At 57.0% G+C, this 57,671-nt stretch carries 38 protein-coding genes (1 of these 38 only partly in view); 15 read left to right on the top strand and 23 right to left on the bottom strand.

Annotated features, from left to right (window positions below):
* Positions 1-312: 312 nt before the first annotated feature.
* On the top strand, positions 313-591 hold the full coding sequence (locus P0111_10600; GenBank protein MDF0644472.1) for a type II toxin-antitoxin system Phd/YefM family antitoxin: 279 nt from the start codon (positions 313-315) through the stop codon (positions 589-591).
* Positions 588-884 carry a type II toxin-antitoxin system RelE/ParE family toxin gene (locus P0111_10595; GenBank protein ID MDF0644471.1) on the top strand — a complete coding sequence of 99 codons (297 nt, stop codon included), beginning with the start codon at positions 588-590 and terminating at the stop codon, positions 882-884. The genes P0111_10600 and P0111_10595 overlap by 4 nt, the downstream gene beginning before the upstream one ends.
* 1,403 nt (positions 885-2,287) lie before the next feature.
* Here P0111_10595 and P0111_10590 read toward each other — a convergent pair.
* Positions 2,288-2,446: a hypothetical protein gene (locus tag P0111_10590; protein MDF0644470.1), complete on the bottom strand. Its 159-nt coding sequence runs from the start codon at positions 2,444-2,446 to the stop codon at positions 2,288-2,290.
* 1,080 nt (positions 2,447-3,526) lie between these two features.
* Between P0111_10590 and P0111_10585 the strand changes: the two genes are divergently transcribed.
* The 11 genes from P0111_10585 (at position 3,527) to P0111_10535 (ending at position 25,952) form a co-directional block, all read left to right on the top strand.
* On the top strand, positions 3,527-5,878 hold the full coding sequence (locus P0111_10585; protein ID MDF0644469.1) for a hypothetical protein: 2,352 nt from the start codon (positions 3,527-3,529) through the stop codon (positions 5,876-5,878).
* Between the two features lie 8 nt (positions 5,879-5,886).
* Positions 5,887-8,553, top strand: coding sequence for a thiol-activated cytolysin family protein (locus tag P0111_10580; GenBank protein ID MDF0644468.1), 2,667 nt, complete (start codon positions 5,887-5,889; stop codon positions 8,551-8,553).
* A gap of 159 nt (positions 8,554-8,712) precedes the next feature.
* Positions 8,713-10,890, top strand: coding sequence for a hypothetical protein (locus P0111_10575; GenBank protein MDF0644467.1), 2,178 nt, complete (start codon positions 8,713-8,715; stop codon positions 10,888-10,890).
* Between the two features lie 68 nt (positions 10,891-10,958).
* The gene (locus P0111_10570) at positions 10,959-12,881 is read left to right on the top strand and encodes a tail fiber domain-containing protein (protein ID MDF0644466.1); all 1,923 of its coding nucleotides are present in this window, start codon (positions 10,959-10,961) and stop codon (positions 12,879-12,881) included.
* A 12-nt stretch (positions 12,882-12,893) separates the two neighbouring features.
* A complete protein-coding gene (locus tag P0111_10565) occupies positions 12,894-14,783 on the top strand; it encodes a hypothetical protein (GenBank protein ID MDF0644465.1) in 1,890 nt (629 codons plus the stop codon).
* A gap of 81 nt (positions 14,784-14,864) precedes the next feature.
* A complete protein-coding gene (locus P0111_10560; GenBank protein ID MDF0644464.1) occupies positions 14,865-16,463 on the top strand; it encodes a hypothetical protein in 1,599 nt (532 codons plus the stop codon).
* Between the two features lie 201 nt (positions 16,464-16,664).
* The gene (locus P0111_10555; GenBank protein MDF0644463.1) at positions 16,665-18,137 is read left to right on the top strand and encodes a caspase family protein; all 1,473 of its coding nucleotides are present in this window, start codon (positions 16,665-16,667) and stop codon (positions 18,135-18,137) included.
* 53 nt (positions 18,138-18,190) lie between these two features.
* Complete coding sequence (locus P0111_10550; protein MDF0644462.1) at positions 18,191-19,849, top strand: hypothetical protein; 1,659 nt, start codon at positions 18,191-18,193, stop codon at positions 19,847-19,849.
* A gap of 180 nt (positions 19,850-20,029) precedes the next feature.
* Positions 20,030-20,815, top strand: coding sequence for a hypothetical protein (locus P0111_10545; protein MDF0644461.1), 786 nt, complete (start codon positions 20,030-20,032; stop codon positions 20,813-20,815).
* Entirely contained in the window at positions 20,812-23,724 is a 2,913-nt protein-coding gene (locus tag P0111_10540) for a CHAT domain-containing protein (GenBank protein MDF0644460.1), read from the top strand. Before P0111_10545 ends, P0111_10540 begins: the two co-directional genes overlap by 4 nt.
* 746 nt (positions 23,725-24,470) lie before the next feature.
* Positions 24,471-25,952: a hypothetical protein gene (locus tag P0111_10535; protein ID MDF0644459.1), complete on the top strand. Its 1,482-nt coding sequence runs from the start codon at positions 24,471-24,473 to the stop codon at positions 25,950-25,952.
* Positions 25,953-26,654: 702 nt separating this feature from the next.
* Here P0111_10535 and P0111_10530 read toward each other — a convergent pair.
* From P0111_10530 to P0111_10495, 8 genes are all read right to left on the bottom strand, one after another.
* Positions 26,655-26,798 carry a hypothetical protein gene (locus P0111_10530; GenBank protein MDF0644458.1) on the bottom strand — a complete coding sequence of 48 codons (144 nt, stop codon included), beginning with the start codon at positions 26,796-26,798 and terminating at the stop codon, positions 26,655-26,657.
* A gap of 219 nt (positions 26,799-27,017) precedes the next feature.
* Entirely contained in the window at positions 27,018-28,055 is a 1,038-nt protein-coding gene (locus P0111_10525) for a hypothetical protein (protein ID MDF0644457.1), read from the bottom strand.
* 39 nt (positions 28,056-28,094) lie between these two features.
* Positions 28,095-29,564 (bottom strand): trypsin-like serine protease, encoded by a 1,470-nt coding sequence (locus P0111_10520; protein MDF0644456.1) that lies wholly within the window; start codon positions 29,562-29,564, stop codon positions 28,095-28,097.
* 262 nt (positions 29,565-29,826) lie between these two features.
* Complete coding sequence (locus P0111_10515; GenBank protein ID MDF0644455.1) at positions 29,827-30,903, bottom strand: hypothetical protein; 1,077 nt, start codon at positions 30,901-30,903, stop codon at positions 29,827-29,829.
* Positions 30,904-31,141: 238 nt separating this feature from the next.
* Complete coding sequence (locus P0111_10510) at positions 31,142-33,799, bottom strand: hypothetical protein (GenBank protein ID MDF0644454.1); 2,658 nt, start codon at positions 33,797-33,799, stop codon at positions 31,142-31,144.
* Between the two features lie 506 nt (positions 33,800-34,305).
* Positions 34,306-35,301 (bottom strand): hypothetical protein, encoded by a 996-nt coding sequence (locus tag P0111_10505; protein MDF0644453.1) that lies wholly within the window; start codon positions 35,299-35,301, stop codon positions 34,306-34,308.
* Between the two features lie 152 nt (positions 35,302-35,453).
* Positions 35,454-38,948, bottom strand: a complete 3,495-nt coding sequence (locus P0111_10500; protein ID MDF0644452.1) for a hypothetical protein — start codon at positions 38,946-38,948, stop codon at positions 35,454-35,456.
* A 179-nt stretch (positions 38,949-39,127) separates the two neighbouring features.
* Complete coding sequence (locus P0111_10495) at positions 39,128-40,252, bottom strand: hypothetical protein (GenBank protein ID MDF0644451.1); 1,125 nt, start codon at positions 40,250-40,252, stop codon at positions 39,128-39,130.
* Between the two features lie 436 nt (positions 40,253-40,688).
* Here P0111_10495 and P0111_10490 point away from each other — a divergent pair, with 436 nt between their 5' ends.
* Both P0111_10490 and P0111_10485 read left to right on the top strand, forming a co-directional pair.
* The gene (locus P0111_10490; GenBank protein ID MDF0644450.1) at positions 40,689-40,916 is read left to right on the top strand and encodes a DUF433 domain-containing protein; all 228 of its coding nucleotides are present in this window, start codon (positions 40,689-40,691) and stop codon (positions 40,914-40,916) included.
* Positions 40,917-40,918: 2 nt separating this feature from the next.
* Positions 40,919-41,245, top strand: coding sequence for a DUF5615 family PIN-like protein (locus tag P0111_10485; protein ID MDF0644449.1), 327 nt, complete (start codon positions 40,919-40,921; stop codon positions 41,243-41,245).
* Positions 41,246-41,255: 10 nt separating this feature from the next.
* Here the strand turns inward: P0111_10485 and P0111_10480 are convergent, their stop codons facing one another.
* The 14 genes from P0111_10480 to P0111_10415 all read right to left on the bottom strand — a co-directional run.
* The gene (locus tag P0111_10480; protein ID MDF0644448.1) at positions 41,256-41,972 is read right to left on the bottom strand and encodes a DsbA family protein; all 717 of its coding nucleotides are present in this window, start codon (positions 41,970-41,972) and stop codon (positions 41,256-41,258) included.
* 86 nt (positions 41,973-42,058) lie between these two features.
* On the bottom strand, positions 42,059-42,394 hold the full coding sequence (locus tag P0111_10475; protein ID MDF0644447.1) for a hypothetical protein: 336 nt from the start codon (positions 42,392-42,394) through the stop codon (positions 42,059-42,061).
* A 2,039-nt stretch (positions 42,395-44,433) separates the two neighbouring features.
* Positions 44,434-45,684, bottom strand: coding sequence for a hypothetical protein (locus tag P0111_10470; protein MDF0644446.1), 1,251 nt, complete (start codon positions 45,682-45,684; stop codon positions 44,434-44,436).
* Positions 45,685-45,778: 94 nt separating this feature from the next.
* Entirely contained in the window at positions 45,779-46,147 is a 369-nt protein-coding gene (locus P0111_10465) for a hypothetical protein (protein MDF0644445.1), read from the bottom strand.
* Positions 46,148-47,372: 1,225 nt separating this feature from the next.
* Positions 47,373-48,143, bottom strand: coding sequence for a DsbA family protein (locus P0111_10460; protein ID MDF0644444.1), 771 nt, complete (start codon positions 48,141-48,143; stop codon positions 47,373-47,375).
* A complete protein-coding gene (locus P0111_10455; GenBank protein MDF0644443.1) occupies positions 48,140-48,475 on the bottom strand; it encodes a hypothetical protein in 336 nt (111 codons plus the stop codon). Before P0111_10455 ends, P0111_10460 begins: the two co-directional genes overlap by 4 nt.
* A gap of 491 nt (positions 48,476-48,966) precedes the next feature.
* Positions 48,967-49,434 carry a hypothetical protein gene (locus tag P0111_10450; GenBank protein MDF0644442.1) on the bottom strand — a complete coding sequence of 156 codons (468 nt, stop codon included), beginning with the start codon at positions 49,432-49,434 and terminating at the stop codon, positions 48,967-48,969.
* 15 nt (positions 49,435-49,449) lie between these two features.
* Entirely contained in the window at positions 49,450-50,040 is a 591-nt protein-coding gene (locus P0111_10445) for a hypothetical protein (protein ID MDF0644441.1), read from the bottom strand.
* A 511-nt stretch (positions 50,041-50,551) separates the two neighbouring features.
* Positions 50,552-51,667: a hypothetical protein gene (locus P0111_10440; GenBank protein ID MDF0644440.1), complete on the bottom strand. Its 1,116-nt coding sequence runs from the start codon at positions 51,665-51,667 to the stop codon at positions 50,552-50,554.
* A 211-nt stretch (positions 51,668-51,878) separates the two neighbouring features.
* Positions 51,879-52,886: a hypothetical protein gene (locus P0111_10435; protein ID MDF0644439.1), complete on the bottom strand. Its 1,008-nt coding sequence runs from the start codon at positions 52,884-52,886 to the stop codon at positions 51,879-51,881.
* Between the two features lie 121 nt (positions 52,887-53,007).
* Positions 53,008-54,048: a hypothetical protein gene (locus P0111_10430; protein MDF0644438.1), complete on the bottom strand. Its 1,041-nt coding sequence runs from the start codon at positions 54,046-54,048 to the stop codon at positions 53,008-53,010.
* A gap of 183 nt (positions 54,049-54,231) precedes the next feature.
* Positions 54,232-54,861, bottom strand: a complete 630-nt coding sequence (locus P0111_10425; protein ID MDF0644437.1) for a hypothetical protein — start codon at positions 54,859-54,861, stop codon at positions 54,232-54,234.
* 745 nt (positions 54,862-55,606) lie between these two features.
* Complete coding sequence (locus P0111_10420; protein MDF0644436.1) at positions 55,607-57,091, bottom strand: carboxypeptidase-like regulatory domain-containing protein; 1,485 nt, start codon at positions 57,089-57,091, stop codon at positions 55,607-55,609.
* A gap of 76 nt (positions 57,092-57,167) precedes the next feature.
* Positions 57,168-57,671: the final stretch of a hypothetical protein gene (locus P0111_10415; GenBank protein ID MDF0644435.1), read on the bottom strand. 975 nt of this gene lie beyond the right edge of the window; the window shows 504 of its 1,479 coding nt (coding positions 976-1,479); the start codon falls outside the window, past its right edge — the gene reads right to left on this strand; the stop codon is at positions 57,168-57,170.

The raw sequence follows: 57,671 nt of genomic DNA, 5'->3' as shown, positions 1-57,671 counted from the left end.
CGCAGTAGAATGGCATTACTCGGACAGACTCCTTGCTCAACATCACCGCCGGTCACGATTCGTCAGTAGCCTCCGGCCGTCAGCCCACACATTGCGCCTTCTCACGATAGCCGATAGAACGGCCACTTAACCAGCTATGTAGCAGTGGATCAGTTGCCATTAGAAGTACTGAATTTTGTCATTCCCGCGGAAGCGGGAATCTAGTCGGGGCCTTCTCCTCTGCATTGAGCCTTGATCGAGGAGTGGATGCCCGCCTTCTCGGGCATGACGCAAGAGGACACTGAGCCACCATCAGCTATGTGAGGAGGTCGTATGGCGCAGGTCGATCAGTTTATGTCGGTCACGGAGGCAAAAAACAAGCTGCTCGATCTCATCAGGAATATCAAACAGCGGGATCAGGTGGTGGCCATTACGCGAGATGGTGTGCCCACAGCCGTGCTGCTCAGCATGGATCAGTTCGAGGGACTCACGGAGACCATCGAAATCCTCAGCGATGCCAGATCGCTGCGGTCGTTGAAGCGCTCCTTGAAACAAGCCGATGCCGGCAAGTGGATCTCGCATGACGCCCTGTTCGGTCGAGACAAGTCGTGAGACGGTATCATGCCCGCTATACCCCCGATGTCGCCTCGCGCATTCGAAAGCTCCATCCTCAGATCAAGACAGCTATCCGTCAGGGCATTCGCGGGTTGCTGGAATCACCGCTAGCGGGACATCCGCTCCACTTTGACCTCGACGGATTTCGATCGTTTCGAGTGCGAAACTATCGCAGCATCTATCGAGTCAATGATGACGCGGGAGCGCTTGAGATTGTCTTTGTGGGAGCGCGCCGGACCGTCTACGAGGAGTTGCAGGCGCTGCTCCGAAAGCAGAATCATAGGGAATAGTTCGTGACTCGCGCTCTGCGGCGCCGGCTGCGTGGTGAAGTACATGCCGAGGCAGCCGATCTGTTTCTCATAATAAGCCATCAGGAGTACAGATCGACTAGCCCACATTATTCACGAGCGCTTCCACTGCAACCGCCGATACGCCGCTGCGACAGGCCGGCATGCGTCTTCGCGGCATGCCGTGGGGCGGGCTCGCCCCTCGCGACCTCAACGTACTGCTGTGAGTACGCTTCGGCCTCTCGGCGCTCCGCGCACCCGTCTCGCGTGGCGTCTTGGCGGTTTCGTGACGAACCGTCGTGAATAATGTGGGCTAGGGTGTGACGATGTGAAGGCCGCGGAACCTTCCCTCGATGCCCTGAGATTCGAGTAGGTTGCCGCTACCAACTTCGTTGACACCGCCTGAACTCCTTCCATCCTTCAGTTCCCGAAGAGATTCGGGCTTCCCGTCAGAATCGTGCCGTTAAAGAGCGGAAACCGATCGAGAGTCGACGAAATCTCGAATGCAGGCTAGAGATCAGCCCGAACAGGAGGTGCTATGTCGCAGCCTTTTTTGAGAAGAACAAGAACTTCTTCTACAAGGAGGTGTCGTCTATCCGTCCGCCTCTATTTAACGTGTACTCCGTCGCCGTGGTCGGTCAAAAGGTTCAAGCATGAGCAGATTTATTGTTCCGACCATCGCATGAACCTTACACAAGCTCCTCCTGACTCACTGTACAGAGAATCATCCCTAACCAAGGAGGAGTCCCATGTGGATCTTCATACTGGCCCTCGCATCATTGACAGGCATGTCGGTGTTCGGACTACTCCGCGCGATTTGGGATATCAGGTGAAAACCATGTGCCTAGGTGAAGAGCGAGCGATCCGTATGGGATATCCCGCCGGATGACGCAGGACTTGAGAAGGAAGAGAGTGCGGTTGCTTCTGTTCCCGGGAATAGCTTTTCGGTGTGATAGTGATTCATGGGTGCCTCTGAAAGGATCCATGCTGAATCATATTTGAGCCACCTCTCTATCGCGATAATACGATTATTCCTCAAAAACCAGCTGGTCAAATGGCAGTTTCATTGGTGTCCGTGTTACGCCTTCGACCTCTCTAGCGTTGCATGTAGTTTGCACTAGCGCCGTGCAGATTCCTTCACGTTCTTCAGTTCCCCTCCAGCATTCGTGAAGCATGACAGCTGCTGGGGGATGACAGATCTCCGCACCTTTTCTTGAAATGAGATGAACCTTGCTGAGGCACTCGACGACCTAGGTACAGAAAGAGTGCTGTCTCCCGCTAGAAATGTTCCGTGTTCTCCGGAGTAGCTGATGATCCTTCGAACTCGCCTCGCCTCGTTGACGTTCCTGCTGTTCATTCCTGTATCAGCCGGAGCAGTTCTTTCGAGTGGCGAGTATTCCAAGGTGTCACTTGAGACCTCCATTTACTTCATCGCTTCTGACGGGAGCGATGCCAAGGTCGAGCCCGGTCTTTATCGCATCGAACAGGACGATGAGCAACACCTTCGTCTCATTCCCGCTGACGATCATCCGCCGATAGTCGTACAAGCGATCTCGCAACGACACGAACAAGAAGTCCTAGGACCTGTTGCCCTTTCGGTGGTGGGAACGGAAAACTCGCACCACATCGTCTTGGTTTTGCCGAACGGCACGTGGCTAGACGCCGTGGGTTCGCGCAGCGGGGTTCGAAGTCGGGCGGCTGAGCCAATTCCGTTGAAACTCGAGCGAATGACAGGTGCTCTCGGACAACAGGCTCAGGGGAGAACCTTTTCCAAACAGAGCGTAGCTTCCTCGCAAAACGAGCCGCCGCCTTCCAATCAAGGCGTGCAGACAACTCAGCAAGTGATCAACGCCTGTATCGATCGAGCCAGCGGCATCGTGAGAATTCTCACCGAGCCACGAAGCCGCTGCAGAGACAACGAAATTCCCGTCGCATGGAATATGGTCGGTCCACCAGGACCTCCCGGCGGCCCACCTGGCCCTCCAGGACCCAAAGGGCCACAGGGGGTGCCAGGTCCACCAGGTGGACCGCCTGGCCCTCCGGGGCCTCCTGGTCCACCTGGTCCGGCGAATGGTCCACCTGGTCCTCCAGGCCCTCAAGGTTTGCTCGGCCCTTCAGGACCTCCCGGTCTGCAGGGACCACCAGGTGTCGCTGGTCCTCAGGGACCACCTGGAATGGCTGTGGGCGCAAAGACGATCCTCACTGGACAGTCAGCGACCTGCGCGTCGCAGTCAGCCGCCTGTTTTATGGGGCCGGGCACCGGGACTTCGGCTGTGCTGGAGCCGGTCGAAATACCGATGGGATCTTCTGGAAGAATCGTCAGTCTGCGAGCGATCGGAACCACGATGCTGACCAGCCCAGGACAAGGACAACAGGTAGAGCGCATCATCGTAACAGTCCTGGTTAACGGTAACCCAGTCCTCAATTGCGATAGCCAGGGTCGAAGCTTTTCCGTATTTCCCGGTGGAGGGTACCCCAAGAGACCCTTCTGTCATGTCGATATTCCACAGCCCCTGATCGTCAACAAAGGAGATCGTGTGGGACTTGTACGAGAGCCCAATACCGCCAATGTCACGTGGTCGATGATTGTCGAACCGTAGCCTGGTTTATGACAAGCACAGTAGTCGTTAAGGGGGAGGGGACGCATGTGTAGCCGGTGGGTGTGGATCTTTCTGGTGATGGGATGTCTCACTGCGATGGAACAGTCGGTTCAGGCAGAAACTCCAGGAGCATCCGTGTCGTTGCAAAATGGAGCGAGGTTCTCTTCACCGGATGGAAGCTTGGTCGCTGTCTCCGCAGGAACATATCGCCTCGAAACAACCGATGGCAATCAATTGCGCTTACTTGCAGATGGCCAGAGTGAGCCACTCTTGTTGAAGGCCGTTCCGATTTCCTTCGATATCAAAATTGATCGACCAACTGCGCTTTTCATTCCCGACGAGCCTGACGTATCCCACCTCGTGCTCGCCTTACCAGGTGGAAAGGGTTATGACGCTCGGACTTGGACTGGCGAGATTCGTCCTCGCAATGTCAAAGAGGAAGGGATTTCACGCGAGAAACTCAATGCCGCGCTTGCCGCATTAGTCACAGCTGCCTCGTCTCAAAGCGCTGAATCCGGCGAAGAGATCGAAAGCCGCGGAGGCCTCCTACCGCTTACGCTGTCGAAGATGAGTATGTCTGCCGATTTGAGCGTCACCTGGAGCCTGTCTGTCGCCGGAGGAGGATATGGTCAACCCTCCAAGTTCTGGACTTATGAAGTAGAGGTTAAGAATGCCGGGAGAGATACCGCCTATGATGTCGTTGTCGAGCTCAGCATGTTTGATACCAACCGTTCTGCCGATATCTCATCACGGATTCCAAATTCTACTGTGTCTGTACAGTGCGGAGGTATACAACACAGCACTGCAGATCATAAGTTCTGTAAAGCCTCAAGCCTTAGTGTGAACCAGACCTTTTTCATCACCTTCAAAACCAGCACTTTCGGAACCAACGCAAGGCCTGATCCGCCGCTTTTTGTTCAGGTGATGAGTGCCATTCCGGATCCCGTTCTCGCCAACAACTGGGTTACCAACATAGCGCCAGGGGATATGGCGCTCTACCCCTCTGCCGATCTGGTGGTAGGCCTATTGGGTCAAATCGACCCAGTCGGTCAGCTTCAAATTTACGAACTGAGCGTCACTAACAAGGGAAAAGACTTAGCTTACAATATTGTGTTGGCATACGCATTCACGGATGGCAAGCCAGGAACAAGCATCATCAGGATTGATCCACATGGTGCGGAGTGTGCTTCGAGAGACGTAGCACCAGGACTGCCAATTATCAGCTGCACTGTCGTCGACCTAGGAGTTGGTACGACAGCTGGCGCGACCGTCGCCTTGAGCAATCCTGGGAATGTGTCCCGCAGCAGCACAGCCCAAGTCACCAGCGCTGTTCCGGACAATAATCAGGTGAACAACACGGTGAGGATCACAATTGCGCAAGGCAATTTACCTCAGCACTCTACAACTGCTCCAAAGGTGACAGGAAGCACCCCCTCATCAGCACCAACACTGACGTCGCCATCCGGCATGGTCTTGTCGCCGGCTTCTCCCAGTGCCACTCCCATGATACTGCAACCAAAAGGACCTGCCCCGGGACAGCAAGCGACATCACCTCCAGTTGTACCGATGCTAAGCGGAAAATACCGAGTCGTCATCAACGGCCTTCGCGTCATTCACGAGACGAAGGATGACATGTTCCAGTTCGATGGAAAGCGGGATGAAGTTTATGTGGCTGCATTCGTCCGGCGTCAGAGTGTCCCGTCCCTAGGCACTGATTTTGTCACGACCACCTCCCAACTACTCGACCACGGATTTGTGAGAAGCAAGGTTCACGGCGATATCAATGGCTTTCAGGATCATCGGGTGCTGGCTGGGACTGCCAGTGAACTTGGCGGCCTACGCACGAGTGATACGATTCCCCTGAATCGCGATCCTGCTCTCCCGTCAGCTCGTCCACCCTCGACCACCACATTTCCTCTCCATGTTTGGGAAGGAACACTGAATGATACCGATGCGCTCGTCATCCACCCCACACTTTGGGAGTGGGATGGTCTCACCGGCGTGTATAACCACTGGAGCGTCGAGATGGGAAACAAATATGTGGGGCAAGCAGTCGTGAAGAAAGCCACCAGTAATCCTTTGTACACAGAGTATGGCCAGTACATCCCCTATCTTCCCGTAGGAACCCCATTACTTGGAGGGCAGGGGCGCCCCATGTTGATCGATAACATATCGGGCCACGATCATCCAATTGGAATGGCCGCACAAGGTAACGGGAGGTTCACGGTGCCCGATCAATTTATCGTCTTGACCCGCGCGAAGCTAGAAGCGCTCTTCGCATCACCCTCGGTCATTGGTGGAGTACCGCCGGTCGTCATCCCTGTCCAGTTTGTCGACTACGGAGCTGGGCTGGAAGGCAACTATACGATGTATCTGCGGGTGGACAAGGTGCCGTGAGCCACGTCATGGCACAAGGACGTCAGAAACATGTGGAGGTCGCGATGGACCTGAAGCAAATTGTCGGGCTAGCTCTTCTCCTCGGATTATTCACCATAGACTCAACGGCTGCCCAGGAATCAGGTGGAGCCGATGAACAAGGAACAGTTCGGCAGTTCTCACAACAGGCTGAACAGGTGGCAGAGGCACCAACCGCGGATTCCGTGGAAGGGGAAGTCGGAACACGTGGCGTTGGAGCAACAACGACCGTAGTGATGGGCAGCGTGCCTCCAGCAGGTCACTCAAAAGCGACCGTCACAGTACCGAGGTCAGACAAGCTGGTGGGGGGCGGGGCGTTCGCCGATTGGAAGGGGGCAGGCAGCTTGCTGACCTCCAGTGCGCCAACTGGGATGACCGGTTGGGAGGCGACTGCCAAAGATCACGGCATGGCGGACCCCTCAGCGCTGACGGCCTATGCCATTCTCCTCCTGGATACCGCAAACATGTGGGAAGTCACGATTCGTGAAGCGACCAGCTCAGTGAGCGCGCACCCGATCGTCTCGGTGACGACGCCGATGGGATACGTGATGGCAAGTGGGGGATGCCGGGTGAATTGGAAAACCGCTCCAACATCGCCCGGAAATCTGCTTACAGCCTCATTCCCCTCATCGAATACAACCTGGGAATGCCGCGCCAAGGACCACTCCTTTCCCAACCCTGCTTCAGTTACGGCCTATGTGATGGCGATTCGACCGCGAGGTTCCTCTCCGCTTCCACAGATTCAGATCGATCAAGCCACAAGCGCCGCAGGGCCAAGTCCAACAGTGCAGGTCCGCCCGTCGCGGCCAGGCTACACGGTCACGGGCGGCGGTGCTCAAACCATCGTCTCTCCAACCGGGGGTGGACAACTTCTGACACAATCTGCACCGCTTCTTGGCCCAGGAAATACGACTCCAATTGGTTGGATGGCACGGTCTAAGGATCACCTCGTTTCAAGCCCAGGGACAGTGATCGCCTATGTCATCAGCCTCAATCTAAATATGACGGCATCGGGTGGAGGAATGGCGCAAGCATCACCGGCTCAGCCACTGGTGCTTCAACCGCTGGCGACAGTACCAGGGACGACTGGAGCAATGACGCAGGCACAAGCCATTAAGGCGTATGTCGATGTGCTCCCTCGTCTGGCGTTGGTCCAGAGCAGGCCCTCTACGCTATCGCCGATACCCAGGGAGGGTGTTCAGGGAACATGGCGAGTTGGCGGAACCTATGTGAATCAAAGATCCGAACTGGCGCTTCTGAAAAGCCCTTCGACCGTGATGTGGCCCGGAGCGCTGGTGCAAGGCGCCTCAATTGCCGGGAACAATTTTGCTCTCATTGATCTTGCACGATCCCCTGGCAGGATCGCCCTGAAGGGGAATTTCATCGGGGGAACGGCCGCACCGAGGTGGAGGGACCTGCCACGAATCAGCGGGAGCGATGTCGATCAGGCGCGCGACTCCATCCTTCGCGCCATCGCTCCCACAGATGCCGCATCGGATATTTTCCTCGAGACCCAATTTGCCGGCACCATGGAAGAAGCGATGGTGAAGTTGGGAGTGGCCTATCAGGGAGTTGCGTTCAATGCCTCATTCAAGGCGAGCTTCAATCAAAGCTTGAACGAGCACACGCTGGTCGCGAAGTTCACTCAGAAGTTTTATGACGTGGTGTTTGAAAGAGATCCCACAAGCGTCTCGCCATTCTTCGGACCTACCGTCACGTTGACAGACGTGAAAGGGTACACGTCGCCCCAGAACCCTCCTGTCTACATCAGTCAAGTCACGTATGGTCGTGTCTTGTTGGTCACATTCACGTCGAGGCTCAGCGAACGAGACATGAAGGCTGCTGTGGAAGGTGCTTATGCCGGATTTTCCGGCAATGCAGAAGCGAGATATAAAGAGACGCTATCCCAGATGTCCATGACCGTTTTGTCGATTGGTAATACAGGCGAAGCTATTCGTCAAACCATCCAAGCCCAAACGCCGGATCAGGCCTTCAACGCCTTGCGCAATCTCGTGACGAGCGGAGGAAGGTTCAGCCTTGCAAACCCAGGCGCACCCATCGCGTTCACGATGAATTATGTGGGTTCAGTGGTGGGACAAGGTGCTGGTGCCGCGGTGATTGCGCAAATGGTGACCGATCTCAGCCCAGAGGTCATCGAAGCCAAGGCAATTCCTATCTGCAGAACGTTCCCTGTCTGGGATGGGCCTGGAGGAGGGCCAGTCAACACGCACATGATGGCAAACTGGGGAGACACCGTCCTTATCACAGCCTCGGGAAGAAACTACTCAGGTGTAGCTGGTGATTTCGGCTACGATCCGACAGGTTGGTACAAATGGGATGCACCCGGCGACGGGGGCATAAATTATCCCCTAACCGACCGATCGCCTTTCGCGCTCATCGCCAAGTTTGGCGGAGAGAACAACATGGGAATTGACAGAACAAAGCAAACATATACAGAACGTCCAGGAATTTCCGTCAGCTCCTGGTTCTATGTCGGTCTCCAGCAGGAGCGGATTGCTGGATATATCGATCCTCAAACGAAGCAAGGGACACCAGGCACTGGTGAGATTTGGCTCGGGACCAATGACAACAATCCCTACAATGGGTCCGCGGACGTAAAGTTTTCAGTGCAGGTGTGCGTTTCTCGACGGCTCTAGTCCGGAGCCACGATTAACCACGTTGGTGTGGACTCATTATGGCCAGACAATCAACGAAAACAGCATAGCAATTCAGGCGTGACCTGACAGGTCAGCCCCACATTCGGAATTCTGCGTATTCACGGAGGAAGCCCAATGCGATATCGGACGATGCCGATCATGAAGCACAAGAAGTGTACTTGGGTTGTGGCCGTGATTGTTGTACTTCTGACGACAGTGGCCATGAAATCGTCAATCTTCGCCAATGATGGCATTTCCACAGAACAAGCATCGCAACAGACCGGTCAGGAGGAAATCCAGACGGCCGAGCAACCCAGTGCTCCCTCTGCGACTGAAGGTGAAATCGAAACTCGTGGCGGAGTTCCGCTGCAACAACGACCATCCGGACCGATGCAGATGGTGATTCCCTGGGCAATTCCTCCACAAATGCACATCGTTCCACCGCCACCACCGTTGACATGGCAACAACTCTGGGATCGTACATGGCAAGCAACACTTAGTCATTACAGAATCCAGGCAGCTCCTACGGTGTTGCATGATCCAGTTTGCAAAGGAGAGCTTGGATTCCATCTTCTCATACGAGACACCATCACCGCCATGACGTTAAGAGAGTATGGTGATGCGCTGAGGTTTATGGGGGTTTTCCACTCTAAATTGATGTGTTTGTCGCGAGAAGGGGTGCGCGGTATCGAATATGCCCTCAGTTCATTTGCAACCCAAGCTATTTGGGAACTTTCTCCATCTCAAACAATTATCGCGGTCCACGGAGTGATGAACCTTGGGATGTTGACTTTCGATCAATTGCAATACACACAGAGAAGTTGGTGGATGCCTACGTTGGTATTTCACGCATATCCACTGGGACCCATCATGGCAAGATATCCCCGGCAGGAACTGGGTTTTTGGGTATTCGACGAAGAAAGCAATCGGCTAACACGTACCAATTCCTTTAATGATATAGATCGCTTGATTGGTTCCATGCAGCGTCCAGAGACCTTTGGAGACTTCAAGTGTTCGCTGATGCAAATGTCTAAGAACGCCTTCATGTGCCCTCAAGATGGTCAGGGTAGCGGCGGCAAAGGGGGCCAGCCAGGAAAAGGAGGCTTGCCTGGAATTTCCGCACCTTCGAGCGCAGTATCTTGTGTCTTGGCGGCTGCTAATGACGCAGGGATGCGCGGGCAAATGCAGTGCCTCCAGCGAGCCGTCACTGGCGTCAAAGTGAGCCCCTTTACTACTCCTTCTGAATTGCTCAATCCTGCTCCCTCTTCAAGCGGAATCCGCGACAAATTATGCGCCCTCAGCGACAACGAGGGGGATGGCACGAACACCACAGGAAATGAGGAAAAGAAACCGGGAGGAATTAAACAAACCATCCAGAGTATTAAAAATAAGGCGAGTGAAACGGCTCAGGATCTACAAAAAAAATGGGCGGAAGTGAAGGAATTCGTCGAGACGGCGGTTGAGAAGGCCAAAGAATTTAAGGATGCTTTCAAACGTTTACCGCCAGGCATCCGAGAACTTTCACAGCTCGCGAGTGAAGAGGGAGCCAATGCAGAGGCTGGGCTTAAGAACACTTTTGATGAAGTTCAACGCAAGGGAGACTTGCAAGATACTCCAAACTTACAAAAAGGAATAGAAAAATATTACGATGACAGACAAAACAAGAAGCCAACTGATCCAGGTTCCTATAAGCGGCGTACCGTGGAGGATTTTGGTGGAAGATCGGGTGGAACAGGCTGCGGGTCGGGATCAAATGCAGCCGCGCGCGCGCGGTCATTGTACCAATGCTTCGCTGGTAAGGATCCGAGGAGCCCTGGTTCTGGAGGAGTCAGAGCCAACCCTCCGGATCCATGCGCCGGCGAATCCACGCCTGAGGCCTACATGGCTTGTAAGAAAAGCAGCAACAGGGTGGTTGGTATTGGGCAAGGACCTCAACCCATTGATCCGACGATCGCCAGGATCGAGCCAGATGTTAATCCAGGCACTCCAGGACCTTTGTCAGTGCAGCAGACCAAGATGCCGGCTGCCATGGCCTGTGCCGTTCAAGGTGGTGACATGCCTCGAATGAGCATGAATGACTCGCAGTGTGCTGCCATGCGTTGTGTCGAAGGCGCAGTGTGTCCGTGTAACCGCACTGCTTCACTCGGCGCCAACCAAATGCAACCCCGCCAGCCTCGCCCGGGAGTCATTGATTGCGCACCGACAGGGGAGGGTGGCCCAGGGTTAGGCCCATGCGAACAGAAGCCGACCGCACCAGGTACTGTTCCTATACCGCCCGGAGGTGGTGGTCCAACACCCGGACAAGGACCTGGCGGGGGACCGCCTGGCGTAAAGTGAAAGATTTGATAAGTACAAGGTCATCGAGAGGGAGGCCGTTCATGTCAATGCTGCGATGGCGAGGTGTCATGACCTTGTGGATGATCAGTATCGTCACAGTTGCTTATGCAGTTGGCGCTCCTCCCACCATACAAACGGACACGGCCGTTCACTTTTCTGCGTTAGATGGAAATGATGTCATCATCGAGCAAGGTACCTATCGTGTCGAAGCCATTAAGGATGGGTTGAAACTGATTCCAACTGTTGGGAATGACAAAGAAGCTATTCTGATCCAGGCCACTTCAATGGCCCACAAGGAACGGATAGAAAGTCCTCAAGCTTCTTTGAAAGTGGTCGGTGAAGATGAGATGACAATTACTCTTCTCATGTCCGAAGGACAGGGAATGGAGGCGACGGGTTCGCGCAGCGGAGTGCATGCACGCGCTGCCGGCGTCATCTTACCTCCAGGTGGCTGTTGTAACACTGCATTGGGAGAGAACGCCCTGCTGTTTCAGGATAACCGGTTGAACACCGCTGTCGGATATTTCGCTCTTAAGGCGAATTCATCAGGAAACCACAATACCGCTAATGGCGCACTTGCTCTGAATACGAACACCATTGGATTTTCAAATGTCGCCGTAGGATATCAGAGCCTCTTTCAAAATCTCAGCGGGAACGACAATACCGCCGTCGGAACAGGATCACTCGGAAGTAATGACTCCGGTAAGGAGAACACAGCGATTGGAAGCCAAGCGCTCTTGAAAAACAAGGGAGGCAACTACAACACTGCTGTGGGTACTAAGTCGCTCATGGAAAATGTAACGGGCAATTTTAATGCGGCCGTCGGAATAGAAGCTCTCAAAGCGAACACGATCGGCGAATGGAATACGGCCGTAGGGACCCAGAGTTTGTTTTCGAACACTATCGGAAGGAATAACACCGCTACCGGAACGCAATCGCTATTTCGCAACACAACCGGTAATCACAACACTGCGAATGGTGTACAGGCCCTCCATTTCAATTCAACCGGTTCGCGCAACACTGCGATGGGCCATGCGGCACTGTTGAACAATATCGATGGTATTTCCAACACTGCGATCGGCTATGGAGCGCTTGAGAACAACACGAGTGCGATGAACAACACGGCTGTCGGAGCTTGGGCATTACGCGAGAACAAGGGGACCAGCAACACGGCAATTGGAGAGTCTGCTCTACAGCGCAATGTTGCGGGTTCGATGAACACGGCAGTTGGATCCGGCGTGCTTTCAATAAATGAGGGTAATGCCAATACAGGAGTTGGTTATCACACTCTCACACGCAATCAGGCAGGAGGAGGCAATTCCGCTTTAGGGAATGGAGCGCTCTTTGCGAACTTTTCAGGCCGTAATAACACCGCCATCGGTCATGGCGCAGGAGCCAATCAAACGACCGGCAGCAATAACATATCCGTAGGATTTGGAGCAGGTGCGAATCAAACTACGGGCAGCGATAACATCTACATTAGTCATCCGGGCATTCAAAGTCCTATAGAATCCGGAACAATAAGAATTGGCACATCCGGTCCTCACACGAGAGCCTTTCTTGCGGGAGTTACAGGGGTCCCGCTGAGCGGTAGCACAGTGGTGGTGAACGGACAGGGTCAGCTCGGCATTCAAGGCTCGTCGCTTCGTTACAAAGAAAACATTCAAGATATGGCTGAGACAAGCCAAGACGTTCACAAGCTCCGTCCTGTGTCATTTCGCTACAAGTCTGCAGAGGGCGAACCAGCTAATCCTCGTGGTTTTGGACTAATTGCCGAAGAAGTGGCGACAATCTATCCCGAACTGGTCACCTATTCTGCCGGCGGCGAGGTGGAATCCGTGCAGTATCTCCAACTCATCGCGCTGTTGCTGAATGAGTTGCAGCGGCAACACAAGACAATCGAAGCGCAACAAGCTCACATGCAGTCTCAAGACCAACATATGCATCAACTTCTTCAGCGGATGGACGTCTTGGAAGCAAAGGAACGATAGGACAGATTGAAGATGATTTGCAAAGCCACCATGCAAATCTTGTTCGGCATGAACATATTGTTCTTTCTTTTCGGCGGTGACATCGCGTTTAGCGCCACCTCAAGTATCCAGGAAGTGTTCGTGGAGAGCGATTATCCAACGGTGCGGCTGCAAGACGGAACTGTGTTTCAACTCGGGCGGTTGAGCGAAGCCAATTCTAGGGCGGCTCTTACGAGCGTACCGGACAGCGCTGAACTCACAACGAGATCAGTGGATGTCGCGATTATCCCACCACCACAAGTGGATCTACGCCAATTTCAAACAGGAATCCGAAGCCAGACGGGCGACACCTGTACTGTGTTTGCCATGACCGCCGCAATTGAGGCGGCCTACAAGCGGAAATATGGCCTGACCCTCGATCTGTCAGAGCGATATCTCAATCATGTCCAAAAGTCGCATTGGATTGATTTCAATGCGTTACTACCGGCACGGGAGATTCAACCCGAGACCAACAGCGGCGGGAGTCTTATGTGGCATGCGTTGGTTCTAACGCGCTACGGTCTCTCTCAGGAACGCACGTTATCCTTTACGCCGGATTGGGCATACTCAGCGAAACTCGATGATCCCACGGTTCATCAACGGATTGTGGATGATCACAACCTAAGTCCTGAGGTATTTCCTCAAGCAGCGCTTGCCGACGCCCGCTTTGTTCCGACCGAGTTTAGGATTGCGATCGGTGTGGATCTCTCTAAACCCGAGTGGTTCAAGACTCAACTCGCCTTGAAGCGTGAAGTTGCATTCGTCATGAAGTGCTGTCCGATGACCGACCCGGTCCCCTCGAATGAGATTTGGGATCCTCCATCGGCTGTCTCCACGACTACAACGCATGCCATGCTGATGGTGGGGTACTCCGATCAGGATCGCGCCTTCCTGGTCAAGAATTCATGGGGACGGCAACCAGATGGCGAAGCACTGCCAGGTGGGTATGACCTGGATCGGGATGGATTGCTGAAGCTCAGTTATGACTGGGTTACACGCGGCCTGGTTCTAGAGGCTCTCAGCATTGTAGGTGTCGCCGATCCCGGCCGTCCATTCGCTTCTCGCGAAAACCCCCAGTTGTTCCTGGGACGCTGGAATATGGTCCATGACGGGTGGTCCGGAGTTCTGGACATCTACCGGTTGCCGCGTAATGCCGCCCGTCCGGGCGATGAAGATATCAGAATCGGCACATATTGGGGACCCGATGGGCTTCCGCGACGAGTGAACGGAACGATCGCACAGAACCGCGTGGAATTCTGTATCGATTGGCACAATCCGAACCAGTCAGGCAGGGTGTCGCCTAACGGGAGCGTTGTCAGTGTGCAGCCCTTTTGTCAGTCAGGGACTGCGCTACAGTTTACCGGGTATTTGTTCACGTCCGATCCGGGATTCGTGGCCGGCACTCTACAAGACCGGCGTGATGGCAAGACGTACGCATTTTACTCGACCAAGTACGCCATGCTGTCTGGAATTGGGGCCGCCGGTCCCCTAAGCGGACATAGCTATCTCGGCACATGGATCGTAAGCCGGGATGGAACCCTGGCAGAGTTTATCTTTACAACATTTAACCCCAAGAGCGGAGAAATTGAAGGTATCTATAAGCCAAGCACGACAGTCGATGCCCCACGCATTCCAATAAAGGGAATCGTCGATCGACAAACTAGCCGACTGTCTCTCAACGTTCAGATGCCCTCTGCTGCCTCGTTGTCTTTTACAGGATTCCTGCACAGTAAGGAATCGGGCGTCATGTCAGGGCAGATGACGTGGGGCGGTATCGCGACCGGATTTGTGGCGCGACGAACAGGCGAGAGTCCCAAGATGCTTCCGCGCCTTGATGAACCGAGAAAGGAGCCTCAGCGGAGGAAATCAAATCCATTGCACTGAGGCGTGTCCTGAACCCATGACTGGAAGCATGCTCGGAGCCAACTTATCACAGGTATCAAGTTCGGGAACAGGAGCTTGCCGATGAGAAGGAAGCTGAATTGTCTGCAGTTGGTGCTTGTAGGATTCTCGGTCGGCATAACCACAATGACGTATGGCCTAGCCGCTTGGGCCGATGGTCATCCACAGGGTGAGGTCGAAACCCGCGGCCTACCCTCGATGGTGCAGAAGGCTCAACCGAATACTGCGCGGGCGATGCAGGAGCCGACGTGGCCGCAAAAGTTCGATGTGCGTGGCCCCGAAACCGACGGCTTTGGTTTCGCAGTGACCCAGCCAGGCCAGATTGTCGTCGACGTGCAGGCGCAAGGGCCACCAATCACCGTCACCCTACGAGGGCCGGGCCTGCCTCCCCGTACTCAAACGGGAGCCGGCCGCGTACAAGTGACTCATCAGGCCACGCCGCAGGACGTGTCCAAAGGGATCTTCTGGGGCATCAGCATTGGTTTACAACAGCCGGGGCCGAATCAGGCTATGGGTCAGGTGAGCGTGCAGCATCCGCCGGCAGATCCGGCCAAGGTCCAGGCAGCCGCAGTTGCACAGCAGCAAGCCGCTCAGCAACACGCGGCTCAACGCCAGGCCGAGTTGCAGCAAGCCGGCGCCCAAGCGGCTGCACAGATGGAAGCGGCGTTCCAACAGCGCAAGACGCAGTTCGAGCAGCAACGCCAACAGCGCCATGCCGCGCTGATGGCACAGGCGCAACCCCAGATCGATCGGCTTCGGCTGAAAGGTCCCAGCCAGGTGAGGACCCGAGGCGGCGAGGGGAGTGATGCCGAATCCGCTGCGGGGATTACTGAAGAGGACCACGACATCGAGTCGCGCGGGCTCAGCAAGACCCGCCCCACTGGACCTATGGTCCAGGCCCAGCCGAGCGAACCGACTCTGAACAAAATGTCGGAGCCCCAAGCGCAAAATACCTCGCCCCAGTTGCAAGGTACAAGCGCTGCTCTCACATACATGCCCGATCCAGTCATCTTGTGGCTCAGTCCGGCGAAAGGTCAACCGGGCGATCCGATTATGATCAATGGAAGAGATTTCGGGGAGGCGGGAGGGGAAGTGCATTTTACGATTGGGCCCGGCAAAGATTTGATTTCGTCAGACGTCATTTGGCGCAACGATCAGATTTATTCGACGGTGCCTGAGGCAACCGGTGTACTTGGGTTCACAGGTAGTCTCTACCTCATCCGCAGGTCAGATCGGAAAGGAAGCAATTTGTTTCCGTTCAAGTTTGAGCCAGGCATCGAATTGCGCAGTTATCAGATACCTCCGGGTTTTGTGGACAAAATTGAAAGAATAGATCCATTCCTCAGGGGCGTACTTGAGCCCAGTATGGAGTATATCGTTTGGTACACGAATATCAATATTCTTTGGGGCTTTAAGGATACAAATGAATATTTCCTAAACACACGTCTGAAAAATGGATGGGTACTCGATGACGTATTTTTCGTCCCTACGCTCTGTTCAGGGGGCTGCAGTTATCTTATCGATAAACATGTAGGAAGTGATAAGCCATACTTTGCGGTCCGGTATTGGGTCAACGCTGGTTTTACGGAATCCGATTATGCAATCCATCGGATCACAATTCGAGGTCCTAAAGACATGCCGGATGGCCTCGTCGTGCCGTAGCTTCACGGTAGAAGAGGAGTTTCCGTCTTGAATTGTCGGCCTGGGAAGTTGAGACATTTTTTCTCCAGAGGCAGCCTCGTGCTTCTTCTCTTCAATACCGCACCTGCGCATTCTGAATCGGAGACAACCCGCAAGATAAATGTCGTCGATGGCAAGTCGCCGGCCGAGTATGTGGCTGCGCAAACCGGGAGGTCATGGGCAGTGGTGATCGGCATCGACGAGTACAGGGATCCACAAATTCCCAAACTCAAGTATGCCGTGGCGGACGCCCGAGCTATAGGGGAGGAATTGGAGCGGCGCGGATATGAAGTGAAACTTCTCCTTAATGGGGAGGCGACCGAACGGGCCATCAACACGGAGTTGAGAACGAAGTTGCGGCAGCGCACAGGGAAGGACGACCGGGTTGTGGTGTATTACGCGGGCCACGGACAGGACGACAAGGTCGAGGACAGTCGCACCATGGGCTATCTTTTGCCGGTGGATGGAGAATTGGAAAATATTCCGGGCACGGGCATCAGCATGGGCGTTGTGAAGGAACTTGCTGATGCGCTGTCAGCCAAGCATGTGCTCTTTCTCGTGGACGCCTGCTATGGCGGGGTGGCAGGACAGCAGACTCGTGCGCTACCCAGGACGAGTGAGGCTTATGTGAAACAGATCACGCGCGAACGAGGGCGGCAATTGATCACGGCTGGTGGCGCCGACCAGGAGGCCCTCGAAGCTTCAGAAGGCGGGCATGGTCTCTTCACGGCCTTTCTATTAAAGGGGCTGACAGAAGGTTTGGCCGATCTCAACGATGACGGAATCATTCCGGCGTCCGAACTGTATACCTACCTGGATAGCCGAGTATTTTCTGAAGCACAAATGCGAGGGCACCAACAGAGGCCAGAAATTTGGACCTTGTCATCAGAGAAGGGTGAGTTCGTGTTCTTTGCGACGGCTCATGGCAGACCGACAGTCGATCAGAGTGGAGTGCAGTCACCGACGCCTGAAGCGTATGCGCCTTCTGTTGATCGACCGAGGCGACGATTCGACAGCTTAAGTTCGTCCGTCAATGACGCGCTGTCACCGTCGAGTCAAGACGTGGCGAGGCTGCCTCCACAACGAACGCCGGGCAGTGCGGATATCCCTGGACGTAGAGAGCAGGAACTGATCGTTGTGAACGACGTGGTTCTGGATGAAGGTTGGATCGAGGCGTTTCGCGAGGCCGGCCTTCAAAGTCTTACCGGCGGGCGCTATTGGTTCGATGAAATATCCGGCTTGTGGGGTCGAGAGGGTGAACCGCCAAGTGGAAAATCATCCCTCAAAAAATATGATCGTTTCGGTCGCGTGTCCTCGGAAAAGCTGTTGGGCTTTATCAAAAAAAAGGAAACGTTTCCAGGGAATCTGAAAGCCGATGCCTCGCGTGGCGCGACAAGAGTCTTTATCAATGGAAGGGAACTCCCGGAGATTGAAGTGCAGGAGATGCGCGTCTATCTCCCCACGCTGAGTTCCGGACGTTACCGGTTGGATCGGGAAGGGTATTTCGGTCCAGAGGGTCAAGAGCTCAACACCGTGACCGCGATGAATCTGAACAGATTGAAGGAGGCACAACTTTCCGGTGGCAGTATCCAGACGAGGCCATATCCTGCATTTCCTTCTCCATACAGGACGTACCCGCATCCGTATGGAAGATAGATTCATGGGCAGTCTCGAGAATCGAATCGGCGACTGCCCAGAAGGGGGCGGCTATGTCAATCAATGGTCGGAACCTGCTGATCACTACCACAGCGCTGCTGTTGGTGGCATTTCAAACATCACTCTGTCGAGCGTCCGCTGCCGAGACTGAAGCGGTTGCCGGCCTCTATGTCGGAAAATCCTTTGCAGGAGGAGGCCCATACAAAGTTCTAGGGCACCACTTCAATGAACAATACCTCTATCTAGCTCCGGGTGGGACATTTTATGAGGGATATGGATCGTCTGGTTATGATCAGATGGAGAAAACGGATGACGTCAAAACCGGACGCTACTTGGTGCAGAGCGACGCAGTGGCTCTTCGATATACCGACGGCAGCGAACAGGCCATAGGCCGAGAAGGGGATACCCTCAACTATGGTGACGTGGGACGGGCCACGCGCCAGCCGAACTGCGATGGATTCAAGTTAGACGGTACCTACCAACCTGCCGGTCTCGCGACAGGAATCGCGTTTACACCAGATGGGCGTTTTGTGGATAGGGGAATCGTGGCTGGTCTTACGGAGACGAAGCTGGTGGGACTTCGCATGTACAAAGATGAACCTCGGCCCGGCCCGGGAACCTATAACATCAAGAATCATACGCTCACGTTACAGTATGCAAATGGACACGTGACCCGTCTTTTCTTTTACATACATGGCAATGCGCGCGGTGACATGGATTTTGGGACCATCCATGTGAATCGCACGCTCCTTGTTCGTCAAGGCGGCGGCTCCTTCGCAGGAGCGCCGTCCACGCCCGTGGTACGGTTGCCTAAAATTGAAGCGCCTCCCGGCTGGAAGAGCCAGCGAGACCACGTTGAAAAGAGGACGAATCTCGTTCCCTCCGATCTTCCGAGGAATCGTGCGGCCGCAGTCGCCATCACTGATCCACAACGTCTTCCCAATCCTGATGTGGCACGATTCCCCTCTCAGTTTCATGACCGCGCAGTGCAGGAAACGGTCAAGAATTACGTCTCGCAAGGGTGGCGAGTTGAGAGAGCGATGAGCCGGGAGACGCACGGACACACACCTGCCTCCACAGGAGTATTCATCTTGCCTGACGGGAAGCAGTGGTGGGTGACCGTTGCCCATTTGCTTTCATCAACCGAGTGGCAATTTTTCCTCTTCATGTCCGACGGCGAAGATTTACACAAAGCTTATCTGCCGGCTGTAAGAGCCATGCTCGGGAACGGAAGTCCCCCTCCTCCCGATCGCACTGCCGGCCTCTCAACATCGTCACCAGGACCTCTCAGAGTCACACTGCCGTCGCATTGGAAGGCTGAATACAATCCCACGGAAAAGATCACGACGTTTCTTCCTCCCGAGGTGCCTGTCGGCCGCACTGTTCTTGTGCAGATCGCCGATTCAGAACAGACCACTTCTTCCGCCGGCCCGTTTCATGATGAGGCTGTTCAAGAAATGATCGCGAGTTTGAAAGACGGACGCCTCGAAGGGCCGATCACGAGAGAGGACTTTAAAACAGTTGCATCATCGACCGGGGTGTTTATGAACCAGCACGGCAAACGGGTATGGGTGACGGTGTTCACCGCCGTCTCAGGGACAGAAGGAAGTGGCGGCGTGTTATTGACGGATGGTGAGGATCTCCACAAGCAATATCTACAACCCGTGCAGACCATGTTCGCTGAGGTGGCGGGCCAGTCAAACAAAGACTAATCAGCTCTTTCGCTTGCGAGGCTACCAATAAGAGGCATGGGGCCGCATTAAGGATGCGATTTATGGAAGCCAAATGAAGAGGCGTTAACCAGCGATGGCATCCTGTCCAAAGTGGAAGGTGCATAGGTGAAGACCATTGTAGGTCTCGGGTGTTCATTAACAGGTACTACGATAATCGGTTTGATTAGCCTCATCTTGGGCGGCTGCACCAGCGATCCGATTGAGCAGTATTACAAAGCACAGCGGGAGGCGCAGCAGCAAGCAGCGATTGCGGAGGAGGTAAAAAGGAAGGAACGTGCCTACGACACCGAACTGGAGTTTTCACCCCTTATTGCGCCCGGGCATCGGCTCATTCCGGTCGCGTTGGTTGAACCAATGATCACCGTGGCGCGCTGTGAGGGAGATCCGATCCTTATGTCTTTACCGGAGGAATTCGCATGTGAGCAGGGAAAATACTGGGTCTACCAACCCAGTCAGCGCATCCTTCCTCCGGCAGATTTGTTGCTGGTGTCCTTGCGATTTACCGGATTGTCCGTTTCCTCCCATCCCTCTCTCGCAGAGGCCAGGAAGGCGGGGGCGAAGGCGGCGATTCTCACAGTCATCACGCGGGCTGATTGCACGGTGTGGCCCCTCAAGGACTTCTATAGGGAACGACGGATCAATGCCGACGATGTGTCGAACGGTGCCCTCTCTCGCGCCATCGGCACGGTCAAGATGCATGCGACCATCGTGCGATTGGATTCTGGAGACATCCTCTGGAAAGGTCCGGTCTTGCACGTTATGGAGCAAACGGTGCCTTCGCTGCCCCTTGCCGACGACCGGGCGAAGATCGAATCAGCAGCAGGGACGGGCAGATTTGAAATGGAAGCGTACGGATTGCGATCCGTGGTCGTCCAAGCCTATGCACAAGCAGCTCGCCACCTCGCCAAACAGATCGATGGGTCGCTGAAGGAAATGGCTCAATGATGCGTCGTTTGACATGGATCGGATTCGCGGGCAGCGTGCTTTTCTTCTTGACCACAGCGGCAGAATCGGCCGATTCGCTGACGCTTTATCCAGAAACCCAAGGCTTGACGATGAGTTGTGTTGGTCTTTCAGGCCCACGAACGGTGGTCAAGGCGGCCTTCGACTATCGGGCGGTTCGTGCTGTTCAACATCTTGACGAGTACGTGGCGCAACTCAGTTCGCACGCCGATGCGTGGCAACAAGATCCGACCAAGGTCGCAAAGGTCTGCCGACTCTATGCGCTGGATGAGCTTGCCGATATCTATACGACACAATTGGTGCAATTCGATCTCGCAGACCAGAGAAATACCGAAGCTGAAGCGCTACTCAAAGAACTGAATTGTTGTAAAGCAAGTTACTATTTCACCGGGACCTTCTACCCCTCCAATCGGCTGGTGTTTTCGTTCATCTTTACGCCCGGCGTTGCCTCGGGGAAGGGTTACTTGTCGGAGGCCTCGATGTTTCCCGACAGTTTTCTCGCTGAGGTCGCCGCAAGAGACATCGAGAGGATCCGACAAAGAATTCATGACAGGAAGATACTGCTTGATAGCATTCTCAAGCGGACTCGTTCGCAAGACTCCGATCGCGTGACGAACGAAGGAACGGTTGCCATTGCCACGAAGGAGTTAGATCTCTGGAAGACGACATTGCAGATGGAACCCTCGCTGTCCGAATCGGCCAAGGCTGTGCTCATCCATGATCGGATCTGGTCCCTGCGATGGCACATGGATGAAGCCACCTGGCGGTCACTTGTCATTGAATCGGGGAAGGCAGCGCTCGTCGGGGCACAGGTGGCCGATACCACGTCTCCTCGGGTGGGCGCGCTTCTACGGTTCCGCCTCGGCTATGCCTATATGAGAGCGGGGCAGATCGAGGAGGGCGCCCGCATGTACGACGACATGCTCAGGAAAGTGGCGCTCTATCAAAAAGAATTAGAAGACAACTACAGCAAGGTGCAATGGGCGCAGACAAAGGACAAAATGGCGAGCGGCGCCAAAGCGGCCGCGAGCTTCGCTCTCACAGGAATTTCCTTTGCTATCGAAGGCGCCGGTGCCGTTGTCCAAGTTGGGAGCGGCTTCCTAGGTCCCGCGGCCCTAGCGGGCGCCGGAGCCAACCTCGGAACCTCCTACGCGGCAATGGCCTTACGCTCCATGCTGCCAGGGCTCGCGCGTGATACGGCACTCAGCATCGTCAATTCTGCCAACCCCGGTGTCGAAAAGAGTCTGCAGGAACTGCAGTATGCCAGGTTGAAATCGCTAGAAACCGCGCGCCTCTTCGGTGAGACCGCTCGGGCTCTGCCGTTGATTCTCAATGAGCATGAGCGACTGGACCTGCACCGCGATTTGGGGAAGGCTTTTGAACACCAGAAACAATTCCGCCTGGCTATTGATCAGTACAAGAATGCCATTGAAATCATCGAGCATGAGCGAGCGGGACTAGGAAAGGAAGGCACGAGACTGGCCTTTTTGGAAGGCAAGGAGCAGGTCTATGGACGGGTGATTCATTTGCTCGTTGAAGCGGGAGATACGACCGAGGCTTTCGAGTATGCGGAACGGGCCCGGTCTCGCAATTTCGTCGATGTGCTGGCATCCGGCACACCAAAGTTTCGCACCTCAAAGGAATCGGCTGCATTTAATCAGCGTCAGCGCGAACAAGCCGAAGTTGAGTTGACCGTGCAGCGAAGCGGACTGACGCGCATCGAGATTGAAGAGTTGCGGCGCAGTACGCGGGGTATCCAGCTTGTGGCAGACAGCGCCTCATCTGCGGGTGCTGATGGCCAATCACAACCAGCTACCCCATCGAGCTTGACCGTCGAATTCGACTCCTTGACGGCAGTGAACACCGCTTCAACCAAAGAGATTACTGCACAGTTAGGCCGACAGGCCGCCATGCTTGGCTTCTATGTTGGTGAGTCTCACACGGTTGTCTTTCTTCTCCAGGACGGAAACGTGTCAGCATGGCTCCGGCCTGTCGGGCGGGCTGCACTCCAAAGCCAGGTCGAAGTGTTTCGCCAGTTGATTCAACAACATCCCAAACGCACGGGTGCTGAGCTGTCGGCGATCCACCAAGCCGGGCAAGATCTCTTGCGCGGCATCCTGCAGGAACCGTTGGCCGCTGTGCGCAAACCCGTGCTCTATGTGAGCCCCCATGGTCCGTTGCACTATCTGCCGTTTGCGGCCGTGCACGACGGCTCGTCGTATCTGGCCGATCGCTTCACGCTGATCACCGTCCCCAGTGGGACCGTCTTGACTTACCTCGGCAAGAAGGGCCGGACCTCGACCGACTCAACGGTCGTGCTGGCCAATCCGGACCTGGGCAACAGTGCCTACGATTTGCCCTTTGCTGAGCAAGAAGGCGACGCCGTGAAGAATCGCCGACCAAGTGCGACCTTGCTCAAACGCAAAGACGCGCAAGAGATCAAGATTCGCGAGCTGGGACCAAAAGCGAGTGTGCTGCATTTTGCGACGCATGGAAAGTTCAATGCCGCGCGGCCATTGGATTCGGCATTGCTGCTGGCCCCCGGTGGGGGAGAGGATGGCATTCTAACTGCTGGGGAGATCTTTGGGCTGGGCTTACCGGGCAATCTGGTCGTCTTGAGCGCCTGCGAGACGGGGTTGGGGCAACTCGCCACGGGTGATGAAATCTTAGGGCTCACCCGGGCCTTCATGTATGCGGGTGCCCCGCAGTTGATTGCGACCCTGTGGGAGATTGACGATCAAGCGACGTCCGAGCTCATGGATCAGCTCTATGCACATTTGGGCAAAGAGTCAGCACCGGTCGCGCTGCGGACAGCGCAGCTGAACGTCCGCACCCGTTATCCTCATCCCTATTACTGGGCCGGGTTCGTCGCACATGGGATGCAGGAGTAGTGTAATGGTGCAATGAAGTCGGCAATCAAAACCACATCCACTGCACTCACGAGGAGACCGATGAAATGACACAACTAAAGATACTCTGGGCGACTTTCATTGTGCTGTCCGCCGGAATCCAGTACGGATGCGGGTCTCTGCTGAGTCTACCAGCTCCAGCATCGGGCCAGCAGACCAGTACCTCTCCTACGACCGGCGACGCTCATCCCCAAAAACTACCGGGCTCTGTCGATGGCATGGAATTGGTAATTAGCCATCCCCACGCGCGATTCACGAGCGCGGTCGCGCTGAGTCCCGATGCACGCTACATCCTAACTGGGTCCTTTGATGGAACTGCCAAGCTATGGGACGTAACCAGCGGACAAGTGGTGCGCACATTTCCGAGGCTCATGGGGGTCGCCGGGATGGGAGTGGATGAGGTTGCGTTTAGCAATGATGGCACGAAAGTTGGAGTTTCAGGTATAGGAGATAAAGACTATCAATTCGATGTGCTGACCGGCCATGAGCTACCGAATGTCCCCAAGTTAGCGCCTCGCGATGTGAGTCCAGACGGCCGACTGAAGGTGAGCCAACCACGCGATGGGAGCAGAGGGCGGCTCATCGTGGAGGAGGTTGCCAGTAGCCGAACGGTCCAAACACTCGAAACCGGTATGACGTCCGTCTGGGGATTCATCACTACGATGCGGTTCAGTCGTGATGGCAGATACTTGGCTTGGGCTGGGACTGATGTGTTGTCGGGACAGGCCATGGCGAAAATCTGGGAGGTGAGTAGCTGGAAGCTGGTCGCGACCTTGCCCGCTTCGGCCATCAATTTCAGCCGCGATTCACGCACCTTGGTATTGGGAGAACCTACCGGCACGGCGCCCTACCTCCGAGATCTCTCCAGCGGGGAAGAGACTCACCTCGCCGCTGCTGCAGGACCCTCCGGAGTGACCGACATTGCCATGGCTGATGCTGGCCGGTCCGTTCTTGCCGGGATGGCAGACGGAAATGCCATCTTGTGGGACCTTTCAAGTGGCCACATTCGTCGTACATTTGAATGCGGCAAAGGCAAGCCCGTCGGGTCGGTCGCAGTGAGCACCCAGGATTTGCCGATTGTGACAGCCTGCACAGATGGTTCTGTGGGACTCTGGGATGCAAGCACTGGAAAGTCGGTAAGGACATTGGGCCCGTCCCTTTCGCAACCAGGGTTTCTACCCTCCATGGCTCGGTACAGCCTCAAGGGCCGATCGCTGGTGTTTGGAATGGGAGATCGCCTGGGTGTGTGGGATGCCGGCGAGAATAAGGAACCTCGCCGCATCAACCTACCACAGGCTGAGGCGGTGGGTGTGTACGAACGAACCAATATGGAGGAAACGGAAAAATCGTTGCGTGACATCAAGGGCATCCCTGAGGAAGAAAAGGAACGGCAGATTCAGGACATGAAAGCGGCGACAGAAGCAATGATTGCCGTATTGAAGGAGCAGTCGAAGATCATCCAGACACTCGCAGTGCATCCTCATGGGCACATGGTGGCCGTCTCCATGGGTGCCGGACTTTTTCTTTTGGATATCAAGAATGGTCAAGTCGTTCGCAAAATCGATGATAAGGTCGCCAATTATCTTGCTTTTAGCCCGGATGGACAGACGTTGATGTCAGAGAAAGAGGCATGGGACCCCTCCACTGGCAGGGTGAGACCAACGGCGACCAAAAATGCGAAGGCAACGCTCGAACCATCGTCTATGGAGTATTGGAAGCAAATGGCCCAGAACCCAATGGATGAGATGCGTACAGTTCGTGGGCCAGTTGCCATCAGCCTAGATAGCCGATTCGAGGCACGGGCGGAAGATCTGACGATCAACGTGTCGAATGTAGCCAGCGGACAAACCCAGGAATTGCAAGGTCACACAGGCAAGATCACGGGACTGGCCTTTGCGCCCGACGGCCGTACTCTCATCAGTGGCAGCCATGATGGCACCGTGCGCCTCTGGGATCTGCAAAGCGGAAAAGAAATCGCCGCGCTGATTTCATTGGGGGGTGGCGAATCCATGATCATCACGCCTGATCATTACTATCGAGCCTCGCAAAATCCTGTCAAAGGTGTGTCGTTTCAGGTTGGAGACAAGCTGCTTCCGTTGGAGCAGTTTGCAGACAAGCTGAATAAGCCGGACATCGTGCAGCAGCGGCTGGCCGAAGTGTTTGCGCATCATGGCGCAGAGTCGCTCCCGTCTCTTGTCGGATCGCCGTGAGTCGCATCACCTGCTTCATGGGAGAATCGTCGATGTTCAGCGGTGGCACACACATGCACCGAGATAGACAAAGCGGCTCGGCATTCCTGGCATGATCAAGAAGGGCGTGCTGGCACTGGAGTTGGGACAGTAGGCTCAGCACCTGGGAAGCGTGGCGTCAGTCAGTTGGGCGATTCGAAATTGCACCGCAAGGTCTTGGCCGCCCGTTTGAGCGGCTGGTCGAAGGTCCAGAGGGTTGCTCGTCGCAAGTAACGACTCAAGTACGTCCGATCGGCGTTTCAGATTTCCACAGGCCAACTCTCCGATGACAAGCGGGTGACACAAGACCAGGTCCTTGTCCAGTAGTCGGTGAAGTGCGAGGGAACTCGCTCGGAAGTGCCCTATCCAAACGGAAGTATCAACGAGGATGGTCACGATCAGGAAGATCGGCGTCGGGGAATTCTCTTAAGACGGGGATCGATTCCTCCAAGTCTCGCCAGACGTTTGGCAGCTGCCCGGGAAATAAGGGCCTCAAGTCCTAAGCGGACGAGTTGTGTTTTCTCTTGAACCCCCGTCAGACGACCTGCCTGCTTGATAAGGCGGTCGTCAATGTTGAGCGTCGTACGCATATGCACTAATATGCATATGGTATGCATGCCGTGTCAAGCGAGGCGTATCGAGAATGTTCGTTACTATGGCGCCTCGAAGGCTCCAGCCCGTCCTTCAGTTCCCGAAGAGATTCGGGCTTCCCGTCAGCACCTGACCGTTGCCGACGGCGCTTCCGACCGCGGCAAGCGGCTTGGTGCCGTCGTTGAGTCGCATGATGACTCCCTTGACGCTCAGGTTGCCTTTGGCTTCGACCGTCATGGCCGGAATCGAGGTCGCCGGCGCGCGAAAGCCGGGCTGTTGCGGGCTTCAGGGACCGGACACCGCACGTTCTGTCACTTCCTAGGCCGTCGGCTCATCGGCTGCTACCATCTCGCAGGGTCCGAGTGTAAGCGTCAGCAACGGTATTCGGGAAAGGTTCTTCATGTGCTCCCCCGACAAAGGTGTGAATGACAGCCGAACATGGACCATGTCGAACGGTCACAGGATGCTCACGTGCATCGTTTCGCAATACATCTCCACACGAACTACGCTTCCAGACTTGGCAGTTGCCGGCTCAAGGGCATACCGCACAATTCCCAATCCGCCAAGCTGGACTGAAACATTGCCGGCCTTCGCCCCTGTCTGATCGGTCCAGGTCAATTGTCCCGACATTTCTCCCACTTGCATACCCTTTACAACCGTATCATCGAACCATTTGTAGAAAGGACCGGCGTACGCTTCAGGCAATCTGATCACCACGGGTGAACAGTCCAGTACCCCAGGCTGCTGCTGCATGAACTTGTCCTGTACGGCGCGCGTGGCCGCGATCGGCCTCTTGGCCACAATCGTGTCAATGCTGATGATTCGTTTGCAGGCATCCTCGAATCCCTGAATCGCGAACATGAAATTTGAGCTGAAGATTTTCGCCGACTTGGCTCCAGCCATCGAGGGAAGGATCTTTCCGCTCCCTCCGGAAAAACGAGTTGATTGAGGAGCGAGACGCAACGACAGTGTGGCCGGAGCCTTCGCTCCTGCCGGGTCACAGGGGGGAGTGCCGATCTCCGTGATGACAGCGCCCATGAACTCGAGACGCTTGACTTCCTTGTAGTTGAAGTCCGTGTAGACGATGGCGCCGTTCTTGGGTGCTGGACCTCTGGACAGAGTGTCGCCGATCCAGCCGCTCAGAGGTTTGGTGATTTGAGAAAAGTCCACGTCCAACACGATATCCTCGAACCTCGGTGGGCCCGGCCGCTTGCGCTGGATCATATCCGGTCCGACAGCCTCAGGAACGACGTCGGCGAACGAACTGCCTCCTTCGACAGCCACGAGGATGCCGACGAATTGCCCATCCAGTTCGAGGGCAACCGCCCCGCTCGCATACGAGCTTCTCACGGCCGCTTCAGCCGAAGCTGCCCACCCGCCAAGGAACTTCGGCAGGCCGAGCAACATGGCGCCGCCGGCCGCGACACCGATTGTGCGAAACAGACTCCGTCGGGAGAGCACCTTGGTCTCATCGGTACGTGGAGATTCGTTCATGAAGGCTCCTTTCATAGACGTAACGGCATGATCGAGAGGTCACGGTTTGGGTTCCTCCGACGGATCGAACGGACTTGGCTGCTCGATCGCCGATTCTTCAGACTGATCGTCTTCAACCCCGCGACTCAGAACCGCCGTACCGGCCGTCCCCAGCGTCCCCGACGTCAGTGCGGTGCCGATCTGGCAGGTGAACTCGCGTGACGCACCGGCGGGGAGTGGACCTGCGAACTGAGCCAGGTTGCTCACGAACGGAAGCGGAGTCACCTGACTGGAGTTGCCAATGGTCGTCCTCATGGTAAAACCGACGATCTGCGGCGGTCCAAACCTCGTGCTTGGCTGATTCGCATCAAGCTGGCAAATGATCCCCTGCGCCTGCCCGCCATCACAGTTGGCTCCCTCTTCGATGCCGGCTACATTGAGCGGACCCCAATAGGGCGTGTTCGGATGGCTGCAGCCCATGACAAGTTTGCCGCTGGCCGCGGTCCCGCTCCAGCGAACGCGCGTGTTGCCGGACAATGTCGCGTCGTTCTTGCCCATGGTTTGCAGAAGCCAATTACGAAACACGAAGACATCCGTGAAGACCGCCTCGCCGGTCGGCGTCTTGCAGTCTCCGACCGTGCCTTGCGAAGCGACGCCGCGCACGACGGCACGGCCGTTTTCGACCATCACGAAGCCGGATCCACTGTCCCCTGGGCAGAGGGCCGCGCCGGCCGCGCTGGCCTCGACGAACAGCTTGGTCGGAGAATCAAGCAACGCGATGGGACCTCGGAAGATGGCGATTTGCCCCTGGGGTACCGGGGATCCGTCATGCCTCACGTAGGAAGCGACGGTTCCTACGCGGCCCGGTGTCCGGGGAAATCGCGGCAGCCCGACGGTCTGGAGGCCGAAGTTGATGGAGAAGGGCTGCGCCAGCTTGATCAGCGCGATGTCATTGGCTTGATCCTGGTTGGGCGTATAGTTCGGGTGGATGAATACCCCGCGGTTGTTGGCCGGCCCGACATTCGGGTCACGCGGACGGGTTTCCGTGAGCACATTGCCATACGAATCCTTCCTGGTGTAGGTGAGTTGTCCGAATCCGATGTTCGGCGTCACGCAATGGGCGGCGGTCAGCACCCACTGCGGATCAATCAGCACCCCGCCGCAACCGTTCATCCGTACGACCCAGGGATATTTGTAATCAGGCTCATTGATGCCTCCGACCACCGGCAAGGGACCGGTACCACCACTGGATGGAGCGGACGGAGCCGGCGTCATTTGCATGCCGGGCTGAAAGATGCCCACACCCGGTTTGGCGGTCGCAGGCGCCGTCTGTTTCAACTCCTGTTGTGTTCGGTGATCGCGGATCACGGCGCGCTCCTGCACGTCGCCCGCTTCCGGGGCAGCGCTAGATCCTTCCGGCGCAGGTGCCGCCGCCGGTTCCTCTGCGAGAACGAGATTGACTGCGAAGAGACTGGACACACCACCTACTATCATTAAACAGCTGAGAACCAGCGCCGTGATGAATATCATGACGACCTCCTGTTCGCGTTCTTGACGCTACTTCATTTTCCTCCCAGTAGACACAAACCGTAGTCCCGTCTAGTCAGAAGTCCGATCGCTGCTATCAAAGGATCCCCTGCTTGATGTCGAACCCGCTCGGCACAGCTCCATACCGACGATGAAGTCGGGCGTGTAGGAGATTCCGTTAGCCCTGCGCTCCTGGTCTAAGTCAAGTACCGTACCGGTATGACGCCCGATCGCATCACAGTCGACCCCAAGCTCTGCGTTAGAATTAATCAAAGGGCATCAACGCACGGATGATCGTGTAGGTAATCTCCGCTACGCACGCATTGCCGCCAACGGCGCCCTGAAGTCCGGGCGGCCCCATCTTTTCGTTCTTCAGAAGAAAGTGATGCTTGGTCGTCGGTCCCGGCACCAAGGGAATGTCAGAAGGTCCCTCTCGAACAGGGTCGTAGCTGGGAGGAAAATAGCTAGGATCACTCTCAACAAAAAGCATCATCGGCTCCACGAGGTTGGCCCGCGTACTGATCTCCTTGCGGGTCCATGAGAATTGTGTGATTCCTTTTGTCTCGCCCTCACCGAGTTTGAACTTTTGCTCATGGCGCTGACGGTCAGGCGAATACCACCGGAAGCTGATGTCGCTTTTGCCAACGGAATCGCAACGGAGAGCCATGACGAACCTCAAGTCCGTGACAAAGACGTCATAGAGCGGGGTGAGCGTGAACTCCTTGTTCAACCCGGTCACTTGCCCATTGGGGACCAGCTCCCTCACAGTAATCGTGACCTTCATCTTCCGAGGTTCCCCATTCCCTTCCGCCTCGCGATACGAGAGAGTCAGGCCGGTGGCGGGACTATAGGTTCGTTTCAGGATCCGCGATTGGAACGGAGAGCTATAGAAGACTTCGACCTCGACGGGCACCGTCACCGGCAGGTTCGCCGGGATGCGGAGGTTCACGGAGATGCTCTTCGAGGTGAGGCGGATCGCGTTGCGGATGGCGGTGAGGCTTGGGGTCGGCGCGGAAAATTGCAGGGTGGCGCCGGGCTTTATCACCCCCGGCAGGATCCCCCGTTCCTGAATGTCGGTCTCCTCCTCCGGCGGAACCGGTTCGTCGGGTGTCGTGGGTCCCGTGGCCGAGGATGTCGCTTCCTGCTCGCCGGTCGGTTGCGGCTCCGGCGGCATACCGCGTGATTGGACCTCGCTCGGATCCGCGCCCGGCGCATCGGTGGAGCCTGGTTCCGCTTGTGGGGCAGCGTAGGGGCCAATCGGATCCCGAAATTGGGCAAAGGTTGGAATCGCGAACAACAACCATCCTAGCGCGAGAGCAAGCACAAGCCGGAGTGTCTTCATATGCTACCTCCTATCCACATGACCATTGCCCTCAATGTCATGCAAACACGCAGCTCCCTCCCACCCTCTCGCCCGCGCGATCAGCTCTCTCAACCCGTTCACGTTCAAGGCACCGGGTCCGGTTCGGTCCCGACGATGAATCCAGGGCTGCGACTGTGTCCGATGAAATTCAGAATGTCCCTGTTTCTTGTCTCCATCGCTTCTGTGCTGAGAATCTACGAGTGAAACCGTATGTAGCTCATTTTGGTATGACTCCCAGGTACACCGCCATGTAATAGGCCAGCAGATAATCTACGCCAGGACCTTCTCGCAAGCGCATCAAACCGCCGGCGCCGCTCGCCAGGACTTCCGTCTCATCCGGAGGCAACGCCCCGGGTGTACGCTTCGACTCGGACATCGCAGCTTGGAACGGTTCCCGCTGCCACATGAAGTCCATGCCTCGCCCGATCCGCTTCGAGACCGGCAGTGCGTAGTTCGCTACCCAACGGGGCCGGCTGCCATCGATCGGCGCGTACAGCGTGACATCCCGTGGCCAAAGCCCGGATTGAAACGCCGTATCTGCGATGTCGTTGCGCGGCAAGCCGTTCGGCCCCTTGATTTGCGGATCGTTCAGCCGAACCAGCCAGTCCGATAGCAGCGAGCGGATTTCATCGGCAAGACTCATCCTGGCGTTCGTGGGCGCGGGACTGCCGGCCATCGCCGCACGTTCCGGCGGCGCTTGTACCAGGATATGCAACAAGTCGAAATAGGCATTCTTGTGATGGCGAACGGGTCCCCACAGCACCTTGTAGCCTGCCATGGCTCTGGCTCGAATCGCAGGATCTGTTTCCAGAAACAAGAGCGAAGCGAACGCGGCATGCGAGAGATTGAACTTGTAGTACTGGGTCAGCGGTTCAAACGCCCCAAACCATACGGAGATCCAGGTCAGCTCGGCAGCCGGCGCGTAACGATCATAGAGCGCTCCGTACTTGGCTGAATTTACAGTCTTCCCGACCCGGAGTAACGCCAATTGCTTCGGAAAATCGCCGAAGAACGAGGAACTGGGGGCGATCCGATTATCCGGCGGAAGGACGACGTTCCAATCGTTACGCAACAAGTAATCCAACGCGTCTTCCACGAGCTTCCTGGCTGTCCCCTTCACGTCGGGATCGTCTACATTTTGAAACGCCATCCCCAGCCCCATAAAGATCCCGACCAACTGGTCTTTGCTGACTGGATGATTGGTCCCGCAACCCCAGCCGTACCAGATCGGTCCTTCAGGTCGAATCAAGCTGGGCATTTGCTTTCGGATGTTTTCAGGAACGGTGCCGTAGGTCGGATAGACCGTTGCCTGTCCTTGCACCCTCCAGCCGCCTTCCGGATGGAGGTAGTGGCAGGGGCGCGTCTCGAGCGGGCCGGTCTTCTCCTTCGAGAACTTCTGGTCGGTTGTGTAATTACTTGGATGGTCGGAGCGGCGCGCCGTCCGAGCCAGAATGCCGGGACCGGCTGTGACAGGGATGAAGGCGGCTCCACTGATGTTCATGTCCATTGTGTGGCTTACGCGTACAGGCGGCCCCACCGCATCGGCCGTGACATCGAACAGGCGCTTGATCCCACCGAGCACGAACTTCACGCGGTCCAAGGCTTCCGGCGAGGGGAGCGCGGCATAACGGAACGACTCTGCCGCAAGATAGTGGCCTGTCCAGATCGCGGAGTCCTCATCTTGGCCGAATGTCGGAGGTGATTTCAGCGCCACCGGAGGCACGAACCCGACGAGGGGAGGGTCTAAGTTCAGCCACGGATAGTCGAGCGACAGCACTGCGCCAAACGGGAGGTGCGGAATGATCCCCTGCTCAATAGCGGCGGCCGGAGCGGCGAAGTCAATCGGCGTGGCGAGCGGGGGCGTGACACCGCCTGGATGACCGTCCCCGTGAGGTGGTGTGCGAGGCAGCCCCGGCCTCAGTCCGACTATGAGTTTGCTGAGTTCGTCCGTGGTTGGCACGACGAAAGGCAGAGCAAATCCAAAAGGAACCCCAACGCGTTTGTCGTATCGCGTCCCGAGGTAGGAGAAGCCCAATCCGACGCTCAACTCCCCTTTCACCGTCACGGTGACGAGCTGGAATGCGGCGTGGAACGAGGCCGTTCCGTCGATCTGTTGACCCTGCAGCGCGTCGTACACGTTGTCGCTCATATCTGCGCCGAACTGTTGGGGGGACGAGAAGCTTTGTTCATCGACGCCGCGCGGCTTGCCGATCACAGTGGCGGCGTAGTTCACGCTGCCCCAGATATCGGTTCGGACCGGCTCGAACGTCAAGATGACATCCCCCGTTAGGCGTGCGTCGAGCGGCGGGAGGGACACCGGAAGATTGGTGAAGTGGGCGACCATCCGCAGTCTTCCGCCCGCGACTTCGACCTGAGGCGGCGCCACCGGTATGGAGACAGGGATGAATCCCTCGCCGCCTATCGAAAACCGCGGGTGAATCGACGCATTGGCCAAACGCGGACGCTCGGGATCGCGCGGGTCGACCTGCACCTCTACACGCGTCTGAATGTTCGAGATGCGGATACCGAATGGAAACAGTGACGGGTCCCACTTGAGCAGTCTCTCATTGCCGACCTCGACCTTCGCTCGCCCTTCGATCTGACTTCTGAGCGCAATCTCCCAGGACCGCCCCAGGGGGGCCTCTAGCACGAAGCCGTTTGGTGACGCGCTGCGAAAACCTGGGGGCGCTGAGAAGTCCAAGTTCGCCCTGACGTTGGTCATTTTAAGAGTCACGCCCCATTCAGCGAGGCTATTGCCTTTTACTGACAACTTGCCGCCGCCATGGACAAGACGCTTTCCCTCAAGTGATTCCTGAATATTCCGTTCGCTCTCTTGGACGCGATACTGGCTCAATCCTGCCCATGGGCAGGCCATGAGTGCATTCGTTGCATCTATTCCTGTGGGCCCGGCGGGAGGAGGACATCCTGCAGAAGTCTTGAATGGGATCGAAGATAGTTTCTGAGGATCGATCGGCTGAGGAATCGGTTGACGACCCGGCGGCACCGATGGAACGGTTGGCCCGCCTGGGGCTTTTTGAGGAAGGGTCAGACCGGGTACTGCACGCTCTGTGACATTTCCAGGTTCCGAATCGAGCGGCGATATTTCGGGCTGGGACGGAGGTTGTGCTTGCTGCATTTCTTCCAGAACGGGAGCGTCTTCAGCCCTGGCAACGTCATCAACAAGCGGCCATGCGATACAACAGAAGGCAACGCTAGACGCACATACAAACTTGGTCGTATGGGTTAGCATGACAGGATCTCCTCTGTACCTTTGGTCGGGCGGAACATATTTCACCGACCTTGTTGTTTGTCTTCGACAAGGTTCCCGCAATCCGTTCTCTTTCCCATACGCATCACCTACCTGCGCAGTATGAGAACAACTCAGAGCAGGGTAAGGACGATACGGTAGGTGACTCTCGCTTTACAAAAGTTGTCGTAATCTTCATGCACGATATAATTGAAATCTTTGATCGTGGGCGGAGTCAGCTTTCTTGTCAGCGCAATCTTTTCAGGAGTGAATTGTGGTTTCACATCTTCCTCGTTGAACCTCATGCCGGGTTCGAACAAGTTTGCGAGACCGACATTGCGGGCAGACCATGCGAACTCAGCGATTTCTCGTGTCTGTCCGCCCTTGAGCTTGAACTTTAACTTGTGACCCTTATCGTCCGGTGAGGTCCACCTCAAATAGATGTCACTTTTTCCCACCGCATCGCAGTCGGCATACAAGAAGAATTTGAGGGGTGTGATGGTGACATTGAACAGGGGTGTCATGGTGAACTGAGTGCTGAACGTGAAGGATTGCCCGTTCGGAATCAGTTCCCGAAGAGCGATATCGAGACGCATCAATCTGGAGAGTCCGTCTCTCAAGTCATCCGCGTAGCGAAGTTGAATGCCGGTCGTGGGCTTGTAGGTCTCGGTAAGACGCCGTCCAGAGGTGCTGTACGCGACGCTGACTTCGACCGGAACTGTGATGGCCGGATTTGCGGGCACCCGGAGGTCGACCGTGTTGGTCGCAGGGAAGGATAGTTGAATCGCGTTGGCGACGAAATTGAGGCTGGGCGTTGGAGCAGAGTAGCGCGGGAGAGGCCTGAGGGTGCCTCCCTGTACTGCTCCTGGCGACAGCTTCGATGGTAGTAGTCCCCGTTCCTGAATGTCGCCGGCCTCCGCCGACGGAGCGGACTCTTCGGTCGTGGGCGCCACACCGGGCGATACTGGCCCTTGCGCGCCCGGCGCTGTGCCGGCCACATTTCCGGTGCCGGTGGCGGAGGGACTTTGGGTCGGTGGCTCATCCGCCAGCAATCGTGGAACGAGCGGCACGCTCACAAGACCGGCGGTCAAGAGCGCGAGTGTTATTATGCAGATAGTGATCGATCGCATGATGTTCTCCTTCCCATCCTCTGAAGAATCCAGCCGCGAAACGCAAAAACATCCGTGAACGTGGATTCACCGCTTCGATTCATGCAATCGGTTCTCGTTCCTTGCAAAGCCATCTCTCGGAACCGACGCTCCCTCTGGGTTGCGATCATGGACTACCATGCGGGCGCACAGTTCACGCGCGTGCCCGTCTGGGTTGGGGCCAACGTGGCGCAACTGCCCCATCCCAGCGTTTTCCAATCATCGTAGTCGTTGTACGTCAGGTCAGTCATGCCATCAGCATGCGGGCGAAAGAAAACATGGTTCTCAGCCCAAGGCTTGTGAATGGAGTAGGTCACGGCGGCGCGAAGAGCGGCCTCGCTCGGCGTCACCAGCGACAGGCCGTAGGCGTAGGCCCACACATTGTCGAAATAGGAATTCAGACCGATTCGCAACTTCCCGTCAGAGCCCGCATACGACATGGCCATCCGAATCGCGTTGGTTGCTGGATAGCCCGGAGGAGGCGGTTGATACTCAAGGAACAGTATGTAAAAGCGTCCCGTAGCAAGGACCGCTCCGGACGTGGGCGCCATTTCCAAGGAAGGCAGCCCGGTCACATCCAGGGGAAGCTTGCGCCGAACCGCACGTTCCTGAATCTCCCCAGCGGGCGTCTCTTCCTGGGGCTCTTGACCCTGCTCGCTCAGTGAGGTGAGAGGCCGGTCCTCCTCAGCTAGCGGCTTGGCATTGTCCTCCTGTGCCTGGGCAAGCGAGGAGGCCGACTCGGTGGCCGGCGACAACCCCCGAGAGAAGGTCGACCCCGCAGCCGTTGCTCCCGACGTGGTCATGACGCCTCCGTCCGCTGGGCCCGGCGTCCAGGTCATGACCGGCCGGCCCACAGGCGAATGCATCGGGTCGTAGGGAATGGGGAGTCGCCCCCATCGAGGGCCGGGCAATTGAGGAGTATAGAGCTGGATATAGCCTTGTGGATCAGTGAATGCCCCGACGAGGTGCTCCTGTCCGGCTACCACGCCGAGAGGGAGGTAGACAAATGCCAGCGCTGGTGAAGTATTCGGATGTACCGCCAGTGGTTGACCCCCGATCGTCACAATTTGTTCGGGTGACCAGCTATTCCCCGTGAACCTCCGGGTCCGAACCACATTGTCGGTCCCTTTATACGCCAAGGAGAGGCTCGTCTTGCTTCGCGGATTTGCCAGGGACGGCTCGCCGGCGGCCGGCGACGACCCGTCGATCGTGATGACTGAATCCCAGACATTCAATCCGGTGCTGCTGACGGTGACCCATGTATAAAACATCGTCCCGTCGGGGCGAATGCCGACGATGATGATCATCTCGACGCCGTTGACCGTGAACGTCTTTGCGTCGATCGCGGAGATCGGTCCGATATCGCGGATCCCCGGCTGCACAAATTTTGGCACGGGGCAATTGTCGACGTTCGGCGAGCAGTTCCAGGCCGACGTATAGCTGTATGCGAGACGTCCGTTCAGATCGACGGCAAACATCCAGATCTGATTTTTGTAATGCACGACGGCGGGGCTGTGCAGGCTCTGGATACCGGAATCCTGCTCGCCCTGCCGGGTAAACTCACATTGGCCGGCTGGATTGAAATTGGCGTATGCGCGCACCCGAACGTTCGCCGGAGAAAACACGCCGTCTCGGTTCCAATCGACGTGCCCTGTCAGCGGGTCCACTTTGTACCGGAAGGTGCTTGCGAGCGCATTCAGGAGAGGCTGGTCGGAGGCGCTGATGGCATTGGTCTCCAACAGGGAATGGTTATTGAGCTGCATGGACTTATGCCGCCCATCGGAAAACTGCATGAGTCCCATATAGGAATAGCTCATGAGACTCATGTAGTGAGGCTTGCAATTTGGCTCATTTTCAACGCTGTAGGGGCCGTTGTGATCGAGACCCAAGGTATGACCGAATTCGTGCGACGCGTTGGCAACAGATGTCATGTTGAATCCGCAGGCGATCCCTTTGCCACAGGCCCCGCCTCCGGTGGTATAGCCCATGACGTAGTGGAACACACCATGTCGCGAGCGATCCATTTGTGTCTGCCAGACCTGTTCCGGCCGCTGCGGACCGGTTGGTAACGCGTCCACCGGGTTGTAGCCGCCCCAATCGCCGTAGATGGTGGCGTCCTCGGGTCGCTCCGGTGGTACCCCCGTGTCGAGATGGAGACGGATACCGGGTAGGCCGTCAGGATTGGCGATGCTCGCGGCGTGTGCCGCGCGCAGCGTGGGGTCGGTGGTCGCGGCATCTGCATAGACGGCTGCCATCTGGCGGGCCGCCGCCGGGGTCATCCGACTCGCCACCCCCTGCTGGTTCTCGGCGAGGTCGAGACGGCGGAAATCCACTTCTATGAACACATCCTTGTGGCGAGGGTCTGCGCCCCACTTCGGCAAGTCCAGAAACACGGGCTGGTTCTGACTGTTGGTCGTCCGCTTTCCCAGCACCTCCCAGCCGTCTTGCAGCCCGTCGCCGTCGGTGTCTCGTGGATCGGCGATTCCATTACAGTTGACCCCGGCGACCGAACTCGTCCTCGATGCGCAGGTTCCGAGAGCTGCCTCAAGCTGATCCCCGAGCCCATCACCATCGGAGTCGTTCGCAACATCGTTGGGGGGTAGTGGCTGGCCTCGGTGATCCCGCACGATGACCCCTCCGCCACAGGAGGCCGGTGGCGCGTTCGCAGGATGGGGCGCTAACAGCGGAGCGACCACAGCAACGGTATTGACAGGTGTTCCGCTTGCTCGTTGACGTTCCCAATGACCGGCTACAAATTGGCCATTTTGCACACTCCCTCGCGCCCAGATAAACCCCTGAGGATCAGGACTGCTGAACACACAGATATACGAGAGCTTATTGTTAAAATTCACCTGCGAGAGGTCGGGGCGGTCTTCCAGCAAGTCTACTGACAGACCGTAGCCGCCACCGGCATCGACGTGTTCGTAGAGGACAGCGACCAGACCCGCTGGTACTCGTATGGAGGAAGCAAGGTCATTGAGTTCAGCGAATACATATCCACCAACACCGAGTGTTTGACTACGACCTCCAAAGTTAGGATTTTCATAGATCACCACGGTTGGGGCTGCCACCGTAGCCGCTATTTGCATGGTCCGCGTGGGCGCGAGCTGCATAGCCTGCACGACGATCGCGGTCTTCGCCACCGCACGCGGCTTCACTCCGCTATAGGTTCCGATCGCGTTCAACCCAGTTCCGGCCGGGAAGAGGAGTGCCAGATGCAGTACATCCGGCTGCTCCGGATCGGGGACGATGACGGGAACAGGACTCTCGATCGTCTGCTGGTGCGTCAAATTAGCCGCATCGATCACCACCGACTCGCCATCCTCGGTTGGTACGAGGCTGATACGGTTTGTGCTCTCGGCTCCCACCTGATAGCTGCCTGGTCCGACGACCACATCCTGCCCCTGCGCGCCAGTGAAGTGCACCGGCTGCGTCAACCACACCGTTCGCTCCTGCATCCGGCCGGCCTCTGACGGCAGAGCCGGATCCCTGCCTGCCGCACTCTCGCCCGCCTCCGCGGCATTGCTCGCCGGAGTTCGTTCGTTTGCCAGCCCTTCATTGCTGACCGAAGCACTTCCCAATCCGCACGCCATCAGCACGGCGCCCAACCACAGAGCCATCGTTCGCATCAGAGCCTCCCATCAATAGGACCGCTGGCAACAGCCGACACAAGGCCCAGACCACATAGATGACGGACCGTTACCCCCCATCCGGGCTCGGTCGCCCAACCTTCCGGTTCAAAACCGCCGCGCAATCTCCAAGACGAGGTGCATGCCTCAAGGCACAGAAGGCGATGCGCTCCTTCTCGCTAATGCGGCTGGAGGGTGGGGTATCGGAGCAAATTCTTCGCTCGCCAATACTTGAACTTCGCCTTGCAGGAGTCATTTTCTGCCTTTATGACTCCTGTTACCCACCGGGCTCCGGTCGGGGTATTCAGGAGATCAGCGGGAGAGAGGCGCTGACCAAAACCGAACACGGTTTCTTCTAGAGAGGTCAACACGTCTACCCACCCAGGATCATCGTCAACAAATCTGAATACCTCTTCGTGCAACGGCTGTGACCATCCTATTTCCAGTCCCACCCAGCGAAATTCTGGAATGTGTGTGGTGTCCGGGACAATGGCTGTGGACCAGCTCTTCTGGGAGATAGATCGAGAATCAGGCAGCGACCATAGGAAGCGGACCTCGGTCTGACCCGCGCTGTCGCAAAAATTGAGTAGCGTGAACTCGAAACGGCCCATAGCCACGTCATACAGTGGATCGAGATTGGCCTGCCATTTCATGCGATAGATCCCAACCTCGCCGGCGCTCGGCTCCGTGAGGGTAATGGCGATTTCCATCGCACGAGGTTTGCCGTCCCCTTCCCTGTCATGGTAGAGAAACTGGTTTCCGGTGCCGCCCGCGTACGATTGTTTGGCCTGCCCAATGCCTGCCGGGGAACTGTAAATGATCCCGATCTCTACCGGCTTGCTGACGGGTAGGTTTGGCGGGAGTGTGACTAAGGTCGTCAGACTTTTGTGATTCAATCGTAGCCCGTTCGCAATGAGCGTGAGATTGGGCGTCGGGGCTTGATACCGATCTGGCGGCAGGACCGTACCGGGCTTTGGTGCGGTAATTCCGGGAAGAGGAATTTTCGTGGCCGGCACCGGTGTTGTGGCCTGTGGATTCATGAAGATCTTGGGCTCCAGCGCATTTCCAAAGACACCGCGTTCCTGCACCTCGCCGGCCTCCGATGGAGGACCGGACCCTTCCGGCTCCGTTGTCGCCGGAGTTGGCTCTTGGACAGTGGTCGCCGTGCCGGCCTCGCCCCCAGTGCCGGTGGATGGGGTGCTCGAGACGGGCGACTCATCCGCCAACGCCAGGGGCGTCCCCGCCACGCCTACCAGACTGCCGGTCAGCAAAACTGTTGCTGCGAACATAGTGATCGATCGCATGGTGTCCTCCTCTTAGCCCGCATTAGTCACGAAGGCTTCCACTGCAACCGCCGATACGCCGCTGCGACAAGCTTGGCGGCCGGTTTCCTGCAGCCAAGCGGGCAGGCTCGCCGCTCGGTCGGTCGACATACTGTTTCAAGTATGCCTCCCTTCCTCACGGCTGTGCGTGCCCGTCTCGCCTGGCGTCTCAGCGGTTTCGTCACGACCCCTCGTGAATAATGCGGGCTAGCGACAAGCCACTCACTTCCCATTTCCCGCCCGCGCAATCAGGTCCTTCAAGCCCTTCACATCGAGCGCCCCCGGCACGAGTTCCGTCCCGACGATGAACCCCGGCGTGCACAGCTTCTATCCAGATTGCAAATGACTCTCTCAAGTGACTCACTTTTACAATGCCGTTCGCTTGATCTTTCATCTTGCATGGGCTAGGCTCCCTTCCATGGCCTACCAAGACCGCATCACGATCGATCCAGCCAAGCGTGGCGGGAAGCCCTGTATCCGCGGGCTCCGCATTACCGTGTATGACGTGCTGGAATATCTCGCCTCCGGCATGACGGAGCAGGCCATCCTCCAAGATTTTCCCGATCTCACTCGTGAGGATATTCGAGCCTGCCTCGAGTTCGCCGCTGACCGAGAACGCAAACTCGTCTCCCTCCCGTCGCAGTGAAAGTGCTGCTCGACCAGAACCTCTCCCATCGACTCGTTACGATGTTGCGACAGGAGTATCCCAACTCCATGCACGTTCGCGACATCGGCTTGAAAGAGGCTTCTGACGAAGCTGTGTGGCAATATGCCGCGCAACAGGGGTTTGCCATTGTCACAAAGGATGCCGATTTCCATCAACGCAGTTTCCTGTTCGGGCATCCCCCTAAAGTCGTCTGGATTCGTTGCGGCAACTGCTCGACGTCCGATATCGAACGGTTGCTGCGGGATCGTCGACATTCCCTCACCCAGTTCGCCACGGACCCGGAAGGCGCCTTTCTCATCATTGAATAGCGCTGCAATCTCATTTCTTCTCTCCCGCCCGCGCGATCAAGTCTTTCAATCCCTTTAAGTCCAGCGCGCCGGGCACCAGCTCCGTGCCGACAATGAAACCGGGCGTGCCGGTGATGCCGAGGTCTTTGGCCAAGGCACGATTACGGTCGATGACGGTCTGCCATTCAGGATTGGCCATGTCGGCTTCGAGCCGTGTCGCGTCAAGACCGACTTCGCCGGCAAGACGCAGCAATTCCTCCTTCGTGATCTCGTGCTTGCTGGCGAGGACTGCCTCATGAAATGCTTGATGTTTGCCTTGCATGTGCGCGGATAAGGCCGCTTTTGCGGCAACCTCTGACGGCTCGCCAAGAATCGGGAAATCCTTATAGACGACGCGCACGCGCGGGTCTTCTTTCTGTAATTCAGTGACCGCGCCGCCGGCCCGTTTACAGAATCCGCACCGATAGTCGAAGAACTCGACGACGGTGATTTCGCCGTCAAGATTTCCGCTGACAGGGGAACTTGGATCATGCAGGAGATCCTTCTGGCGATGGCCGATGGCGATCTTTTGGCGCGCCCGTTCCTCCGCTTCCCGCTTGGTCTCCAGCGCCTGCAGAGATTGCTCGATGACTTCAGGGTGTGTGCGGATGTACTGCTCGATCGCCCGTTCAAGTTCCGGCGTGAGCCTTGGGTCGATCGCCACCGGCTCTGCCCAAGTCACGAAGGGGCCGAGCAGCGTCAAGGCCATTGCGATCCCCGCAACTCGAAACCCAAATCCCGAAACCTGAGACTTGCAACCCGAAACCCGAGACCTGAAACTAGATCTGAAACCGCTCATGGATGCGGCTCCTGTATGGGTGACGAGTTTGGAATCGGCGGGATCGGACACTGCACGCCACGGACGTTGGCCGACGTATCAACCAAGCGCCTGAGCCTGGCCGTGATGGAGCCGGCCGATGGAGGTTGCCCATCGCAGTCCTTCCCCGCCGCATTCGCTGGTGTCACCGCGGGGTCAGTCGGCGCATGCGGTAAGGAGGTCTCTTGTCTCGATGGTGCTGCTGCGCGCTGTTGAACATTGGCGCCGTGGGAATCTTCTATCGTGGCCGCCCTGGCGTCCAGAGGCATGCCCCCCACACCCAACACCATCGCGACGGCGACGATGACGATCATGACTGTTCCTCGACGATGGAATCTTGCCACATCATTCTGCTGAGTGGGTCGCGGGGAGGCGGCAGAAGGTTCAAGGAAAGCGGCACAGGCTGGGAAAAGAGCAGGGGTGGTTCGACAAGACGGCCTCGCGCTCATCGACAACCTCGTTGGCTGCTGAGACGGACGGCCCGCCGATGCTCTGGGCTCGGGGAGGCGAGAATACTGGGGAAAGAGGCCTGCGGTCAACTACGGAATGGAAAAATAGCTGCTAGTTCTTGGTGTTTTCGGTGGAAAGGCATGACGCGCTGATCCATGCGCTGGTCATGAGCTGAAGCTACCCTGTTCAAAGTTGGCCGAAACTCATGCTGCTGTTCGAAGATGAACATTCTGGGCTTTCCTCTGATCTACAGGCAGAACCACACTTCAGCCCTGAGGACAGGAGAACATGCCATGTGGATCCTCGTAATCATCCTTGCCACCTTCACCGTCGGCACGATGGTGTCGCTGCTGCGGGTGATCTGATCAGAGATTAAGGGGTTGGACCCCGTTGGTTTTCTCGATTCCTGTGAGCTTCTCTTCATTACGGCCACGGTCTCGAGTAGCCTCCTCAAACGCTCCAATCTCGGTTGCATGCGCTGCATGCAGGCGTCATCACAGTTCGTGACGACCTTCGCGCTGCAGGAGAATTCACGATACCCTCGATTCACGTTCTCTAGTCTTGTGTCCCAGAAGTTCGCTCGTGGTGAGCCTGTCGAACCATGAACAGGACTCCTTGCCCCGCTTCAGTGGACCACGCCCTTCTTCCTTCTGCTCTCCAACCAATTGCCCTGCAGCATCGACCTACCTCGCACCGGCATCATTGCCCAGACCGACATGAGCAGATCAGCAGATTGAGGCTTGTCGTGCGAGTCGTATTCGGCATGATTCGCTTCGAGAGCGCCGGCTCCTGCGGGGGGAGGGGAGGCGGAGGACCGGCCGTCTGGCCGACACAAAACTTTTCCCGCTTGCAGGGTTGAGGCTGCGTCATCTGACTGCAGTTGTTCTGACCAGCGCAGAGACAGACTCCTGAGCCACACGAGTAGGGAGGCGCCGGCACAGCACCTTGTTCCAGACCTCGCTCGTGCACCGGATCTGGCACATTGTCTGCCTCCGCCAAGTCTGGCTTCTGTGCTTCCGAGGCCTGGGTAGCAGGTGGAATCTCGGCTGCCTGAACATCTGAGAGAGGTGCCGTCACGTTCCAGCACAGCACGCCAAGTGCAAACAGTCCGAACGCTGCGCGGGTGGGAATCATGGCAAGTGTTCCTTTTGTTGTCGTTGTGCGGTGCGGCTGCATCTTAGTCGCTCCAACATACCCAAAGTTCACGGCCACCCTCATTTCGTCTCTGGTGACGTACCGGACGGATCGGCCATCCCGCCGTCCGGCTGATCCCCTTCCACACCACGACGCTTGACCGCAGGGCTCATGCCCGCTTTTGGGACGGGAGTAGTTCGTGGCGGAGGATTTGTCGGCGCGACCTGAAACTGCCCACCCTGAACTGCGCCTAGATTGGCTTTTGGATTCTTGGGAGTCTGAAAGCTTTCGATCTGCTCACAATCTTTTCCGCCCTGCGTATTAGGGGCACAGCACATGTAGTCTCCGCTCCCGTTGCACTCGACCCACTGCCCAGGCTTATTCAAACAATGAAACGCTCCGTCGGGAACACCTCCCTTGCATTTCTCCGGATTTTTTATCGGTTCCGCTCCAGCCGGTAGAGCGTGAACCAGGCATACATACATCAGAAACATCGCCACTCCGCATCGGATCAAGCTGCTGCTCATCATTACGCACCGTCCTCTCTGGCCTTTGGCCTGCTGAGGTTCTCACAACAGGAATCCTTTCGTCGCTTGCGGGTTCGTTTACCCTCTTTCCCAGCCGGGACACTCATCATATCCATTCCATCTCAACTGATCAGCGCAAGACCCTGCAACGCACCATCGTGTCTCCGTCGCCAAAACGGACGTGGGTGGATGACAGCTGTGTCCGGGTGTTTATGCTCACGCATCTCCGCAATTCAGCTCCATCACTGGATAATCTGCGGCGACGCAAGGCCGAACACGGTCAACTGAAACTTCTCGTTCGGCGTCGGCGCGCCGTCGCGACGCGTCGTCAACGACATGTGGCCTGTCGAATCTTTGTAGATGCCCATAAAGAATCCACTGGATGTCTGAATCGAATAGGTGCAGTTGCCCTGATCGATCACTTTAAATTTCTCCCAGCTCTTCACCTGCGTGGCATCGGTATGGAAGATGGTCGAGAACCCAGAGAGGCAGGCGCCGAAAAACCCGGGGTCGCAGTTGACGTATTTTTGCACCTGCCCTCCGCCACCCAGCGCCGTCAGGTAATTCACGCCGTTCTCTGTTTGAAAGGCATACGTGCCATCCGTCTGCCGGAAGAACTTGAATTTTGCCCCAACGCCGGATGGGGCGCTGAGCACGACATAGTTGGATGAACCGCCACCCTTACTGGTGGTCAGGAAGTTGCCATCGGCAGCCAAGATTCCGTACTCGTAGGTCGATCCCGGATCGCCGCACTTCACGATCCTGAACTGTTCCCACCCCTTAATCTGCGTGGCATCGGTGTGGATGGCATCCTGATACTTGCCACCCGCTCCCATGGCTGTGAGATAGCGGCCTTTGATCGTCTGAATGCCATAGTAGGTGGGAGCAGCGGGAATGCCGACGCCGAGGTCGATCAGCCTGAACCGTTCCCAGTCTCTTGGCTGAGTCGCATCAGTGTGAAGGACGTCGCTCGTGCGCCCTCCGCCGCCGACCGCAGTGACGTAGTTGCCGCCGGACGTCTGAACGGTCTTGTCATGGGGCGACGGCGGCGTGGCGATCACCAGCTTGAATTTCTCCCAAGGACCCGCCGATGTGGCGCTCGTAATGATGGTCGGATCGGTCGCCCTGCCACCGCCCCCGATCGCTGTGAGGTAGTAGCCTTTTTGAGTTCGGAAGGCGAACTCGCCTGGGTACAGATTCGTGGCGGGGGTAACCAGAACGCCCTGGATAGCCATGCCGGACGCAAAGGCTCCGGGCGCGAGCTTACTCACTCCACGCTCTTGCACGTCGCCAGAGATCTCGGACGCTGGAGCTTCTTGAACGAGTGAAGGTTCCTGAGCGACCGACGGTTCATCCGGAATCACTGGAACTTCCGTGACGATCGTGCTCGGTTCAGCGAGTTCTGTTGAAGGCCGGTCCGGCGGCGCCGTACAACCGACCGTAAGGAGAGACAGACCGAACAAGAGTCTCATTGCATGAACCCATGTATTCATGAGACATCCTCCCTCACAAGGATTCCGTGGTTCGCCGGATCCAAGGTTCGTCAAACCCTAAGCTCTCTCAATCACAGGGCGATACCGTACTTCCTCACTTCCTCTCTGGTGACGTATCGGACGGATTGGCCATCCCGCCGTCCGGCCGCTCGCCCTCCACGCCGCGGCGCTGCAAGACCGGCGGACTTGTGCCGATTGGTGGAAGGACCAATCGCTTCATCGCCACCACGGTGATGCACTGTTGATCATCGCAGCAGGAGACTTTGCCTCCGGCGTCGCACATGAAGGAGAACGGTCGTCCTTGCGCTGCTGCGCGATTTGCCAGATCGCCGCACGCGTTCATGGCGCCGGGATTCTTGGCCTGGAGTTCGCCGAGCTGTTCTCCCGACAGGGTACAGGCCTGCGCGGTGGACGACGGGCGCTTTGGCGCCGCCTCCGCTTGAGCGACCAGTGTCAGGAGCATTGCCGCAAGAACGGGTCCTTGATATCTCGGCTCTGACAAGAACATGAGACCTCTTTCCTTTCTGCCCTGGGAAATGACGGGGCCATGTTGTTGTCTTCTCGGCTCGCTTCCCTTGGAGCTTCGGTATCTGATCGGCCGCAGTCGCAACCGAGCCTCCGCTAACGCAGCGGCTCGATGTCTGACGGACGAGCCGGAACGGCTTTGCTTGTCGCCACATGCTGCTTCACCCGGCTAATTGATGGTGCATGTGCAGTTACTTGTACAACTGTCAGATATTACGCACCTCTGGCTAATGGTCCGTCTCATCCAGTTGCAATCCTCCACTTCAAAGCACCTGCATTTTCGAGTCGCCGCGTCACATTTGAATGCGGTTGGACGTGGTTGCAGGGCCGGCGAACTTAGACCTGCGCCGGGACTCAGCGATAGGCCGCGTTCTTGTACATCCCCCGAAGGCGAGTGCGTTTGAGATGGATCGCCCTGCCCAGGCTCTTGGGCGTCGGTCGGTTGGCCTCCTTGTCTTTCGTTGCCGGCCATTGCGAGGTAAGGCGATGCAACCACTAGTTCCAAGGCAAGTACCAGCACCACAGCTAGCTTCAGTGCAAACCGTTTCATGGTATTCCTCCTTCCAAATCCAATGGTGTATTCGGTGTAAATCCCGTCAAGGCTTCCATGCCGTGCATTCCCCATCAAGGGGAGTGGTGTCTTTATAGGTACCTGGCGCGCAGATGAGTTCCCTCATCAATGCACAGTCACCTTGCTTCGATCGATCGCAGTAGCACGTCCTATTCGACTTTAGACAATAGAACCCTGAGGGACGCTTCGGCAGGACGGGAATGGGAGCCAGCGGCTGGCCCAACTGTCCCCGTTGGATGCCTCGGTCCTGCACGTCGTCTGATCCCGGCACTGATGAGCCCGGTACGGTCGGGGGTTGGGTATCATCGGCTGCTTGAACAAACGAGATTCCACCGGTGAACAGTGCACAGGCAAGGTAACACTGCACGACGAATGTTCTGTTAATGAGTGCGCGCATCATTGACTCCTTTCTTTGATCCGGTCATCGACTGCAATTTCCCTAATCGGCCACCTCCTAAAGTCGTTTGGATTCGTCGCAGCAACTGCTCGACGTCCGATATTGAACAGTTGTTGCGGGATCATCGACATCACCTCACCCAGTTCGCCGCGGACCCAGAAGGCGCCTTTCTCATCATTGAATAACGCTGCAATCTCATTTCTTCTCTCCCGCCCGCGCGATCAATTCCTTTAGTCCGTTGACATCCAACGCCCCCGGCACGAGTTCCGTGCCCACAATAAACCCCGGCGTGCCCGAAATGCCGAGGTCTCTGGCCAAGGCACGATTGCGGTCGATCACGGTCTGCCACTCCGGATTGGCCATATCCGCTTCAAGTCGTTTCTGATCGAGGCCGACGTCGCCGGCAATGGCAAGAAGCGTGTCCTTAGTCATTTCCGCCTTGGAAGCGAGCAACGCCTCGTGAAAGACCTGGTGTTTGCCTTGCATGTGCGCGGATAGGGCTGCTTTTGCGGCAAGCTCTGATGGCTCGCCGAGAATCGGAAAATCCTTATAGACGACGCGCACGCGCAGGTCTTCTTTCTGCAACTCCGTGACGGCGCTTGCCGCCCGCTTACAGAATCCGCAGCGATAATCAAAGAACTCGACCAAGGTGACATCGCCGTTGAGATTCCCGCTCACAGGCGATGAGGGATCGTTCAGAAGATCCTTCTGGCGCTTGCCGATGGCGATCTTTTGGCGCCCCCGTTCCTCCGCTTCCCGCTTGGTCTCCAGGGCCTGCAGGGATTGCTCGATGACTTCAGGATGAGCGCGAATGTAGCGCTCAATCACCTGATCCGTGAGCTGCGGTTGGGTTGATGACGCGGATGTTGGTGTGTCGGCGAGCGATGCACAACCGCTCAGGATCGGCAGTAGTGTGAGGGCGAAACCCGAAATACGAAACCCGAAACTGGATGCGAAACGGCTCATGGCTGTGGCTCCTGTATGGGTTGAGAGTCTGGAATCGGCGGGATCGGGCACTGCACGCCGCGGACGTTGGCCGACGTATCAACCAAGCGCCTGAGCATGGCCGTGATGGAGCCGGCCGATGGAGGTTGTCCATCGCAGTCCTTCCCCGCCGCATTGATTGGTGTCACAGCGGGGTCAGTCGGCGCTTGCGGTGAGGAGGTCTCTTGCCTCGATGGTGCCACTGCGCGCTGTTGTACAATGGCGCCGTGGAAATCTTCTGTCGTAGCGGCCCTTGCGTCCAGAGGCATGCCCCCCACACCCAACATCATCGCGACGGCGACGACGACGATCATGACTGCTCCTCGACGATGGAGTTTTGCCACATCATCCTGCTGAGTGAGTCGCGGGGATGCGGCAGAAGGTTCAAGGAAAGCGGCACAGGCTGGGAAAAGGGCAGGAGTGGTTCGACAAGACGGCCTCGCACTCACAGGCAACCTCCGCGGCTGCGGAAGATGGACGGCCCCCAGTGGTCTGGGCTGGGGGAGGCGAGAATACTGGGGAAAGAGGCCTGCGGTCAACTACTGAATGGAAAAATAGCTGCTATTTCTGGGTGTTTTCGGTGGAAAGGCATGACGCGCTGATCCATGCCCTGGTCGTGAGTTGACGCGACCACGTTCAAAGTTGGCCGAAACTCATACGGCTGTTCGATGATGAACATTCTGGATCGCTCTCCCGACCAACCCAGCAGAGAGGCATTCCTGACCGGGAGGTCAGAGAGGGAGTCGTCGGCACTAGTGATGTCGCTGCTGCGGGAGATCTGAGAGGCACGATACGCAGGGAGAACCTAGAACCGCCCCACCGCTTTCTGGCCCAACATCTTCAGTTTCTCCTCGTCTCCCGCTGTTTCTTTGAGTGCCAGCTTGACGGTCGTGTTACCTTTCTTGATGTAGAGATCGACATAGTCGAGGCCGAACATGCCGCGCGTTAAGAACGCCTCATCACCCAACCCCTTGACGGCTACGGTTTGCTTCGCTTTTCGCTTGGCCCGTTCAAGCCCATCGGCGGGAAAGACCCACACTTCCATCGCGTCCTTTCCGTTCGTGAATTCGTAGTTGCACCAGGCGGCATCGCCTTCCTTGTCGGCCTTCGGCGTGCCTTTCAGTTTGCCGATGGTCTGTTCGACCTCTGCTGTCGTCACCACTTTGCATGGATCGACGGCTGACGAGCCGGCGACGGCAGGGGAATCCATCGTGCACAAGAGCCAGCCGACAAGGGACAGCACGGCGAACCACCTCGTTCTCTGAGACAGCATGAGACCTCCATTAGGTTACTGGCCAAATAGCTTCGGCCCCTTCTGGATCGCCTTGTTTGGGGTGATCACGACAAACTGCACCGGCAGGCTCCACACGGTTTTTTTCGGGTAGGAGACTTGTGCGCTCACCCGATAGGTCCCTGGTGTGGCGACCATTTGCCCACTCCTGCCGTTTCCACCGGCACCCCAGCCTGTGTATCCGCTCGGCGAGGTGGCCTCCGCGATGCTGAGCGGAAGGTGCGTGACGATCGCCCATTGGCCCTGCGGGTTGAGCCGCTCAAGCTTCACCAGCAACGAGGTGGTCGCGAAGCCTTGCGGAGGCTGGAGCTTGATCGGCACGGTGGAATATTCAAGAAAGAGCGCATTCGCAGCCGGCAACTGAATGATCGGCGCGACCCGCGGCATTTTCTGAATACCCTTCGAGAGCCGGCTGTTTCTGGCTTGCTCCTCCCTGGCTCGGGCATGGGCCTCTGCCTGCGCTTCGGCCTGCGCTACGTCATCGCGTTGAGCGATAAGTTTTGCACGATCATAGGCAAAACCGGTGGAATTCGGGAGTGGGGAAGGTTTTTGCAGGTCTGGGGCCGTACTATAAAATCCCTCTTGCAAGTACAGTGACCATGGACTTGTAACATCGTTCCCTCCGCTCGTCCTAAATGTAGGGTTCGCACATACCACCGTCCCGGGCCCTAGATTCGGCCCCAGCCACGGATCGCTTGGACAAGACAGAGTCGTTGTGACGGTTGCAGTAGCATTATAGGATATCACCGAGACGTCTTCTCTCACCAACCCAGTGCGGGAATCGTAAGAACCTTGGGAGGACCAGCGCATCGACGTGGAAACCGACTCCTGGAAAATTCCCCCCGGTGAGTACTGCTTACACAGTGCTCCCACGCGATAGGTGGCTGTTCCAGCCTTGTACGTCGCCTGGATCGACTCGAAGAAACACTGATGTGAATTAGGATCATCCGCATACACCGAATCTCCAGTCGATACCGCAAGGACGATTCCAATCATCAATACGATTTTCCGACTCACAATCCCACCTCCTGTTGAGTCTGGACCTCGTTGTGAGGCAAGAGAAAAATTTCTGGAACTTTTCTCGCTTTTGGCGGTCTCCCTACTGCCCGAACATCTTCGGGCCCTTCTGAACCCTGCTGTTGGGGACCGAGACCGGCGCCATCACGACAAACTCGACCCAGTTGCTCCAGCCTGATCGTTGTGGCAATGAGACCTGAGCACTGAGGCGCCAAACCCCAGGGGTCGCATTACCGACGGGCGGCCCTCCGGCTCCGAAGCCGGTATAGCCGCTGGTTGATCTTGCATCCGCGGCGGAGACGGTGTGCGCACCATAGTACACCCAATTTCCTTGAGCGTCCCTTCGTTCCAGACGGACGAGGTAGAACGTCACGCTCCGCGCCGTCGTGATAGGGGCGCCATCGAGGCCGACATTGGCATCGGCCCATTGCGGCGGGGGCCCCAGCCTGATGGGCACGACAGTTCCGTTGTAGAACCGCTGTCCACCCGTTGGCGCCAAGATAATCGGAGCCAGGCTTGCGCGGTATTGGGACGGTGCTTCAGTTGCCCCTTGAAGCCGTTGCGCAGCACGACGTTTTTCCCTTTTCGCCTTCGCGAGTGCCTCAGCCTCCGCCCGCAAGTCGTTCTCGCGCTTGCTCGCCAACGCTTGGCGCTGTTGCGGCGCAAGATAATACGAAGTTAACGGTTTATGTTTGCGCCAGGCCTCATACAGGCGGTCAAGCGGCTTGTCGATCTCTCCGTCCTTGAGCGGGCCCCACGTCGGGCTGAAGTCATGCTGTGAAATGATCTGGCACTTCACAACCGGTTCACGCACCTCATTCGGAAACGGATCAGGGGTCAGCCAAGGATCTGTCTGACACGAATAGGTCGTGGACCATCTGCCGTAGGGATGGCCGGGTTGATTAATCGGAGCGGCAGGCACTTCGATCGTCTCCACGGCGATATTGTCCGAGAACCTGCCCTCAGCCTTGTAGGGAAAGGTGATCGGCGCCCCCAAGCTTCCCTTTGTCGTGCAGGTGTCTGTCGTAGCATAGTTGGCGACGTTCGACGAGAAGGTACCGATGAGATTCTTAGTCCCGGCCCCACAGGGGGCGCTGCCGACTCCACTGAATCCAGCGCCTTGGGCGGACCCCAGGAGACCGACGGCATGAAAGAGTCCGATGCTCAATGCCAACCTGGCGGAACGATGAATCATCATGGGATCCTCCTGCCCATAGGGTTTCGCCGCCCAGCAACGGCACCGTCGCCCCCATCCCGCATAACGACGAACGCCGCTACGAAGTAGATCGAAAAGGGAGCCCGAAAGGTTCACGGCCCACCTCCCCGCCGCCACGATGGGTGTAACACCGACACCAAGTGATCGTGGAGGAGCGACGTCAGGCTCTGAAACGAAAAAGCTCTCGAAACCATCAACGTCCAAACATTTTGGGCGCCTTTCGAATCGCCTTGTTGGGATCAGTCACCACAAACTCCATCGGCGGACTCCATTCGGTTTGTCGCGGCGACGACACTTGAGCGCTGACTCGGTAGGTTCCAGGGCCAGCGATCATAGCCGGACCGCGGCCGCTTCCCGCCGCGCCCCATCCGAGATATCCCGACGGCGAGGATGCCTCAGCCGCGCCCACGGGAAGATTGGTCACCAACGTCCACAGACCCTGCGCGTTCTTGCGTTCGAGACTTACCAGATATGATACCGGTGCGACTCCCTTTGGAGCGGCAATCTTGATGGGCACCGAGGTATAGCTGAAAAAGCGCGCCCCTTGGGCCGGCGATTGAATAGTCGGGACCGCAAAAACACCGAGCCCCTGCGCAGCCCCCATACGCATCTTCTTATTCGTTCTGGCCAGCTTCGCGGCAGGCTGCGTCTGCGCGCACGAGAAACCGAACTGGATGATCGTCCCCCCGTTGACCAAGCCGAACACGCCATCGGCCACCGCATCATCGGCACAGCGGTCGCCACGCCATTCGGTCAAAGAAGGGTTTCCAGGAGGACCCACCGTATGCTCCCAGAGGGCGCCGGTTTTCAGGTTCTGACAGGTCAAGGTAAAGTGCATGATCGCGTGCACGCCGTAAACGTGGGACTTGCCGCGAAACCCGAGCGCGTAAAAGTCCATCGGACAAAACAGGTCCTTCCGCATTCCCCCAAGATTCGCCTCGCTCATTGGACGATCGAGATGAATTTGCGCGCCGCCAGACCATGAGCCGTCCGGCGCCATGTTGACACAATATGGGTGGAGGCCTGACATCACTGCATCATACTGGACGGCGAAGCCGGCTAAATAGGTCTTGTTCGGACACTGAGTCGAGGCCGCCCTACCTTCCGCAAGACCCATCGTGCCGGTTTGTGCTGCGTGTCCGGTGTGCACGTACAGGACCGAAACAAGCGAGATCAAAACGCCCCTGATGAATCTGTCCATCGTCGTCTCCCTAATGTCCTCGGGGACACTGCGGCAATTGGTCGCGAACGCGCGCCCGCTCGACATCATTTCAGAGACCAGACAACGGTTCCTGGAACCTTTCCCACGCTTGACCGGCGCACTACGGGCCGAACCTCTTCGGTGCGCGTTGCGCTTGAGTCTTTGACGGCGGCGCCAGCACGACAAATTCGACCCAGTTGCTCCAGCCGGTTTGCAACGGAGACGTCATCTGCGCGTTCAGACGCCATGTCCCAGCCACCGTCATACCTCCAGGAGGGGCGCCTGCCCCGAAACCCATGTATCCCGCTGCCGATTCCGCTTGCACGGCTCCAACCGGCAGCGTCGCGTGCGGCACCCAGTTTCCCGTCGCATCTTTGCGTTCGAGCCGCACCGTATACAAACGATTGCTGTTCACTGGCTTACCATCCAGCCCGACCTGAGTGTCTCCCCATCCATTCGGCGGGGCAAGTTTGATGGGAACGGCGGTCTGATTGAGGAAGCGCTGGCCAGGGGTCGGCAGTAGAATGGTCGGGAAGACCACGGCCGGCCCTTTCGGCACCCCCTGCCGTATGCGTTTGTTCGTTCTGGCCAAGGCTGCGGCCTCTGCGGCCGCTTCGGCCTTGAGCGCTGCGTCGCGCTGAGCGATCACCGAGGCGCGATTGTAAGGGAAACCCGTGGAATTCGGGAGTGGGCCAACTTTCATTTTGGATATGGAATAGAATCCCTCGCGTAAATGCTGAAACCATCCAATTCTAGGATCTACTCCCCTCGTCTCAAAAGTAGGGTTTTTACATCTGACCATCCCGGGCAGCGTTGACGGATTCAGCCACGGATCGCCCGGACAAGACAGCGTCGTGGTAACGGTTCCACCATCTCCATACTCCTTGATCGTGACGTCTTCCCTGGCCACGCCGGTGCGCGAATCGTAAGTACCTACAGAGGACCAGTGAGATCGAAGGCGCTGCGCTGGGACAGGACCCTCCAGCGGGTGGTAGTACATACAGCCTGCTTCCACGCGATAGGTGGATGTTTCGACCGTGAATGTGGCTTGGATCGACTCGAAGAAACACTGGTGTTGCTCATCCGCGTAGACGGTATCAACCCCAGCAAAGGCCATCGCTGATGCGACCAACAACATGCAGCTTCGCCAACGAGGGCGCATAGATCCTCCTAATTTGACTGAAAGGCAGAGTAGGTCACGGCTTCTTCTCCATTTCGTTGAGCTGTCCTCCGCCTTTCGCTTCCACCCCGCGTGGCACGATCATCGACGGCGAGCGCCGCATCTGGGTGGGGGCGCTGCGGTGACGAAGAAGCCGTTGAGGCATCATTGTCGACCATAATTCCGCTATTGACAGGCAAAACCATTGGCTGCCCAGGCATTGACGGCGTTCCGCCAAGTCTCGATATCGTGCGGGGGCGCAGTGGGCCGTCGCCGATTTGGCGGCTGACCTTGCGCATCAGGGATTCGACCGTCGCCAATCGCCCAGAGAATCAACTTGTCTTCTCGCAAATGCGCAACTGCGGTCGGGCTGCCTCCCTGGCCGGACAAACAGCGGCCCATAAGACCAGTGGGGTCATCCCGAAAGTTGCCGCCAGCAGGGGCATGCCATCCCGGGTTGATGCTTCCCTGAGTGGGCAAAAGACTATCTTGATGACACAGGCGGCAGCCTTGCCCATTTTGCATTGAGTTGTTGTTCGTCGTGGAGTTGGTTACTGGGTGACCAAATGGCAAACCTCCATTGCCGTTCACTTGCGGATCATTCTGGAAATTTTCAGCCACCACCGCATGACAGTTTACGCAACGTGGGTGAAGAAACGTCGGCTCCAGCGCGGTGAACGGCAGCCTCGATGGCTCGATGCACTTGAACTGAAGGGTCTTGACAACCCCCATAGTAATGCCCCCACGGGCTCCGTTGGCGACACCACTAAAGGGGCAGGGGAGATTCACCTGATTCCAGGCACCCGCCGTCGCCATAGCTCCAGCCTCAGCCGGATTAGGTGGGTTCCCCACAATCATCCCGAACGCATTCGTCGGCCGGCATCCTATTCGTATCCGCTTCATGGTTCTGTTCAATGCCATCGCTGGACTCATGGGTGCGCTAGAACCAGGCACGCTCAGAAACGCATTAAATTCCTTGATGTACTCATTTGGCGGACAGTTTGCGACGCTGCTGGAAGCAGGCTCCGGATTCGGTTGCGGATTCCCCTGTAGTGGCGGAAGCGGGGGCATTCCAGGACTGAACTGGGTGAATGCGTGATTCGGCGGGTTTGTCCAACTCCGGTTATCGGAAGCTTTCAGGGTGCACCGGACTCGGATCTGACGGATTGACGATGCTGTGGACGTGACCTCGATCCCCGTCGCCAGGCGACCCTGAGCGCAGGTGAGGTCGAAGCTTCCGGTAAACTGTGCCGCCGTAATTGATTGTCCCAGGCTCCCAGTTACACCGGCGGAAACATCGGAGATCCAGAGCACCCAAGCTGCGAGCAAAAGCACCGCGAATCCTCGGACCCTCATCTGCATTTTCCGACCTCCTAGGCTGAAGCGGAACACATTTTGATCGTCCTTCCATTGACCCATGTGCTGGACTGGGCGCTTCGATCCCATGAAGCAATTCCACTCAATACATATGTCGACGGAATAGCACAGAAGTTCAAATGCAAGAGTAGCGATCGAACGTCCGAGCTCGACGCGATGTGACTCCGCTTGATCGATTGCATTGTCACGGTTTCTTCTCTGGCTCCACTGGTACATCCACCGTCTGGTTGTCCTCCCCACCGCCTTCCCCTTCAACCCCGCGCGGCAGGATGATCCTTGGAGGCGGGGCAAGCCGTAAGTCTTGCGGTGTGATCACCCGCAGATCCCCAAGGGCGTTGATGGGGTCTTCTCCCGCCGGACCTCGAATTTTTAGTTGAATGAGCCACGGTTCCCCTTGCGATCGGCGTTTGCAGACGGTCAGGCTTTGATCATCAAGCGGTGAGCTGGGAACCGGTGTACGCCACATCAGGCGGGTCCATTCGAGGCGGCGATGAAGATTCTTCAATCCCTGTGCCGTGCAGTAGGGACAACCGATGTCGGAAAATTTCTCGAATGACAATGCCGGTTTCCCGGGAATGTTGCCGTCACCCACCACCCCTCCTCCGTCGCCGACTGCCGGCAGGTCGGGATGGAGCGCACGCGCGTACTGGAACTCCCAAAAAGGGTTAAGATCAGGACCGGAAAAAATCTCGAAGTCAGCCTCGATCCTTTCGTCCACCATCTCCACGGCTGGTGACAATTGCCGCTGGCCAAGACGCGGATACTTCGGTTCTAGCATTTCGTTCGGGCCACACATCTTCCAGAAACCGTCTTTCTTCTTGAATGTGAACCTGTGGCTGAATTGATACCCCCTTCGCTTCGCTTCGGCCACGAAACGATTCAAGGCCTCGCCGGTCAGCACATGAGTTTGAAGGCTGGCTGGAGCCAAGATGACGCTCGCCACGCGGGGCGACGAAATACAGCCGGACTGGTACCGGCGTGTCTGGATATAGATCGAGTGAGTCCCATAATGTGGCTCGGTCAAGGTAAAGAACGTCGTGAGTGACGTGCCCCCAAGCCCGTGACGCACCCACGGCACATTCTTTTTGCTGAAGGCGACATCCGATTTGAATTGAGACTCGGGATATCGTTCAGCCGCCGAGAATTCTGTAATTCGATACGACTCCGGAGGACTGCTGAATTCCAAGAGGACCGCCAATTGCCGGTTGGTCGTGGTCGTCGGACCGTCTACCTGAAACTTGGTGAGCACATCGCAGGAGTTCCCAGGAGTTGTCGTCGCGGTAATACTCCCACAATCGCTCGGTAACGGAGTCGCCTGACCTGGTTGCAGTTGAATGAATCGGACCAGGTTGGCCCCATTGGTCATCGTCACAGTCTCTTGCGCGTTGGCATAGCCGCTCTTATACACACGGATCGTGGTCGATCCGATCGGCAGGGTTGTCTTGTAGGAGCCGTTCGAATCCGTCATTTTCCGTGCGTTTTGTCCCGGCATGGCCAGACACAAGTCGGCGTTTGAGATGCGCGTCCCGTTCGGATCGTGAACGACGATTTCCACCATGCCGAATTCGGCCGCAAAGACGCTCGAGCTTGAAATCATCGACAAGCAACCGATCGTCAGCGCGAATCCTGCGAGCACGACCGCTCCCAAACGAAAACACCGTGATCTCATTCTTGTCCTCCTATGGACATGCGCCTTCGTAGAGAAAGGTTCCTCCAAACAGTCTGGCGAGTTGCCGTCACGCATGTTATGGCACGAGTTGCCATTTAACTTTCACCTCATCGTTTTCTGCCGTGCAGCCACCCGAGGGTTGTACGAGGCGGAATGCGCCGGTGATGTTGTTCACGCAGGCATGCAGCAGGTTGCTCCCATCAAAATAGGGAGGCGGCGGCGTGGGCATCGTACAAGGAACAGGAATCCACCGAGGACCAAACGGGTTGGGATTCGGCCGGCACTGTGGTGTTAGGGGGGCCGGAGTATTGGGAGTGGGGGCTGTCATCGCTTCCTTTGCCTGCACGCTGGGGCGCTTGAGAGCGACCATTCCCGGGCCTCGCGATTGGATACCGGAGGACGATCCGACGACATCGAAGCGTTGGCCGTACGGCATCAAGAGGATCAAATGGCGCCTCTCAGTCTGTTCTTCTTGCACCAGTATGGCCACTGGATGGGTCAGTGGTTCAGCGTGCTGGTCCTGTTCAGCCGGCAACAAGATCGCTTGCTGTCCTTCTTTGGACAAACTCAGTTGGAGATC

The sequence above is a fragment of the Nitrospira sp. genome, from assembly GCA_029194535.1.
In the GTDB taxonomy this organism is placed as follows: Bacteria; Nitrospirota; Nitrospiria; order Nitrospirales; family Nitrospiraceae; genus Nitrospira_C.
The sequence above is the reverse complement of the archived record's forward strand: the minus strand, read 5'-3'. Positions and strand labels throughout refer to the sequence as shown.

What these genes read in the sequence shown, in the direction of transcription:
- P0111_10600 (MDF0644472.1), top strand. Translation starts at nt 313, where the DNA reads ATGGCGCAGGTCGATCAGTTTATGTCGGTCACGGAGGCAAAAAACAAG.
- P0111_10585 (MDF0644469.1), top strand. Translation starts at nt 3,527, where the DNA reads ATGTGTAGCCGGTGGGTGTGGATCTTTCTGGTGATGGGATGTCTCACT.
- P0111_10580 (MDF0644468.1), top strand. Translation starts at nt 5,887, where the DNA reads ATGGCACAAGGACGTCAGAAACATGTGGAGGTCGCGATGGACCTGAAG.
- P0111_10575 (MDF0644467.1), top strand. Translation starts at nt 8,713, where the DNA reads ATGAAGCACAAGAAGTGTACTTGGGTTGTGGCCGTGATTGTTGTACTT.
- P0111_10570 (MDF0644466.1), top strand. Translation starts at nt 10,959, where the DNA reads ATGACCTTGTGGATGATCAGTATCGTCACAGTTGCTTATGCAGTTGGC.
- P0111_10565 (MDF0644465.1), top strand. Translation starts at nt 12,894, where the DNA reads ATGATTTGCAAAGCCACCATGCAAATCTTGTTCGGCATGAACATATTG.
- P0111_10560 (MDF0644464.1), top strand. Translation starts at nt 14,865, where the DNA reads ATGAGAAGGAAGCTGAATTGTCTGCAGTTGGTGCTTGTAGGATTCTCG.
- P0111_10550 (MDF0644462.1), top strand. Translation starts at nt 18,191, where the DNA reads ATGTCAATCAATGGTCGGAACCTGCTGATCACTACCACAGCGCTGCTG.
- P0111_10540 (MDF0644460.1), top strand. Translation starts at nt 20,812, where the DNA reads ATGATGCGTCGTTTGACATGGATCGGATTCGCGGGCAGCGTGCTTTTC.
- P0111_10535 (MDF0644459.1), top strand. Translation starts at nt 24,471, where the DNA reads ATGGCGAAAATCTGGGAGGTGAGTAGCTGGAAGCTGGTCGCGACCTTG.
- P0111_10530 (MDF0644458.1), bottom strand. Translation starts at nt 26,798, where the DNA reads ATGACGGTCGAAGCCAAAGGCAACCTGAGCGTCAAGGGAGTCATCATG.
- P0111_10525 (MDF0644457.1), bottom strand. Translation starts at nt 28,055, where the DNA reads ATGAACGAATCTCCACGTACCGATGAGACCAAGGTGCTCTCCCGACGG.
- P0111_10520 (MDF0644456.1), bottom strand. Translation starts at nt 29,564, where the DNA reads ATGATATTCATCACGGCGCTGGTTCTCAGCTGTTTAATGATAGTAGGT.
- P0111_10515 (MDF0644455.1), bottom strand. Translation starts at nt 30,903, where the DNA reads ATGAAGACACTCCGGCTTGTGCTTGCTCTCGCGCTAGGATGGTTGTTG.
- P0111_10510 (MDF0644454.1), bottom strand. Translation starts at nt 33,799, where the DNA reads ATGGCCTGCCCATGGGCAGGATTGAGCCAGTATCGCGTCCAAGAGAGC.
- P0111_10505 (MDF0644453.1), bottom strand. Translation starts at nt 35,301, where the DNA reads ATGCGATCGATCACTATCTGCATAATAACACTCGCGCTCTTGACCGCC.
- P0111_10500 (MDF0644452.1), bottom strand. Translation starts at nt 38,948, where the DNA reads ATGCGAACGATGGCTCTGTGGTTGGGCGCCGTGCTGATGGCGTGCGGA.
- P0111_10495 (MDF0644451.1), bottom strand. Translation starts at nt 40,252, where the DNA reads ATGCGATCGATCACTATGTTCGCAGCAACAGTTTTGCTGACCGGCAGT.
- P0111_10490 (MDF0644450.1), top strand. Translation starts at nt 40,689, where the DNA reads ATGGCCTACCAAGACCGCATCACGATCGATCCAGCCAAGCGTGGCGGG.
- P0111_10480 (MDF0644448.1), bottom strand. Translation starts at nt 41,972, where the DNA reads ATGGCCTTGACGCTGCTCGGCCCCTTCGTGACTTGGGCAGAGCCGGTG.
- P0111_10475 (MDF0644447.1), bottom strand. Translation starts at nt 42,394, where the DNA reads ATGATCGTCATCGTCGCCGTCGCGATGGTGTTGGGTGTGGGGGGCATG.
- P0111_10470 (MDF0644446.1), bottom strand. Translation starts at nt 45,684, where the DNA reads ATGAATACATGGGTTCATGCAATGAGACTCTTGTTCGGTCTGTCTCTC.
- P0111_10465 (MDF0644445.1), bottom strand. Translation starts at nt 46,147, where the DNA reads ATGCTCCTGACACTGGTCGCTCAAGCGGAGGCGGCGCCAAAGCGCCCG.
- P0111_10460 (MDF0644444.1), bottom strand. Translation starts at nt 48,143, where the DNA reads ATGAGCCGTTTCGCATCCAGTTTCGGGTTTCGTATTTCGGGTTTCGCC.
- P0111_10455 (MDF0644443.1), bottom strand. Translation starts at nt 48,475, where the DNA reads ATGATCGTCGTCGTCGCCGTCGCGATGATGTTGGGTGTGGGGGGCATG.
- P0111_10450 (MDF0644442.1), bottom strand. Translation starts at nt 49,434, where the DNA reads ATGCTGTCTCAGAGAACGAGGTGGTTCGCCGTGCTGTCCCTTGTCGGC.
- P0111_10440 (MDF0644440.1), bottom strand. Translation starts at nt 51,667, where the DNA reads ATGATGATTCATCGTTCCGCCAGGTTGGCATTGAGCATCGGACTCTTT.
- P0111_10435 (MDF0644439.1), bottom strand. Translation starts at nt 52,886, where the DNA reads ATGGACAGATTCATCAGGGGCGTTTTGATCTCGCTTGTTTCGGTCCTG.
- P0111_10430 (MDF0644438.1), bottom strand. Translation starts at nt 54,048, where the DNA reads ATGCGCCCTCGTTGGCGAAGCTGCATGTTGTTGGTCGCATCAGCGATG.
- P0111_10425 (MDF0644437.1), bottom strand. Translation starts at nt 54,861, where the DNA reads ATGGCGACGGCGGGTGCCTGGAATCAGGTGAATCTCCCCTGCCCCTTT.
- P0111_10420 (MDF0644436.1), bottom strand. Translation starts at nt 57,091, where the DNA reads ATGAGATCACGGTGTTTTCGTTTGGGAGCGGTCGTGCTCGCAGGATTC.